Origin of the sequence: Pseudomonas sp. HMSC063H08 (assembly GCF_001813645.1) — a bacterium.
Taxonomy (GTDB): domain Bacteria; phylum Pseudomonadota; class Gammaproteobacteria; order Pseudomonadales; family Pseudomonadaceae; genus Pseudomonas; species Pseudomonas aeruginosa.
Genome location: NZ_KV813493.1, coordinates 53,472 through 108,846 on the forward strand (window position 1 = coordinate 53,472; position 55,375 = coordinate 108,846).

55 protein-coding genes and 2 tRNA genes (2 of these 57 only partly in view) are annotated in these 55,375 nt (G+C 66.4%); 25 read left to right on the forward strand and 32 right to left on the reverse strand.

All coding sequences use genetic code 11. The annotated features are described in order from the left end of the window. The 3 genes from HMPREF2924_RS20635 to HMPREF2924_RS20645 form a co-directional block, all read left to right on the forward strand. Positions 1-856, forward strand: the 3' portion of a protein-coding gene (locus HMPREF2924_RS20635; RefSeq protein ID WP_003130441.1) for an alpha/beta fold hydrolase family protein. 506 nt of this gene lie to the left of the window's left edge; only the last 856 of its 1,362 coding nucleotides appear in the window; the start codon falls outside the window, past its left edge; it ends in the stop codon at positions 854-856. Between the two features lie 3 nt (positions 857-859). Next, positions 860-1,663, forward strand: a complete 804-nt coding sequence (locus tag HMPREF2924_RS20640) for an MlaA family lipoprotein (RefSeq protein WP_003130440.1) — start codon at positions 860-862, stop codon at positions 1,661-1,663. 139 nt (positions 1,664-1,802) lie between these two features. Beyond that, on the forward strand, positions 1,803-2,660 hold the full coding sequence (locus tag HMPREF2924_RS20645; protein ID WP_003109175.1) for a pirin family protein: 858 nt from the start codon (positions 1,803-1,805) through the stop codon (positions 2,658-2,660). 63 nt (positions 2,661-2,723) lie between these two features. Here HMPREF2924_RS20645 and HMPREF2924_RS20650 read toward each other — a convergent pair whose 3' ends face one another. Together HMPREF2924_RS20650 and HMPREF2924_RS20655 are read right to left on the reverse strand one after the other, a co-directional pair. After that, complete coding sequence (locus HMPREF2924_RS20650; RefSeq protein ID WP_003091575.1) at positions 2,724-3,893, reverse strand: patatin-like phospholipase family protein; 1,170 nt, start codon at positions 3,891-3,893, stop codon at positions 2,724-2,726. A 67-nt stretch (positions 3,894-3,960) separates the two neighbouring features. Beyond that, complete coding sequence (locus tag HMPREF2924_RS20655; protein ID WP_003091577.1) at positions 3,961-4,899, reverse strand: lipid A biosynthesis lauroyl acyltransferase; 939 nt, start codon at positions 4,897-4,899, stop codon at positions 3,961-3,963. A 159-nt stretch (positions 4,900-5,058) separates the two neighbouring features. On the opposite strand from HMPREF2924_RS20655, the gene minC reads away from it, so the two are divergent. The 5 genes from minC (at position 5,059) to HMPREF2924_RS20680 (ending at position 9,175) form a co-directional block, all read left to right on the forward strand. Further along, complete coding sequence (gene minC / locus HMPREF2924_RS20660) at positions 5,059-5,850, forward strand: septum site-determining protein MinC (protein WP_003114802.1); 792 nt, start codon at positions 5,059-5,061, stop codon at positions 5,848-5,850. Positions 5,851-5,911: 61 nt separating this feature from the next. Further along, entirely contained in the window at positions 5,912-6,727 is an 816-nt protein-coding gene (minD, locus tag HMPREF2924_RS20665) for a septum site-determining protein MinD (protein ID WP_003091579.1), read from the forward strand. After that, the gene (minE, locus tag HMPREF2924_RS20670; protein WP_003091581.1) at positions 6,724-6,978 is read left to right on the forward strand and encodes a cell division topological specificity factor MinE; all 255 of its coding nucleotides are present in this window, start codon (positions 6,724-6,726) and stop codon (positions 6,976-6,978) included. Before minD ends, minE begins: the two co-directional genes overlap by 4 nt. A 103-nt stretch (positions 6,979-7,081) precedes the next feature. Next, on the forward strand, positions 7,082-7,717 hold the full coding sequence (locus tag HMPREF2924_RS20675; protein ID WP_003091582.1) for an RluA family pseudouridine synthase: 636 nt from the start codon (positions 7,082-7,084) through the stop codon (positions 7,715-7,717). Between the two features lie 168 nt (positions 7,718-7,885). Next, entirely contained in the window at positions 7,886-9,175 is a 1,290-nt protein-coding gene (locus HMPREF2924_RS20680) for a M18 family aminopeptidase (RefSeq protein WP_003091583.1), read from the forward strand. Positions 9,176-9,217: 42 nt separating this feature from the next. On the opposite strand, the gene HMPREF2924_RS20685 is transcribed toward HMPREF2924_RS20680, so the two are convergent. Both HMPREF2924_RS20685 and HMPREF2924_RS20690 read right to left on the reverse strand, forming a co-directional pair. Further along, the gene (locus tag HMPREF2924_RS20685; RefSeq protein ID WP_003091584.1) at positions 9,218-9,769 is read right to left on the reverse strand and encodes a GNAT family N-acetyltransferase; all 552 of its coding nucleotides are present in this window, start codon (positions 9,767-9,769) and stop codon (positions 9,218-9,220) included. A gap of 65 nt (positions 9,770-9,834) precedes the next feature. Continuing rightward, a complete protein-coding gene (locus HMPREF2924_RS20690; RefSeq protein ID WP_003091585.1) occupies positions 9,835-10,551 on the reverse strand; it encodes a UTRA domain-containing protein in 717 nt (238 codons plus the stop codon). A 363-nt stretch (positions 10,552-10,914) separates the two neighbouring features. Here HMPREF2924_RS20690 and HMPREF2924_RS20695 point away from each other — a divergent pair, with 363 nt between their 5' ends. The 6 genes from HMPREF2924_RS20695 to HMPREF2924_RS20720 are packed head-to-tail and all read left to right on the forward strand — an operon-like array spanning position 10,915 to position 16,105. Continuing rightward, the gene (locus HMPREF2924_RS20695) at positions 10,915-11,973 is read left to right on the forward strand and encodes an ABC transporter substrate-binding protein (RefSeq protein ID WP_003091586.1); all 1,059 of its coding nucleotides are present in this window, start codon (positions 10,915-10,917) and stop codon (positions 11,971-11,973) included. A gap of 54 nt (positions 11,974-12,027) precedes the next feature. Continuing rightward, positions 12,028-12,837: an alkaline phosphatase family protein gene (locus tag HMPREF2924_RS20700; protein ID WP_003109171.1), complete on the forward strand. Its 810-nt coding sequence runs from the start codon at positions 12,028-12,030 to the stop codon at positions 12,835-12,837. Then, on the forward strand, positions 12,834-13,673 hold the full coding sequence (locus HMPREF2924_RS20705) for an ABC transporter permease (protein ID WP_003091588.1): 840 nt from the start codon (positions 12,834-12,836) through the stop codon (positions 13,671-13,673). The genes HMPREF2924_RS20700 and HMPREF2924_RS20705 overlap by 4 nt, the downstream gene beginning before the upstream one ends. After that, entirely contained in the window at positions 13,660-14,457 is a 798-nt protein-coding gene (locus tag HMPREF2924_RS20710; RefSeq protein ID WP_003091589.1) for an ABC transporter permease, read from the forward strand. Before HMPREF2924_RS20705 ends, HMPREF2924_RS20710 begins: the two co-directional genes overlap by 14 nt. A gap of 2 nt (positions 14,458-14,459) precedes the next feature. Then, complete coding sequence (locus HMPREF2924_RS20715; RefSeq protein WP_003091590.1) at positions 14,460-15,455, forward strand: ABC transporter ATP-binding protein; 996 nt, start codon at positions 14,460-14,462, stop codon at positions 15,453-15,455. After that, positions 15,455-16,105, forward strand: a complete 651-nt coding sequence (locus tag HMPREF2924_RS20720) for an HAD family hydrolase (protein WP_003091591.1) — start codon at positions 15,455-15,457, stop codon at positions 16,103-16,105. Before HMPREF2924_RS20715 ends, HMPREF2924_RS20720 begins: the two co-directional genes overlap by 1 nt. Positions 16,106-16,171: 66 nt before the next feature. Here the strand turns inward: HMPREF2924_RS20720 and HMPREF2924_RS20725 are convergent, their stop codons facing one another. Continuing rightward, the gene (locus HMPREF2924_RS20725; protein WP_003091592.1) at positions 16,172-17,134 is read right to left on the reverse strand and encodes an NAD(P)H-quinone oxidoreductase; all 963 of its coding nucleotides are present in this window, start codon (positions 17,132-17,134) and stop codon (positions 16,172-16,174) included. Positions 17,135-17,263: 129 nt separating this feature from the next. On the opposite strand from HMPREF2924_RS20725, the gene HMPREF2924_RS20730 reads away from it, so the two are divergent. Then, positions 17,264-19,360, forward strand: a complete 2,097-nt coding sequence (locus HMPREF2924_RS20730; RefSeq protein ID WP_003091593.1) for a carboxy terminal-processing peptidase — start codon at positions 17,264-17,266, stop codon at positions 19,358-19,360. 95 nt (positions 19,361-19,455) lie between these two features. Then, entirely contained in the window at positions 19,456-21,204 is a 1,749-nt protein-coding gene (locus HMPREF2924_RS20735) for a bifunctional diguanylate cyclase/phosphodiesterase (RefSeq protein ID WP_003109167.1), read from the forward strand. Between the two features lie 13 nt (positions 21,205-21,217). Here the strand turns inward: HMPREF2924_RS20735 and HMPREF2924_RS20740 are convergent, their stop codons facing one another. From HMPREF2924_RS20740 to HMPREF2924_RS20750, 3 genes are read right to left on the reverse strand one after another with little or no spacing between them, the layout of a single operon-like run. Next, positions 21,218-21,697 carry an SEL1-like repeat protein gene (locus HMPREF2924_RS20740; RefSeq protein WP_003109166.1) on the reverse strand — a complete coding sequence of 160 codons (480 nt, stop codon included), beginning with the start codon at positions 21,695-21,697 and terminating at the stop codon, positions 21,218-21,220. Further along, a complete protein-coding gene (locus HMPREF2924_RS20745; protein ID WP_003114793.1) occupies positions 21,687-22,052 on the reverse strand; it encodes a hypothetical protein in 366 nt (121 codons plus the stop codon). The genes HMPREF2924_RS20740 and HMPREF2924_RS20745 overlap by 11 nt, the downstream gene beginning before the upstream one ends. 2 nt (positions 22,053-22,054) lie before the next feature. Beyond that, the gene (locus HMPREF2924_RS20750; protein ID WP_003114792.1) at positions 22,055-22,366 is read right to left on the reverse strand and encodes a helix-turn-helix domain-containing protein; all 312 of its coding nucleotides are present in this window, start codon (positions 22,364-22,366) and stop codon (positions 22,055-22,057) included. 103 nt (positions 22,367-22,469) lie between these two features. On the opposite strand from HMPREF2924_RS20750, the gene HMPREF2924_RS20755 reads away from it, so the two are divergent. Then, on the forward strand, positions 22,470-23,216 hold the full coding sequence (locus tag HMPREF2924_RS20755; RefSeq protein ID WP_003130413.1) for a substrate-binding periplasmic protein: 747 nt from the start codon (positions 22,470-22,472) through the stop codon (positions 23,214-23,216). On the opposite strand, the gene HMPREF2924_RS20760 is transcribed toward HMPREF2924_RS20755, so the two are convergent. The 4 genes from HMPREF2924_RS20760 to HMPREF2924_RS20775 form a co-directional block, all read right to left on the reverse strand. Then, positions 23,204-23,635 carry a YkvA family protein gene (locus HMPREF2924_RS20760; protein WP_003109163.1) on the reverse strand — a complete coding sequence of 144 codons (432 nt, stop codon included), beginning with the start codon at positions 23,633-23,635 and terminating at the stop codon, positions 23,204-23,206. The two genes, HMPREF2924_RS20755 and HMPREF2924_RS20760, sit on opposite strands and share 13 nt — an antisense overlap. A gap of 370 nt (positions 23,636-24,005) precedes the next feature. Continuing rightward, a complete protein-coding gene (locus tag HMPREF2924_RS20765; protein WP_003091600.1) occupies positions 24,006-24,767 on the reverse strand; it encodes a BamJ family beta-barrel-assembly machinery protein in 762 nt (253 codons plus the stop codon). 256 nt (positions 24,768-25,023) lie between these two features. Next, a tRNA-Asp gene (locus HMPREF2924_RS20770) sits at positions 25,024-25,100 on the reverse strand. Positions 25,101-25,116: 16 nt separating this feature from the next. Continuing rightward, positions 25,117-25,192, reverse strand: a tRNA-Val gene (locus HMPREF2924_RS20775). Between the two features lie 164 nt (positions 25,193-25,356). Here HMPREF2924_RS20775 and rdgC point away from each other — a divergent pair. From rdgC to HMPREF2924_RS20795, 4 genes are all read left to right on the forward strand, one after another. Continuing rightward, a complete protein-coding gene (gene rdgC, locus HMPREF2924_RS20780; protein ID WP_003091601.1) occupies positions 25,357-26,277 on the forward strand; it encodes a recombination-associated protein RdgC in 921 nt (306 codons plus the stop codon). Positions 26,278-26,363: 86 nt separating this feature from the next. Beyond that, a complete protein-coding gene (locus HMPREF2924_RS20785) occupies positions 26,364-27,299 on the forward strand; it encodes a bile acid:sodium symporter family protein (protein WP_003130133.1) in 936 nt (311 codons plus the stop codon). Between the two features lie 139 nt (positions 27,300-27,438). Continuing rightward, positions 27,439-27,753 (forward strand): quaternary ammonium compound efflux SMR transporter SugE, encoded by a 315-nt coding sequence (sugE, locus tag HMPREF2924_RS20790; RefSeq protein ID WP_003091603.1) that lies wholly within the window; start codon positions 27,439-27,441, stop codon positions 27,751-27,753. A gap of 214 nt (positions 27,754-27,967) precedes the next feature. After that, positions 27,968-28,177, forward strand: a complete 210-nt coding sequence (locus tag HMPREF2924_RS20795; RefSeq protein ID WP_003091604.1) for a cold-shock protein — start codon at positions 27,968-27,970, stop codon at positions 28,175-28,177. 60 nt (positions 28,178-28,237) lie between these two features. On the opposite strand, the gene HMPREF2924_RS20800 is transcribed toward HMPREF2924_RS20795, so the two are convergent. The 4 genes from HMPREF2924_RS20800 to HMPREF2924_RS20815 all read right to left on the reverse strand — a co-directional run bounded on the left by HMPREF2924_RS20800 (position 28,238) and on the right by HMPREF2924_RS20815 (position 34,057). After that, positions 28,238-30,112, reverse strand: a complete 1,875-nt coding sequence (locus HMPREF2924_RS20800) for an MFS transporter (protein ID WP_003091605.1) — start codon at positions 30,110-30,112, stop codon at positions 28,238-28,240. A gap of 174 nt (positions 30,113-30,286) precedes the next feature. After that, positions 30,287-32,452 carry a TonB-dependent receptor family protein gene (locus HMPREF2924_RS20805; RefSeq protein ID WP_003091606.1) on the reverse strand — a complete coding sequence of 722 codons (2,166 nt, stop codon included), beginning with the start codon at positions 32,450-32,452 and terminating at the stop codon, positions 30,287-30,289. A gap of 96 nt (positions 32,453-32,548) precedes the next feature. Further along, a complete protein-coding gene (locus tag HMPREF2924_RS20810) occupies positions 32,549-33,403 on the reverse strand; it encodes an AraC family transcriptional regulator (RefSeq protein WP_003091607.1) in 855 nt (284 codons plus the stop codon). A gap of 66 nt (positions 33,404-33,469) precedes the next feature. Further along, positions 33,470-34,057: a GNAT family N-acetyltransferase gene (locus HMPREF2924_RS20815; protein WP_003119682.1), complete on the reverse strand. Its 588-nt coding sequence runs from the start codon at positions 34,055-34,057 to the stop codon at positions 33,470-33,472. A gap of 265 nt (positions 34,058-34,322) precedes the next feature. Between HMPREF2924_RS20815 and HMPREF2924_RS20820 the strand changes: the two genes are divergently transcribed. Next, positions 34,323-37,802, forward strand: a complete 3,480-nt coding sequence (locus HMPREF2924_RS20820; protein ID WP_004363078.1) for a PAS domain-containing hybrid sensor histidine kinase/response regulator — start codon at positions 34,323-34,325, stop codon at positions 37,800-37,802. A 7-nt stretch (positions 37,803-37,809) separates the two neighbouring features. Here HMPREF2924_RS20820 and HMPREF2924_RS20825 read toward each other — a convergent pair whose 3' ends face one another. Both HMPREF2924_RS20825 and HMPREF2924_RS20830 read right to left on the reverse strand, forming a co-directional pair. Continuing rightward, positions 37,810-42,156, reverse strand: coding sequence for a DEAD/DEAH box helicase (locus HMPREF2924_RS20825; RefSeq protein WP_004363080.1), 4,347 nt, complete (start codon positions 42,154-42,156; stop codon positions 37,810-37,812). A gap of 68 nt (positions 42,157-42,224) precedes the next feature. Beyond that, positions 42,225-42,608 (reverse strand): hypothetical protein, encoded by a 384-nt coding sequence (locus HMPREF2924_RS20830; protein WP_016562133.1) that lies wholly within the window; start codon positions 42,606-42,608, stop codon positions 42,225-42,227. A gap of 166 nt (positions 42,609-42,774) precedes the next feature. On the opposite strand from HMPREF2924_RS20830, the gene HMPREF2924_RS20835 reads away from it, so the two are divergent. Next, positions 42,775-43,062 (forward strand): hypothetical protein, encoded by a 288-nt coding sequence (locus HMPREF2924_RS20835; protein WP_003091615.1) that lies wholly within the window; start codon positions 42,775-42,777, stop codon positions 43,060-43,062. Between the two features lie 78 nt (positions 43,063-43,140). Here HMPREF2924_RS20835 and HMPREF2924_RS20840 read toward each other — a convergent pair whose 3' ends face one another. The 13 genes from HMPREF2924_RS20840 to HMPREF2924_RS20900 all read right to left on the reverse strand — a co-directional run bounded on the left by HMPREF2924_RS20840 (position 43,141) and on the right by HMPREF2924_RS20900 (position 53,756). Continuing rightward, positions 43,141-43,470 carry a YnfA family protein gene (locus HMPREF2924_RS20840; RefSeq protein ID WP_003091616.1) on the reverse strand — a complete coding sequence of 110 codons (330 nt, stop codon included), beginning with the start codon at positions 43,468-43,470 and terminating at the stop codon, positions 43,141-43,143. Further along, positions 43,467-43,889: a hypothetical protein gene (locus HMPREF2924_RS20845; protein WP_003091617.1), complete on the reverse strand. Its 423-nt coding sequence runs from the start codon at positions 43,887-43,889 to the stop codon at positions 43,467-43,469. The genes HMPREF2924_RS20840 and HMPREF2924_RS20845 overlap by 4 nt, the downstream gene beginning before the upstream one ends. A gap of 232 nt (positions 43,890-44,121) precedes the next feature. Then, entirely contained in the window at positions 44,122-44,934 is an 813-nt protein-coding gene (locus HMPREF2924_RS20850; RefSeq protein WP_003143475.1) for an SDR family oxidoreductase, read from the reverse strand. A gap of 124 nt (positions 44,935-45,058) precedes the next feature. Then, the gene (locus tag HMPREF2924_RS20855) at positions 45,059-45,358 is read right to left on the reverse strand and encodes a hypothetical protein (protein ID WP_003091621.1); all 300 of its coding nucleotides are present in this window, start codon (positions 45,356-45,358) and stop codon (positions 45,059-45,061) included. 168 nt (positions 45,359-45,526) lie between these two features. Beyond that, positions 45,527-46,849, reverse strand: coding sequence for an outer membrane porin OprP (oprP, locus tag HMPREF2924_RS20860; RefSeq protein ID WP_003122437.1), 1,323 nt, complete (start codon positions 46,847-46,849; stop codon positions 45,527-45,529). Positions 46,850-47,307: 458 nt separating this feature from the next. Then, positions 47,308-48,624, reverse strand: coding sequence for an outer membrane porin OprO (gene oprO, locus HMPREF2924_RS20865; protein ID WP_003104423.1), 1,317 nt, complete (start codon positions 48,622-48,624; stop codon positions 47,308-47,310). Positions 48,625-48,870: 246 nt separating this feature from the next. Further along, positions 48,871-49,461 carry an HvfX family Cu-binding RiPP maturation protein gene (locus tag HMPREF2924_RS20870; protein WP_003091622.1) on the reverse strand — a complete coding sequence of 197 codons (591 nt, stop codon included), beginning with the start codon at positions 49,459-49,461 and terminating at the stop codon, positions 48,871-48,873. A gap of 2 nt (positions 49,462-49,463) precedes the next feature. After that, a complete protein-coding gene (locus HMPREF2924_RS20875) occupies positions 49,464-50,198 on the reverse strand; it encodes an HvfC family RiPP maturation protein (RefSeq protein WP_004363087.1) in 735 nt (244 codons plus the stop codon). Beyond that, a complete protein-coding gene (locus HMPREF2924_RS20880; RefSeq protein ID WP_003091624.1) occupies positions 50,195-51,049 on the reverse strand; it encodes an HvfB family MNIO-type RiPP peptide maturase in 855 nt (284 codons plus the stop codon). The genes HMPREF2924_RS20875 and HMPREF2924_RS20880 overlap by 4 nt, the downstream gene beginning before the upstream one ends. An 18-nt stretch (positions 51,050-51,067) precedes the next feature. Continuing rightward, positions 51,068-51,382 (reverse strand): HvfA family oxazolone/thioamide-modified RiPP metallophore, encoded by a 315-nt coding sequence (locus tag HMPREF2924_RS20885; protein WP_003091625.1) that lies wholly within the window; start codon positions 51,380-51,382, stop codon positions 51,068-51,070. A gap of 405 nt (positions 51,383-51,787) precedes the next feature. Continuing rightward, positions 51,788-52,027 (reverse strand): anti-sigma factor family protein, encoded by a 240-nt coding sequence (locus HMPREF2924_RS20890; protein ID WP_003091627.1) that lies wholly within the window; start codon positions 52,025-52,027, stop codon positions 51,788-51,790. Beyond that, positions 52,021-52,632, reverse strand: coding sequence for an RNA polymerase sigma factor (locus tag HMPREF2924_RS20895; RefSeq protein WP_003091628.1), 612 nt, complete (start codon positions 52,630-52,632; stop codon positions 52,021-52,023). Before HMPREF2924_RS20895 ends, HMPREF2924_RS20890 begins: the two co-directional genes overlap by 7 nt. Positions 52,633-52,634: 2 nt before the next feature. Then, on the reverse strand, positions 52,635-53,756 hold the full coding sequence (locus HMPREF2924_RS20900) for a beta-ketoacyl-ACP synthase III (RefSeq protein ID WP_003104436.1): 1,122 nt from the start codon (positions 53,754-53,756) through the stop codon (positions 52,635-52,637). Positions 53,757-54,246: 490 nt separating this feature from the next. On the opposite strand from HMPREF2924_RS20900, the gene HMPREF2924_RS20905 reads away from it, so the two are divergent. Continuing rightward, positions 54,247-54,762 (forward strand): ankyrin repeat domain-containing protein, encoded by a 516-nt coding sequence (locus tag HMPREF2924_RS20905; RefSeq protein ID WP_003091630.1) that lies wholly within the window; start codon positions 54,247-54,249, stop codon positions 54,760-54,762. Between the two features lie 3 nt (positions 54,763-54,765). Here HMPREF2924_RS20905 and HMPREF2924_RS20910 read toward each other — a convergent pair whose 3' ends face one another. After that, positions 54,766-55,269: a cysteine hydrolase family protein gene (locus tag HMPREF2924_RS20910; RefSeq protein WP_003130147.1), complete on the reverse strand. Its 504-nt coding sequence runs from the start codon at positions 55,267-55,269 to the stop codon at positions 54,766-54,768. Between the two features lie 79 nt (positions 55,270-55,348). Between HMPREF2924_RS20910 and HMPREF2924_RS20915 the strand changes: the two genes are divergently transcribed. Next, positions 55,349-55,375, forward strand: the beginning of a protein-coding gene (locus HMPREF2924_RS20915) for a hypothetical protein (RefSeq protein ID WP_003091632.1). Its footprint extends 387 nt past the window's final position; the window shows 27 of its 414 coding nt (coding positions 1-27); the start codon lies at positions 55,349-55,351; the stop codon falls past the right edge of the window.

Consider the following 55,375-nt stretch of genomic DNA (forward strand, 5'->3'; position numbering starts at 1 on the left):
GCGTGCGCAGCAGCGCGACCTGCCGGTGACCGACTACTACCTCACCGGCTATAGCCTGGGGGCGCTGAACGCCGCGTTCGTCAGCCACCTCGACGAAAGCCGCCAGAGCTTCAACTTCAAGAAGGTGCTGCTGCTCAATCCACCGGTGAACCTCTACACCTCGGTGAGCAACCTCGACAAACTGGTGGAAACCCAGGTCAAGGGCATCACCGACTCGCGCACCTTCTACGAGGTGGTGCTGAGCAAGCTGACCCGCTACTTCCGGCAGAAAGGCTACGTCGACATCAACGACGCCATGCTCTACGACTTCCAGCAGTCGAAGCAGCGCCTGAGCAACGAGGAAATGGCCATGCTGATCGGCACCTCGTTCCGTTTCTCCGCCGCCGACATCGCCTTCACCTCGGACCTGGTCAACCGTCGCGGCCTGATCACCCCGCCGAACTACCCGATCAACGAAGGCACCAGCCTGGAGCCCTTCTTCAAGCGCGCGCTGCAGTGCGACTTCGAGTGCTACATGACTGAGCAACTGATCCCGATGTGGCGAGCCCGTTACGACGGCGGCAGCCTGACCCAGTTGGTCAACCAGGTCAGCCTCTACAAGCTGCAGGACTATCTGCACGACAGCCCGAAGATCGCCGTGATGCACAACGCCGACGACGTCATCCTCGGCCCGGGCGACCTCGGCTTCCTTCGCCGGACCTTCGGCGAACGCCTGACCGTCTATCCCTATGGCGGTCACTGCGGCAACCTCAACTACAAGGTCAACGCGCAGGACATGCTGGACTTCTTCGCCACGCCCGCCGCCGGACAGACCCAGGTCGCCAGCGCGGCCCTCACCCAGCAGGCAGGAAACTGATCGATGAGCCGAACCGCACACTGGATGTTCGCCCTTCTGCTGAGCGCAGCCGCCAGCGCCCAGGCCGACGAGGCCGCCGCGCCGGTCGAACTGCCGCCACGTCAGCTCGACGGCGACGGTTTCAGCCGTCCGCTGGACCAACTCAAGTTCAATCCCGGCCTGGATCAACGCGAATTCGAGCGCGCCACCCTCGACGCACTGAACATGTACGATCCCTGGGAATCCTGGAACCGCCGGGTCTACCACTTCAACTATCGCTTCGACGAGTGGGTGTTCCTGCCCGTGGTGCGAGGCTACGAATACGTCACCCCGCACTTCGTCCGCAGCGGCGTGAGCAATTTCTTCGACAACCTCGGCGACGTGCCCAACCTGCTGAACAACCTCGCCCAGTTGAAGGGCAAGGCGGCGATGGAAACCACCGCGCGGCTGCTGTTCAACACCACCTTCGGCGTGCTCGGCCTGTGGGACCCGGCGACCAAGATGGGCCTGCACAAGCGCAGCGAGGATTTCGGCCAGACCCTCGGCTTCTACGGCGTGGGCGGCGGCCCCTACCTGATGCTGCCGATCCTCGGCCCGTCCAACCTGCGCGACACCGGCGGACTGGTGGTGGACTACGTCGGCGAATACCAGGTGAACTACCTCAACGTTCCCCAGGCCAGCGGCGACCACCCGGAGATCACCGCCCTGCGCGTGGTGGACAGGCGCTACAACACCAGCTTCCGCTACGGCCAGATGAACTCGCCGTTCGAGTACGAGAAACTGCGCTACATCTATACCGAGGCGCGCAAGCTGCAGATCGCCGAGTGAGACGAAGAACCGTCGCCCTGTGCGGCGGTTTCTTTTCCTCATAACGATTCAATAAATCGATAGGAATCACATAAAACTCGCATCCATATATCGATCACAGAGGACTATCATCGAGCCATACACGAACCAGGAGGTTCCCATGACCCGCTACCGTGATGTCCTCGAACTGCATACCGGCCACCCCGCCTCCGATGGCGCCGGCGTCCGCCTGACCCGCGTGATCGGCGGCCCGTCCCCGGAACGCTTCGATCCGTTCCTGATGCTCGACCAGTTCGATACCCAGAACCCGGACGACTATGTCGCCGGCTTCCCTTCGCACCCGCACCGCGGCTTCGAGACCGTGACCTACATGCTCGAAGGGCGTATGCGCCACGAAGACCACCTCGGCAATCGCGGCCTGCTCAAGCCCGGCGGCGTACAGTGGATGACCGCCGCCCACGGCATCATCCACAGCGAGATGCCGGAACAGGTGGAAGGCGCGATGCGTGGCTTCCAGCTGTGGGTCAACCTGCCGGCGAAGAGCAAGCTGGCTCCGGCCGGCTATCGCGATATCGAGCCGGAAGACGTGCCGCGCCTGGAAACCGCCGGAGGCGTGAAGGTCACGGTGATCGCCGGTCGCTTCGACGACGGCCAGGCGCAGCAGATCGGCGCCGTGGAAAGGCCGGACACCGAGCCGCACTACTACGACCTGCAACTGCCTGCCGGCGGCCGCATCGCCCCGCGCCTGCCGGACGGCCATCGCGTGCTGCTGTACGTCTACGAAGGCAGCCTGACGGTGGAAGGCGAACGCCCGGTGGAAATCGCCACCAATCGCCTGGCTCGGCTGTCCGAAGAAGGGGAACTGAGCCTGCGCAGCGAAGCCGGCGCCCGGGTACTGGTGCTCGCCGGCAAGCCGTTGCGCGAGCCGATCGTCCAGTACGGTCCGTTCGTGATGAACAGCCGCGAGGAAATCGAGCAGGCGCTACGCGACTATCGCGACGGTGTCCTGGCCGTCTGAGCCGTGCGCGAGCCGCCCTTCGGGGCGGTTTTTTCCTTCCGCCTGTCCCGTCCTGAATAAGGTTTACCGCTCGATCCGCAGGAAGCGCTCCAGTTCCGCCCGCTTGCCCATCGCATCGTGGTAGCCCAGTTCGATCAGTTCGCTGCAATAGCCGCGCTCGAACAACAGGTAGCTCAATACCCCCGCCCCGCTGGCGCGGGTCGCTCCGGGACCGCGCAGGAAAAGCCGCAGCACCCGCGACAGCTCCCGGTAGTGCCGCGCGGCGATCTCGTCCAGCGGCCGGCTCGGCGACACCAGCAATACCTCCACCGGCTCCAGCCCACCCGCCTGGCGGCGCACCTCCGGCGCCACCAACTGGCCGATCTGGTTCATCCGCTGCAACTGCTCGATGTCGCCTTCCAGGCTGTCGATGAAGGTGCTGTTCAACAGGTGGGCGCCGATCTGCGCCAGGCTCGGCGGTCGGTCGGACGGCGGCAGGCCGGTCATGGCACTGTCGCCACCGGTGGCCGGGTTGCCGCTGACGCCGATCACCAGCACCCGCGTGGCGCCCAGGTGCAACGCCGGGCTGATGGGCGCCTGGGAACGCACCGCGCCGTCGCCGAAGTACTCGCGGTTGATCCGCACCGGCGGGAACAGCAGCGGGATCGCCGCGCTGGCCAGCAGGTGCCGAAGCTCCAGGCGGGTGGGAATGCCCAGGCGCCGATGGCGTACCCAGGGATCGATGGTCGCGCGCCCCTGGTAGAAGGTCACCGCCTGCCCCGACTCGTAGCCGAACGCGGTCACCGCCACCGCGCGCAACTGGCGCTGGCGCACCGCCGCATGAATCCCGGAAAAATCCAGCTCACGTGCCAGCAGCTCATGCAACGGCCGGTTGTCCAGCAACGCCACCGGCACCCGCCGCCCCAGGCCGAGCAGGCTATGGCCGAGGAAGCGCGAGGCCTGGCGGGTCACGCCCGGCCAGTCGCTGCGATAGACATGTTCGGTGCGGAATCCCTGCCAGACCGCGGTCAGGCGCTGGATCGCCTGGCGGAATTGCAGGGCGCCGCAAGCCAGGCCAACGGCGTTGATGGCGCCGGCGGAGGTACCGACGATGACCGGGAAAGGATTGCCGGCGCTGTCCGGCAGCAGGTCGGCGATGGCGGCCAGGACGCCGACCTGGTAGGCCGCGCGGGCGCCGCCCCCGGAAAGGATCAGGCCGGTGAGCGGCGGACGTGGGGCAAGGGGATCGGACACAGCGGGGCTTCCGTCATGAACTGCGGCGAGTATAGCCAGACCCCGCGCGCGTCCGGAATGCCCGTCCTCAGCGCTTGCGCCGTTTCGGATAGAGCTTGGCTTCGCCTGGCGGGCGGGTCTTGAAACGCCGGTGCGCCCACAGGTACTGCTCGGGCTGCTGGCGCACGCAACGCTCGACCCACTGGTTGATCCGCAGGCAATCGGCTTCCTCGCTCTCGCCGGGGAAGTCCTCCAGCGGCGGGTGGATGGTCAGGCGGTAACCGCTGCCATCGGCCAGGCGGCTCTGGGTGAACGGCAACACCCGCGCCCGGCCCAGGCGGGCGAACTTGGTAGTGGCGGTGACGGTGGCCGCCGGGATGCCGAACAGCGGCACGAACAGGCTCTGCTTGGCGCCGTAGTCCTGGTCCGGTGCGTACCAGATGGCGCGGCCGCCACGCAGCACCTTGAGCATCGAGCGCACGTCCTCGCGCTCGATGGCGGTGGCATCGAGGTTGTGCCGCTCGCGGCCACGGCGCTGGATGTAGTCGAACACCGGGTTGTCGTGCTCACGGTACATGCCGTCGATGGTGTGCACCTGGCCGAGCAGCGCCGCGCCGATCTCCAGGGTGGTGAAATGCAGGGCCATGAGGATCACCCCCTCGCCCTTGGCCTGGGCCTCGCGCAGATGCTCCAGGCCTTCTATATGGGCAAGACGGGCCAGGCGCGCCTTCGGCCACCACCAGCTCATGGCCATCTCGAAGAAGGCGATGCCGCTGGAGGCGAAGTTCTCCTTCAGCAGACGCTCGCGTTCGGCGGGCGACTTTTCCGGAAAGCACAGTTCGAGGTTGCGCGCGGCAATCTCGCGGCGCGAGCCGACCAAGCGGTACATCAGCGCCCCCAGGCCACGGCCGAGCATCAGCAGGACGGGATAAGGCAACTGCACCACCAGCCAGAGCAGCCCCAGGCCGAACCAGAGCGGCCAGTAGCGGGGATGGAGGAAAGCGCTGGAGAAACGGGGGCGATCCATGGACGGTTCCGACGACGATCAAAGCCCGCCATTCTACCCTGCCCGCCGTCCCGGCGGGACGCCGCGTTGCCGATCGATGCCGCCCCGGCTATCTGCCACGCTTGCGGGCATCCGGCGTTCTCGTTATAAGTCCCTGCAATTCAACGACCGACAAGCCCCATGAGCCAAGCCGACCTCCTCGATCAAGACCCCGTATTCCAGCTCAAGGGCAGCATGCTCGCGGTGACCATCCTCGAACTGGCGCACAACGACCTGGCGAGGCTCGAACGGCAACTCGCCGACAAGGTGGCGCAAGCGCCCAACTTCTTCCGCGACACCCCCCTGGTCATGGCCCTCGACAAGCTGCCCGAAGGCGAAGGCCGCCTCGACCTGCCGGCGCTCCTCGAGGTCTGTCGCCGCCACGGCCTGCGCACCCTGGCGATCCGCGCCGGGCGCGAGGAGGACATCGCCGCCGCCCAGGCCCTGGACCTGCCGGTGCTGCCGCCCTCGGGCGCCCGCGAACGACCGCTGGACATCAAGGACAGCGCCCCGCGCAAGCCTGCCGAAGAGCCCAGCCCGAGCGCCGGTGAAGCCAGGCCCGAGCCGGCCAAGGCGGAGGAGAAGCCCGCCGAGCCCGTCAGCCGCCCGACCAAGGTGGTGAAGACCCCGGTGCGCGGCGGCATGCAGATCTACGCCGCCGGCGGCGACCTGATCGTGCTGGCCGCGGTCAGTCCCGGCGCGGAACTTCTCGCCGACGGAAACATCCATGTGTACGGCCCGATGCGCGGACGCGCACTGGCCGGCGTGAAAGGCGACGCCACGGCGCGAATCTTCTGCCAGCAGCTGGCCGCCGAACTGGTCTCCATCGCCGGTAACTACAAGGTCGCGGAGGACCTGCGACGCAGCCCGCAGTGGGGCAAGGCAGTGCACGTCAGCCTGTCGGGTGACGTGTTGAACATCACCCGCCTTTAACGGATACTGCCGCCACTTTCAGGGACCAGAATTCTTACGTTTTTCATTGGGGTGAATCACCTTGGCCAAAATTCTCGTAGTCACTTCCGGTAAGGGTGGCGTCGGTAAAACCACCACCAGCGCAGCTATCGGCACCGGCCTGGCCTTGCGCGGTTTCAAGACCGTCATCGTCGACTTCGACGTCGGCCTGCGTAACCTCGACCTGATCATGGGCTGCGAACGCCGCGTGGTGTACGACTTCGTCAACGTCGTCAACGGCGAGGCCACCCTCACCCAGGCCCTGATCAAGGACAAGCGCCTCGAGAACCTGCATGTCCTGGCCGCCAGCCAGACCCGCGACAAGGACGCCCTGACCAAGGAGGGCGTCGAGAAAGTCATGGCCGAGCTGCGCAAGGACTTCGAATACATCATCTGCGACTCCCCGGCGGGCATCGAGAAAGGCGCCCACCTGGCCATGTACTTCGCCGACGAAGCGATCGTCGTGACCAACCCCGAGGTTTCCTCGGTACGCGACTCCGACCGCATGCTCGGCCTGCTGGCAAGCAAGTCGCAGCGCGCCGAGAAAGGCGAGGAGCCGATCAAGGAACACCTGCTGCTGACCCGCTACAACCCGGAGCGCGTCACCAAGGGCGAGATGCTCGGCGTCGACGACGTCGAGGAGATCCTCGCCATCCGCCTGCTCGGGGTGATCCCGGAATCCCAGGCCGTGCTCAAGGCGTCGAACCAGGGCGTGCCGGTGATCCTCGACGAGCAGAGCGACGCCGGCCAGGCGTACAGCGATGCGGTCGACCGCCTGCTCGGCAAGGAAATACCGCATCGATTCCTCGATGTGCAGAAGAAAGGATTCCTGCAAAGACTGTTCGGAGGACGTGAATGAGCCTTTTAGACTTCTTTCGCAGTCGGAAATCGCAGAACAGCGCTTCCATCGCGAAAGAACGACTGCAGATCATCGTTGCCCACGAACGTGGCCAGCGCGCACAGCCGGATTATCTGCCCCAGTTGCAGAAAGACCTGCTGGAAGTGATCCGCAAGTACGTACCGATCGACCAGGAGCAGATCCAGGTGGAACTGGAGAACCAGGGCAACTGCTCGATCCTGGAACTCAACATCACCCTGCCGGATCGTTGATTCGCCCAGGGTCCATACTGCGGCGGCCATTGGCCGCCGCAGTCGTTTCACCGAGCCTGCCCGCCAGGCTCCCTGCCGCCTCCCGGCGATGAGCCCGTTCGCTATGCCGCTGTCCCAGATTCGAATCGTTCACCAGGATGACGCCCTGCTGGTGGTCGACAAGCCCACCCTGCTGCTGTCGGTGCCCGGCCGCGCCGATGACAACAAGGACTGCCTGGTCACCCGCCTGCAGGAAAACGGCTATCCCGAGGCCCGCATCGTCCACCGCCTGGACTGGGAAACCTCCGGCCTGATGGTGCTCGCCCGCGACGCCGACAGCCACCGCGAGCTGTCCCGCCAGTTCCACGACCGCGAGACCGAGAAAGCCTATACCGCCCTTTGCTGGGGCCTGCCGGAACTGGACAGCGGGCGCATCGAACTGCCGCTGCGCTACGACCCGCCGACCAAGCCGCGTCACGTGGTGGACTTCGAGCACGGCCGCCACGCCCTGACCTTCTGGCGTGTGGTCGAGCGTCATGAACGCTGGAGCAGGGTCGAGCTGACGCCGATCACCGGCCGTTCGCACCAGTTGCGCGTGCACATGCTCTCCATCGGCCATCCGCTGCTCGGCGACCGCCTCTACGCCAACCCCGAAGCCCTCGCCGCCCACGAACGCCTGTGCCTGCACGCCAGCCTGCTGTGCCTGACCCATCCGCAGAGCGGCGAACGCCTGCGCTTCGAGTCGCCGGCGCCGTTCTGAGCCTTCCCCGCCGCGTCCCGGCCCGCCGGGACGCCGCCCGCCGATTTCCGGTACCCCGTCTTGCCATACAACGACCAGCTTCCGCTTTTTCTGGCCGGCCCCGCCGCCAACGACCTGAACCCCGTCGGACAATACGATAGACTGCATGGATTGCCGTCCGGAGCCACTATGCGCGCAGAACTCAACCAGGGCCTGATCGATTTCCTCAAGGCCTCGCCCACGCCTTTCCATGCCACCGCCAGCCTCGCCCGCCGCCTGGAAGCCGCCGGCTACCGCCGCCTCGACGAGCGCGACGCCTGGCACACCGAAGCCGGCGGCCGCTACTACGTGACCCGTAACGACTCGTCGCTGATCGCCATCCGCCTGGGCCGTCGCTCGCCCCTGGAAAGCGGCTTCCGCCTGGTCGGCGCGCACACCGACAGCCCCTGCCTGCGGGTCAAGCCGAACCCGGAGATCGCTCGCAACGGCTTCCTCCAGCTCGGCGTCGAAGTCTATGGCGGCGCCCTCTTCGCCCCCTGGTTCGACCGCGACCTGTCGCTGGCCGGACGCGTCACCTTCCGCGCCAATGGCAAGCTGGAAAGCCGCCTGGTCGACTTCCGCAAGGCCATCGCGGTCATCCCCAACCTGGCCATCCATCTCAACCGCGCCGCCAACGAGGGTTGGCCGATCAACGCGCAGAACGAACTGCCGCCGATCATCGCCCAGCTGGCGCCGGGCGAGGCCGCCGACTTCCGCCTGCTGCTCGACGAACAGCTGCTGCGCGAGCACGGCATCACCGCCGACGTGGTACTGGACTACGAGCTGTCGTTCTACGACACCCAGTCCGCCGCGGTGGTAGGCCTCAACGACGAGTTCATCGCCGGGGCGCGCCTGGACAACCTGCTGTCCTGCCACGCCGGCCTGGAAGCTCTGCTCAACGCCGAAGGCGACGAGAACTGCATCCTGGTCTGCACCGACCACGAGGAAGTCGGTTCCTGTTCGCATTGCGGCGCCGACGGCCCGTTCCTCGAACAGGTACTGCGCCGCCTGCTGCCGGAAGGCGACGCCTTCAGCCGGGCGATCCAGCGCTCGCTGCTGGTCTCGGCCGACAACGCCCATGGCGTACACCCGAACTACGCCGACAAGCACGACGCCAACCATGGCCCGGCGCTGAACGGCGGTCCGGTGATCAAGATCAACAGCAACCAGCGCTATGCCACCAACAGCGAAACCGCCGGCTTCTTCCGCCACCTCTGCCAGGACAGCGAAGTGCCGGTGCAGAGCTTCGTGACCCGCAGCGACATGGGATGCGGCTCGACCATCGGCCCGATCACCGCCAGCCAGGTCGGCGTGCGCACCGTCGACATAGGCCTGCCGACCTTCGCCATGCACTCGATTCGCGAGCTGGCCGGCAGCCATGACCTGGCGCACCTGGTCAAGGTGCTCGGCGCCTTCTACGCCAGCAGCGAGCTGCCCTGAGCGCCAGCCGCGCTCACGCCCCGGGCATTCGCCCGGGGCCACTCAGGCGTGCGCAGCGTGCCATTCGCTGCGCAACAGCGTGTAGATCGCATGGTCGTGGGCACGCCCGGCGATGATCTCGTTGGCCCGGATCACTCCGTCGCGCCGGAAGCCCTGGCGCTCAGCGGCGCGCTGGCTGCGCAGGTTCTCGGTGGAACAGCGGATCACCAGGCGCTGCCGGTCGTAGCCAAGGAAACCCAGCTCGATCGTCTTCCCCAGCGCCCTGGCGAGCAGCCCGCGCCCTTGCGCGGACGCCGCCAGCCAGTAGCCGATGCTGGCGCTGCGGCTGTCCTCGGTGAAATCGTGCAGGTCGATGACGCCGACCAGGCATCCGGATTCGACGATCCCGCAGCGGCAGCTCCTGCGCTCCGCCCACAACCGCTGGCCTTCGCCAATGAAACGGCGGGTATCGTCCGCGCTCTGCGTCAGCGGCACCCACGGCATCCAGGGCGCCAGGTGCTCGCTGTTGGCACGCACCAGGCGGAACAGTTCCTCCGCGCGCGGCTGGTCGAGCAGCTCCAGGTGCAGGTCGGACGAAATCGGCAGTATGAACATGCGAGGGCTCCTTTTCCCGGAGCCTCATCCTCGCAGAAGGTGCCGCAGGTCGTCGACGCGTGGCGTTACTGCGGCACCTCGACGCTAATATGGATGGCGTCGTGGCGCCAGAACTCCAGGTCGCAGTCGATCAGCCGACCACGCTGGTCGCGGTTGATCCGGCTGATGCGCAGGGCCGGGCTGCCCACCGCCACCTTCAGCGGCGCCGCAGCCTCGGCATGCAGTGCGGTGGGCACCATGTCGAAACGCACCCGCCCATAGTGGATGCCGTACTCGCTGGCATAGAGTTCGGTCAGCGAGCGGGTCAGGTCGTGGCCGAGGATTCCGGGGAAGTACTGCGCGTTCAGGTAGTGCTCGACATACAGCACCAGCCGCCCGTCCACCCGCCGCGCCCGGCGGATCTGGTAGACGCTGGACAGCGCCGGCAGCTCCAGCAGCTCGCAGACCGCCGCGCTCGCAGGCATCTGCCGGGCCGACAGAACCTCGGTCGCCGGCACCCGGCCCTGTTCGCTGACCATCGCATGGAAGTGGCTGCGGACCAGCGGGTTGTAGGCCAGCCGCTCGGGGGAGACGAACCAGCCGCGGCGCTCCTCGCGGTAGATCAGGCCCTGCGACTCCAGCTGGATCAGCGCCTCGCGCAGGGTGATCCGGGTCGTCGCGAACAGCTCGCTGAGCTTGCGCTCGGCCGGCAGCTTGCCACCCGCCGGCAGCAGACCATGGCCGATCTGCTCGCTGAGCGCCCGGCAGATCGCCGTTACGGTGGGTAGCGCTTCGTCACGCATCGACTGCTTCCTTATTGGTCTAGTCCAGCCCCAGCCAGGGGCACTTCCACCGGCCCGCCCTGCGCCTCCGGCTCGTCCGATGCTAGGAAACCCAGATGACCGGGACGTGACAGGCACAAGACAGCGGTCTTCCCGGAGGCGCCCGACGCCCATGGAATCGAGGGCTTAAGCATGGTCTACGCTTCTGCGGATGCAAGCCGCGGCGATACCAGGCGCGGCTAGCTGACATGAAACCGTCATCCAGCGGCTCTAGATTGGCCTGGGTCTTGCTGATCTAGACCACACCCGCGGCAGTCCCGCCCGAAGGAGCGTCGAGAACTCCCGAGGCTGCCCGACCGAACCTCTCGAACGAAGGAGCACCGAATGAAACGCATGCTTGCTTCATTGCTGGGAACCGCCATCGCCCTCGGCAGCGGCCTGGCGTTGGCCGCCGAAGCGGACCTGCAGGCGCTGGAACAGGCCGCGCGCAAGGAAGGCCAGGTCAACAGCGTCGGCATGCCCGACAGCTGGGCGAACTGGAAGGACACCTGGAAGGACCTTGAGAGCAAGTATGGGCTCAAGCACATGGATACCGACATGAGTTCGGCCCAGGAGCTGGCCAAGTTCAAGGCCGAGAAGGACAACGCCAGCGCCGACATCGGCGACGTCGGCGCCGCCTTCGGCCCCATCGCCGTGCAGCAGGGCGTCAGCCAGCCGTACAAGCCGAGCACCTGGGAACAGATCCCGGCCTGGGCCAAGGACCAGGACGGCCATTGGGCGCTCGCCTACACCGGGACCATCGCCTTCATCGTCAACAAACAACTGGTGAAGGACGTACCGCACAGCTGGGCCGACCTGCTGCAGGGCAAGTACAAGGTCACCATCGGCGACGTCAGCGCTGCCGCCCAGGCGGTCAATGGGGTGCTCGCCGCGGCCATCGCCAACGGCGGCGACGAGAAGAACATCAAGCCGGGCCTGGAGTTCTTCGGCAAGATCGCCAAGCAGGGCCGCCTGTCGCTGACCAACCCGGTGATCGCCACCCTGGAAAAGGGCGAGGTCGAAGTCGGCATCGTCTGGGATTTCAACGGCCTCAGCTACCGCCAGCAGATCGACCCGGAGCGCTTCGAGGTGCTGATCCCCTCGGACGGCTCGGTGATCTCCGGCTACACCACCATCATCAACAAGTACGCCAAGCACCCGAACGCCGCCAAGCTCGCCCGCGAGTACATCTTCAGCGACGCCGGACAGATCAACCTGGCCAAGGGCAACGCGCGACCGATCCGCGCCGAGAGCCTGACCCTGCCGGACGACGTGAAGGCCCAACTGCTGCCCAACGAGCAGTACGCCAAGGCCCAGCCGATCAAGGACGCCAAGGCCTGGGAGGAAACCTCCAAGCGCCTGCCGCGGCAGTGGCAGGAAGCGGTGATCATCAACATGCAGTGACGCGGAGCTCGGCCGCCCTCGCCGGCGGCCGCCCCGCATCGACGGATACCCCGAATGCGCCACGACGTCATCCTCGTCCTGCTGGACGGCCTCAACCACAGCGTCGCCCGCGACTGCATGGGGCATCTCCAGGCCCTCTGCGGCGCCGGCCGCGGCCAGTCGTACCGCCTGGAATGCGAGTTGCCTTCGCTGTCCCGACCGCTCTACGAATGCATCCTCACCGGAGTGCCGCCGATCGATAGCGGCATCCTGCACAACGACGTGGTCCGCCTGAGCCAGGAACAGAGCCTGTTCCACTATGCCCGCGCGGCCGGCCTGAGTACCGCGGCAGCGGCCTACCACTGGGTCAGCGAACTGTACAACCGCGCGCCGTTCGACCCGGCCCGCGACCGCCACACCGACGACAGCGCACTGCCGATCCAGCGCGGACACTTCTACTGGAACGACCACTATCCGGACTCGCACCTGTTCGCCGATGCGGAAAGCCTGCGCCGCCGGCACGCACCGAACTTCATGCTGGTCCACTCGATGAACATCGACGACGCCGGGCACAGGCACGGCCTCGCCAGCCCCGCCTACCGCAACGCCGCGCGGCGCGCCGACGCGCTGCTGTCGGAATACCTGCACCAGTGGCTGGCGGCCGGCTACCAGGTGGCGATCACCGCCGATCACGGAATGAACGAGGACCGCAGCCACGGCGGCATCCTCGAGGAGGAGCGCGAGGTGCCGCTGTTCGTCTTCGGCGACGCCTTCAGCCGCGACGACCTGGCGCAACCGCTGCAGACCGACCTCTGCGGCACGCTCTGCGAAATCCTCGGCGCCGCCCACGACAAACCCGTCTGCCGGGAGCTGCTCGCCCCATGAAACGACTCTCCGGCAAATGGCTGGCGCTGCTGTTCCTGCTGCCCTTCGCGGCGTTCTTCGTGATTTTCCAGATAGCGCCGCTGGCCTGGGTCGCGCTGAACAGCCTGAAGGCCAGCGATGCCTGGAGCCTGGCCAACTACCTCGAGCTGTTCGGCTCGCCCTTCTACCGCCAGGCGATCCGCCATAGCCTGGAGATCGCCGGCTGGTCGAGCCTGCTCGGCCTGCTCATCGCGGTGCTCGGCAGCCATTCGCTGCGCCACGTCGATAGCCGCCTGCGCGACTTCGTCATGGCCTTCTCCAACATGACCAGCAACTTCGCCGGGGTACCGCTGGCGTTCGCCTTCATCATCCTGCTCGGCTTCAACGGCGCGCTGACCCTGTTGCTCAAGCAGGCCGGCTGGATCGACGACTTCAATCTCTACTCGAAGACCGGCCTGATAATCCTCTACACCTATTTTCAGATCCCCCTCGGGGTGATGCTGCTCTACCCGGCCTTCGACGCCCTGCGCGAGGACTGGCGCGAGTCCGCCGCGCTGCTCGGCGCCAACGGCTGGCAGTACTGGCGACACATCGGCATCCCGGTGCTGACCCCGGCACTGCTGGGCACCTTCGTCATCCTCCTGGCCAATGCCCTCGGCGCCTACGCCACGGTGTACTCGCTGACCACCGGCAACTTCAACGTGATCCCGATCCGCATCGGCGCGCTGGTCGCCGGCGACGTGTTCCCCGACCCGAACATGGCCAGCGCGCTGGCCATGGTGCTGGTCGGCCTGATGACCCTGATCACCCTGGTCCACCAATGGCTGCTGCGCAGGAGCTACCATGTCGCGCGCTGATCGACGTCCTGCCGCGCTCTACCATCGCCTGGTGGTCTGCGCGCTGTTCCTGATCCTGGTCCTGCCGCTGGCGGCGACCCTGCTCTACTCGCTGGCCACCCAGTGGTCGGCGACCCTGCTGCCGGACGGCCTGACCCTGAAGTGGTACCTGACGCTGTGGAGCGACCAGCGCTTCCTGCTGGCCTTCGCCCGCTCGCTGCTGGTCTGCTTCGGCGCCCTGGCGTTCAGCGTGTTGCTGATCCTGCCGCTGATGTTCGTCATCCACTACCACTTCCCGCGCCTGGACGGCGTGATGAACGTGCTCATCCTGCTGCCCTTCGCGGTGCCGCCGATCGTCTCCTCGGTGGGCCTGCTGCAACTCTATGCCAGCGGGCCGCTGGAAATGATCGGCACGCCCTGGGTGCTGGTCGGCTGCTACTTCACCATCGCCCTGCCGTTCATGTACCGGGCGATCACCAACAACCTGCAGGCGATCAACCTGCGCGACCTGATGGACGCCGCCCACCTGCTCGGCGCCAGCACCTGGAAGGCGGCGCTGCTGGTCGTGCTGCCGAACCTGCGCAAGGGCGTGATGGTGGCCCTGCTGCTGTCGTTCTCCTTCCTCATCGGCGAATTCGTCTTCGCCAACCTGCTGGTCGGTACCCGCTACGAGACCCTGCAGGTGTTCCTCAACAACATGCGCAACAGCAGCGGCCACTACACCAGCGCAGTGGTGGTCTCCTACTTCGTGTTCGTCCTGGTCCTGACCTGGGCGGCCAACCGACTGAACAAGGACAAGGCCTGATCATGTCGTTCGTCAGCGTCGAACAGCTCGACAAGAGCTACGGTGCCACCAGCATCTTCCGCGATATCGACTTCGCTGCCGCCCGCGGCGAGTTCGTCACCCTGCTCGGCCCCAGCGGCTGCGGCAAGTCCACCCTGCTGCGTTGCATCGCCGGGCTGACCGAGGTCGACAGCGGGCGCATCCTCATCGACGGCGAGGATGTGGTGCCTTTGCCGCCGCAGAAGCGCGGGATCGCCATGGTGTTCCAGAGCTACGCGCTGTTCCCCAACATGACCGTGCAACAGAACGTCGCCTTCGGCCTGCGCATGCAGAAGGTGCCGGCGGCGGAACTGAAGCAGCGGGTCGCCGAAGCCATCGAACTGGTGGAACTGGGCGAGTACGCCGCACGCTACCCGCACCAGCTCTCCGGCGGCCAGTGCCAGCGCGTGGCGCTGGCCCGCTCGCTGGTGACGCGCCCGCGCCTGCTGCTGCTCGACGAGCCGCTGTCGGCCCTCGACGCGCGCATCCGCAAGCACCTGCGCGAACAGATCCGCCGCATCCAGCAGGAGCTGGGGCTGACCACGGTGTTCGTCACCCATGATCAGGAAGAAGCGCTGACCCTGTCCGACCGCATCGTCCTGATGAACGCCGGACGCATCGTCCAGAGCGGCGACGCGGAGACCCTCTACACCGCGCCGGAAAACGCCTTCGCCGCCGGCTTCATCGGCAACTACAACCTGCTCGACGCCGAACAGGCCAGCCGCCTGCTCGGCCAGCCCTGCGCGCACCAGGTGGCGATCCGCCCGGAATCCCTGCGCCTGGGCAACGAACCGAGCGAAGGCGTGCCGGCGCTGGTACGCTCGCACAGTCTGCTCGGCAACGTGATCCGTTACCGCGTCGAGGCCGCCGGGGTGGAACTCACCGTCGACGTCCTCAACCGCAGCGCAGACCGCCTGTATCCGGCCGGCAGTCAGCTGACGCTGGTCATCGATCGCAACAGTATTCGAGAGGTAGCTTGATGAGCCTGGTGATCTTCGACCTGGACGAGACCATGATCCACGGCGACTGCTCCAGCCTGTGGAGCCAGCGCATGGCGAGTCTCGGCTGGGTCGACGAATCCTTCGTCCGCCGCGACGCCGAACTGATGGAGCAGTACGCCGAAGGCAAGCTGTCCATGGACCTGTACATGGACTACACCCTGCAACCGCTGATCGGTCGCAGCGTCGAGGAAGTCGAGCGGGAAGTGGAGGCCTACGTCGAGGAGGTCATCGAGCCGCTGATCTACAGCGACGCCTGCGCTTGCCTGGCGCGCCACCGCAGCGCCAACGACCGGGTGCTGATCGTCTCCGCATCCGGGGTGCACCTGGTCAAGCCGATCGCGGCGCGGATCGGCGTCGACGAAGTCCTCGCCATCGATCTCGAAGTGCTCGACGGACACTACACCGGCCGCACCCTCGGCACCCTCACCTATCGCGAAGGCAAGGTATTGCGTCTGCTCGACCTGCTGGAAGGAGACGATCGCCAACTGGCCGACGCCTGGTTCTATTCGGACTCGCGCAACGACCTGCCGCTGCTGAAGCTGGTCGGCCATCCGAACACGGTCAATCCGGACCCGACCCTGCTCGCCTACGCCAAGGAAATGGGCTGGCCGGTCAACGCCTGGCGCTGACAGGCTCGCCGCGAAAGCGCGAGCGGATCGCGCTTTCCATCGCCTCGACGGTGCCGAAGCGGCTCCTCAGGCCAGCGATGGGTCCACCACCAGCACGACCTTGCCCTGCACCTGGTTGCTCGCCAGCGCCTCGAACGCCGCCTCGGCGTCGCCGATCGGGAAGGTTCGCTCCAGCTGCGCACGGAGTTTCCCGGCGGAGAACAATGGCCAGACCTTCAACCCCAGCTCGGCAATCAGTTGCGCCTTGAACTCGGTATCGCGGGTACGCAGGGTCGAGCCGGTCAACTGGATACGCTTGCCTAGCAGTTGTGCCAGGTCCAGTTGCGCCTCGCGGCCGCCCATCAGGCCGATGATCACCCAGCGCCCGTCGCTCCGCAGCAGCTCCAGGTTCAACCCGGCATAGCGGGCACCGACCGGGTCGAGGATCACGTCGAACGGGGCGAAATCGCGCAGCGATTCCAGGCTCTGCTTGCGCAGCGCGCCACCGGCGGCGCCCAGGGATTCGCAGTAGGCCAGGCGTTCGGCAGAACCGACGCTGACCCAGCAGGGGTTGCCGAACGCCTTGCACAGTTGGATGCCGGCCGAACCGACGCCGCTGGCGCCGGCGTGCAGCAGCACTTTCTCGCCGGGCTGCAACGCCGCCAGTTGGAACAGGTTCAGCCAGGCCGTGGCGTAGACCTCCGGAATCCCCGCCGCCTCCGCCAGGCTCAGCCCTGCCGGGACCGGCAGTACGTGGCGCGCGTCCACCACCACTTCCTCGGCCATGCCGCCGCCGGCGAGCAGCGCGCAGACCCGGTCGCCGACCTGCCAGGTGCTGCCCGCGCCCACCTCGCTGACCACACCCGCACACTCGAGCCCCAGCGCCGGGCTGGCGCCGGGAGGCGGCGGGTAGAGCCCGGCCTTCTGCAACAGGTCGGCGCGGTTGAGTCCGGCGGCCGCCACGCGGATGCGGATTTCGCCCTGACCGCAGGACGGGGCGGCGATTTCCGACCACTCGACACGACCTTCGATACCTTGCAATGCGTTCACGCTGCCTCCATAGTGGGGTTGTCACGGCCCGATCACCCAGAGTCGGGCTTTTTGCATTGCGCCAAGGGAACCCGGCGCCGGCTAATAAGGCCTAATATGCGTCATTACTCCGCGATCAGTCGAATCAGCATGAAGCGTTTTCTGCCCCGTACCGCCCTGTTGCTCCTCCTCGGCGCCAGTTCGCTGCCGCTGTTCGCCTCGACCGCCGTCTCCGTCGGCAGCGCCCAGAATTCCTGGGACAGCCTGCAGCCGGACCGCGAGCAGGTCATCGCCAGCCTCAACGTGGTGGAGCTGCTCAAGCGGCACCACTACAACAAGCCGCCGCTGAACGATGAACGCTCGGCCAAGATCTACGACAGCTACCTGAAGATGCTCGATCCGGCGCGGATGTACTTCACCGCCGGCGACATCGCCGAGTTCGATCGCTGGCGCAACAGGTTCGACGACTTCCTCAAGAGCGGCGATCTCGATCCCGGCTTCGTCATCTACAAGCGCCACCTCGACCGCCTGAAAGGCCGTCTCGACTACGCCCTGGCGATGCTCGACAAAGGCGTCGACAAGATCGACTTCAGCGTCGACGAGAGCCTGCTGATCGACCGCGAAAAAGCCCCCTGGGCGAAGGACACCGCAGAGCTCGACGACCTCTGGCGCAAGAAGGTGAAGGACGAGGTCCTGCGCCTGAAGATCACCGGCAAGGACGACAAGGCGATCCAGGAACAGCTCACCAAGCGCTACAAGAACCAGCTGTCGCGCCTGAAGCAGACCCGCAGCGAAGACATCTTCCAGGCCTACATCAACGCCTTCGCCCAGTCCTACGATCCGCACACCCAGTACCTGTCGCCGGACAACGCGGAAAACTTCGACATCAACATGAGCCTCTCGCTGGAAGGCATCGGCGCGGTGCTGCAGAGCGACAACGACTACGTCAAGGTCGTACGCCTGGTGCCAGCCGGCCCGGCGGCGAAGAGCAAGCAGATCGCCACCTCCGACAAGATCATCGGCGTCGCCCAGGGCAAGGGCGAAATGGTCGACGTGGTCGGCTGGCGCCTGGATGAAGTGGTCAAGCTGATCCGTGGGCCGAAAGGCTCCCAGGTACGCCTGGAAGTGATTCCGGCGAGCAACGCGCCGAACGACCAGACCAGCAAGATCGTCGCCATCACCCGCGAGGCGGTGAAGCTGGAGGACCAGGCGGCGAAGAAATCCATCATCAAGGTCGACCACGAAGGCCGCAGCTACAAGCTCGGCGTGATCGACCTGCCGGCCTTCTACCTGGACTTCAAGGCCTACCGCGCCGGCGACCCGAACTACAAGAGCACCACCCGCGACGTGAAGAAGCTGGTCGCCGAATTGCAGAAGGACAAGGTCGACGGCATCGTCCTCGACCTGCGCAACAACGGCGGCGGCTCCCTGCAGGAAGCCACCGAGCTGACCGGCCTGTTCATCGACCAGGGCCCGACCGTGCTGGTGCGCAACAGCGACGGCCGCGTCGACGTGCTCAACGACGACGAAGGCAAGGCCTTCTATACCGGCCCGCTGGCGGTGCTGGTCAACCGTCTCTCGGCCTCCGCCTCGGAGATCTTCGCCGGCGCCATGCAGGACTACCACCGCGCGCTGATCCTCGGTGGACAGACCTTCGGCAAGGGCACCGTGCAGACCATCCAGCCGCTCAACCACGGCGAACTGAAGCTGACCCTGGCGAAGTTCTACCGTGTCTCCGGGCAGAGCACCCAGCACCAGGGCGTGATCCCGGACATCAGCTACCCGTCCATCGTCGACGACAAGGAAATCGGCGAAAGCGCCCTGCCCGACTCGATGCCCTGGGACACCATCCGCCCGGTGGTGAAGGACGAGGCCAACCCGTTCAAGCCGTTCCTCGCGCAACTCAAGGCCCAGCACGACGCGCGCACCGAGAACAACGCCGACTTCGTCTACGCCCGCGAGCGCCTGGCGCTGGCACAGGAGCTGATGAAGGAGAAGACCGTCAGCCTGAACGAGGCCAAGCGCCGCGCCCAGCAGACCAGCATCGAGAACCGCCAGTTGGCCATGGAGAACGCCCTGCGCAAGTCCAAGGGCCAGGAGCCGCTGAAGGAACTCAAGCGCGAGGACGAGAACGCCCTGCCGGAAGAGGACGACAAGACCAAGCCGCAGGACGACGCCTACCTCACCGAGTCCGGGCACATCCTGCTGGACTACCTGAACCTCAACTCGGCGGTGGCCAAGCACTGAGTTCAGCGGGAGCGTCATAAAACAGTCATGGGACTGTCGTGAAATACGGGGCCGGTTGCACAACCGGCCCTTTTTCATTGCGACGAGAGCGTTCCATGACCGTCACCGAGCAGTTGAGCGCCCTGGACAGCATCCTGGCCCACGGCGACCTGCACTGCCTGTTCCAGCCCATCCTCTCGCTTTCCGAACGGCGTCTGGTCGGCTACGAAGCGCTAACCCGCGGTCCGTCCAACAGCCCGCTGCACTCGCCCCTGGCGTTGTTCGCCGTGGCCCGCCAATGCGGACGGCTGAGCGAACTGGAACTGCTCTGCCGACAACGCGCCTTCAGCCGCTTCCGCGACATCCAGGGCGACGCCATGCTGTTCCTCAACGTCTCTCCGGAGTCCCTCCTCGAAGCCGGCCATCCGCCCGGCCGCACCCTGCAATTGCTGCAACAGCTGGGGATCTCGCCGAACCGGGTGGTGATCGAACTGACCGAACAGACCCCCATCGACGACTTCGACCTGCTCGACACCGCGCTGCACCACTATCGCGCCATGGGCTTCTCCATCGCCCTCGACGACCTCGGCGCTGGCTACTCCAGCCTGCGCCTGTGGTCGGAACTGCGTCCGGACTACGTGAAGATCGACCGCCACTTCGTCGACGGCATCCACCTGGACACCGTGAAACGCGAGTTCGTCGGCTCCATCCTGAAGATGGCCCGAGCCTCTCGCGCCCAGGTCATCGCCGAAGGCATCGAACTGCCCGAGGAACTGGCGGTGCTTAGCGAGATGGGGGTCGACCTGGTGCAAGGCTATCTGTTCGGCCGCCCGCAGGAACACCCGGCGAGCGACGTACAACAGATGCTGCCCAGCGCTGGCGCCCCCAGCCAGTCTTCCAGCGACGAGCACGGCGACCTGCGTGCGCTGCTGCTGGAACAGCGCGCGGTCGACGTTCGCACCTCGACCCAGGAAGTGGTGGAAATCTTCCGCCGCCAGGCCAACCTGAACTCCCTGGCGATCCTCGACGAAGAGGGGCGTCCCATCGGCATCGTCCATCGCCACGCGCTCACCGACGCCTTGCTCCGGCCCTTCGCCTGCGACCTGTTCCTGCGCAAGCCGATCAGCCGCCTGATGAGCGACGATTTTCTCGCCGTGGAACTCGGCCAGACCCTGCAGCAGGTCAGCCGCCTGCTGACCAGCCGCGCACGCCAGCGTATCGAGGAAGATTTCATCGTCACCCGCGGCGGGCACTATGCGGGCATGGGCCGGGTGATCGACGTGCTCAGGCTGATCACCGAGGAAAAGCTCCAGCAGGCGCGGCACGCCAATCCGCTCACCTTGCTTCCCGGCAACGTGCCGATCCAGCAATGCCTCGAACGCCTGCTGCAACAAAGGCGCGAGGCGGTGATCTGCTACATCGACATCGACAGCTTCAAACCCTTCAACGATCTCTACGGCTACGCCCGCGGCGACGAGGTCCTGCTGTGCCTGGCACAGTGCCTGAGCGAACGGATCGACCCGGGCAGCGACTTCGTCGGCCACATCGGCGGCGACGACTTCATGCTGGTGCTCGGCCCCGAGGACTGGCGCACACGGATCGACCGGTTGCTGGAAACCTTCCAGAGCCAATGCCGGCGCTTCTACAGCCGCGAGCACCTGGAAGCCGGCTGTTTCGTTGCGCACAACCGCCATGGCCAGCGCGAGGAGTACCCGCTGCTGTCATTGTCCGTCGGCGTGGTGCATCTACCGGCCGAAGCCTGCCAGGGAATGGATGCCGCGCACCTGGCGACGCTGGCCTCCGAGGCCAAGCGCCAGGCCAAGGCGGTGCCAGGCTACAGCCTGCACCTGATCGAGGCCGCCTGAATCGTTCGTTCAGCTATAGACCGAGCGCGGACGCCCGTTGCGCATAGTGCTCGGCGCGCTCGCTGTCCGGCGCCAGGCCCGGGCCTCCATCGCGGTAGAGTTCCGCCAGCTTGCGCGCCGCCAGCGGGTGGCCCGCCTCTGCCGCTAGTGCCCAGTGGCGGCTGGCTGCCAGCGCGTCGGGCGCTTGCCGGCTGTCGCCCTTGAGCGCCTGCACGCCGAGCTGGTAGGCCGCTTTCCCATCGCCCGCGCTGGCAGCAAGGCGCAGCAGGCGCAGGCCCTCCTCGCGCGCGCCGAAGCCCTGTCCACGGAACAGCAGCAGGTGACCGTAGAACGCCTGGGCGTCGCGGTGTCCGAGGTTGGCCATGCGCGAGAACTGCCCCTGCATCCACTGCCAGGCTCGCGGCTGCTTGACCAGCCAGGGCCAGCCCAGCAACTGCCGGGCCACGCCGTAACCGAGGCGGGCGCGCAGGCGCCAGATCCATTCAGAGTTCATCGGGATACTCGAATTCGAAGACACGGACCACTTCCGCCGCATGCCAGCCAGCCGCGGCCGGGCCGTCCGGCGGACCGGAAAAACGCCCGAGGCGCTCCACGCACTCGAAGAAACCGGTGCGTGGCAAGCGGCTTGCGCCCTGGCTGATGACCAGCGAACTGCGCAACGGACGCCCCGAGCGCGCATCCAGCGATGCCAGGTGCTCGAGAGCCGCGGTGAGGGTGGTCATCGCCGGAGTCGGCAGTTGCAGGCGCTCGATCAGCGCCCGGTAGGTGAGCAGATGACGCTGGCGACGCGCATCCTCGATTTCCAGCAGCAGGCTATCCCAGTGTTTACGGCTGATCAGCACACTCAAGGTCAGGCCCCCGTCGCTTTGCCCAGCACACGCTCCAGGGCGAACAGGATGGCCTCGCTGGCCTCGCGTTCGCCGCGTTCGATCATCGCCATGTAGGAAGGACTGATACCGACCTCCCGGGCCACCTGTTCCAGGCTCAGGCCGCGCGCCTCGCGGCGCTCCAGCAGACTCGCGGAAGGCGGCGCCGGCGCGGTCGTCTCCACCGCGACACTGGCGGCCGGGCGACCGGCGGCGGCCAGCAACGCCTGGTATTCGGCCCAGGGCAACACCGCGTACTCCGCCTCGCCGTCTCGCGTGATCACTTGGACATTCATGTCGGTCTCCTTGCAAGCCGCCATCTTATCAGGCACCGCGCCGCTGCGGACTGGCTATACTGCTGCCCTGGTCACACAGTCTGCCTGGTGGAGGAGCCCACGGGTGCGCCGGAGAAGTCTTGGTTTGTGCATCCTGCTGGGAGTCGGACAGGCCTTCGCCGGCGAGCTGCGCTGGGGCTTCAGCCCCGCCGACGGCATGCCCTACGTGGACATCGTCGATCACCAGCTGCAAGGCGGCTTCACCCGCCAGTTGGGGGAGCGGGTCGCGCAGCGGCTGGGATTGTCGCTGCGTTTCGTGGAAACGCCGAACCGAAGGATCGACGGCTTCATGGCCAGCGGACATATTCACGTGATCTGCAACTCCAACCCCGGATGGGATAGCAAACCCGAACGCTACCATTGGTCTCCCGCCCTCTTCGAAGAGCAGGACGTCCTGCTGCAGCGCGACGACCGTCCGGCGATCCGCGACTTCGCCGAGCTGCGCGGCAAGACCCTGGGTACAAGTCTAGGCTATGTCTACGCGGACGATCTCATGCAGGCCTTCGCTGCCGGGGAAATTCGCCGCGAAGATACCCGCGACCTGGCCAGTCGCGTGCAGATGCTCAAGCGTTCGCGCCTGGACGCCGCGGTGGACATGCGCCGCCCGCTGCTCTACCTGACGCGCCAGCATCCCGAGCTGGGCCTGAGCGTCAGTCCGCTGGTACTGCAGAGCTATCGGATGCACTGCATCTATGGCAGACAACTGCCGGTCCCCGTCGAAAGTATGGACCGGGTGCTCGACGAGATGGTCAGGGACGGCAGCATCGAGCGCCTGCTGGAAAACAGCCTGCGAGCGCCTCAGGAACCCTGAACGCGCTCCGCCCTGGGAGCCGGCAGCTCTCGCAGCGCCTGCTGCGTCTCGACGCCCTGGGCGTCGCGCCAGACCTTGAAGGCATCCAGCTCGGACTGCCAGCGACGCACTACCCAGGCCAGGACGGCGAGATCGTCGAGCAGGCCGACACCGAAGATGAAGTCGGGGACGATATCCACCGGCGAAAGGAAATAGGCCAGCGCCGCGATCACCGAGAGCAACGCCTGGCGGCTGAGTCCGCGGTATTCGCCGCGAACCCAGGCCACCAGCAGTTCCTGCAGCAGGCGCAGGTCGCTCTTCACCAGCTTCAGGCGCGAGCGCTTGCGTGCTACCGCAATCAACAAGGCGGGCACCCGGCCACGGGCCAGGAAACGTTCCGCGATCCCCAGGTAACGACTGAATCCTCGTGGTGCATCCATCCTTCCACCTCGCTCAAGCGCTTGCCGCCGAGGCTCTCCGGGTTATCCACGCATACTGTGGATAACCTTGTGAACAGCCCCCCCTTCCGTCGGCGAGAAGCCCGTCGCTACAGGCTTTCCGACAGATCGGACACTTTTTAGACAGTGCTCTAAAAGCATTGAAAATCAAGGGTTTGACCTAGCGCAACGGACAACCCGAGGTCAATACCGTAGGTCGGGTCGACGTGCGACAAATGTGTGCATAAGGGTAACACCGGCCGTGCCCTCGACCTGTTTTTCAGACCCTCGCGGCAGCGCCTGGGTTCAGCCGAATCCGCAAATGAAAACGCCCCGTCATGGACGGGGCGTTTCATGCATCGCGGCGGAAAAATTACTTCTTCGCGTCCGCCTTGGCTTCGGGCTGCGCTGCGGCACCGGCCTCGGGCTCCGCGTCCGGCTTGGACGGATCCTTGATGCCGAGCAGTTCCATGTCGAAGACCAGTACCGAGTTGGCCGGGATCGCCGGGCTCGGGCTCTGCGCGCCGTAGGCCAGCTCGCTGGGGATGTACAGCTTGATCTTCTCGCCGACGTGCATCAGTTGCAGGGCTTCGACCCAACCCGGGATCACGCCACTGACCGGCAGGTCGATCGGGCTGCCGCGCTCGATGGAGCTGTCGAAGACGGTGCCATCGGTCAGGCGGCCTTCGTAGTGGACGGTCACCACGTCGGTGGCCTTCGGTTGCGGGCCATCGGCCTTCTTCACGATTTCGTACTGGAGGCCGGAAGCGGTGGTGGTCACGCCGTCGCGCTTGCCGTTTTCCTCGAGGAACTTCTTGCCGGCCTTGGCGTTTTCGTCGCCGATGGCCGCCATGCGCTCCTCGGCACGTTTCTGCAGGAAGGCGAAGGCTTCGGTCAGCTCTTCATCGGTGAGCTGCTGCTTCTTCTTGCCGAGGGCGTCTTCGATGCCCTTGGCGACGGCTTTCGAATCCAGGTCGTCCATGCCTTCCTGGGACAGGCTCTTGCCCATGTTCAGGCCGATACCATAGGAAGCTTTCTGCGCCGGGGTCTTCAACTCAACGTTGGTCTGCGAATCGCAGCCGGAGAGAACCAGACCGACCAGTGCGATCGCTGCTGCCAACCGATGTTGTTTCATGCTGAGTCCTTTAATCTGTTCGCCGCTCGGGCATATTCGATGAAGCCGCGAGCTTAGCAGGCTGTCGCGACCAGTGGCTATGGGCAATAGGAACAGGTGCGCGCGGATAAGTTCAAGGCCGAACTTTCCGAAAAATGAAGGAGATAGCAGAACGAACGCGTGGAACGAGGACAGAAGAACAGCGGAAAGGAAGCGTCGAAAAACGTCGAATTATGAAGCGGGAAGGAAGCGCAAGAGATACAGCGAAGGAAGGAAATGGCGCAGCGGACGGGACTCGAACCCGCGACCCCCGGCGTGACAGGCCGGTATTCTAACCGACTGAACTACCGCTGCGCGTAACTTGCGAGATTGGTGGGTGATGACGGGATCGAACCGCCGACCCTCTGCTTGTAAGGCAGATGCTCTCCCAGCTGAGCTAATCACCCTTCACTCTCGAAGTGGGGCGCATTCTACGGAGCGATTCGGCCCCTGGCAAGCCCCTCGATGAAAAAAATTTTCTGCCGTTCCAAGGAGTTAGCGACGGACCGGGGTTGGCCTGAGCCGCCAGCGGCGGAATAATGGGTCCTTTGTGCCCGGAGAGAACGACCCCATGTGGTTCCGCAATCTGCTCGTCTACCGCCTCACCCAGGATCTGCAACTGGATGCCGATTCCCTCGAGAAAGCCCTCGGCGAAAAACCCGCCCGCCCCTGCGCCAGCCAGGAGCTGACCACCTACGGCTTCACCGCGCCGTTCGGCAAAGGCCCGGACGCACCGCTGGTACACGTCAGCCAGGACTTCTTCCTGATCTCGGCACGCAAGGAAGAGCGCATCCTGCCGGGCAGCGTCGTGCGTGACGCACTGAAGGAAAAGGTCGACGAGATCGAAGCCCAGCAGATGCGCAAGGTCTACAAGAAGGAACGCGACCAGCTGAAGGACGAGATCGTCCAGACCCTGCTGCCGCGCGCCTTCATCCGCCGCTCCAGCACCTTCGCCGCGATCGCGCCGAGCCTCGGCCTGATCCTGGTCGACTCGGCCAGCGCGAAGAAGGCCGAAGACCTGCTCTCGACGCTGCGCGAAGCGCTCGGCTCCCTGCCGGTACGCCCGCTGAGCGTGAAGGTCGCGCCGACCGCGACCCTCACCGACTGGGTCAAGACCCAGGAAGCCGCCGGCGACTTCCACGTGCTCGACGAATGCGAGCTGCGCGACACCCACGAGGACGGCGGCGTGGTCCGTTGCAAGCGCCAGGACCTGACCAGCGAGGAAATCCAGCTGCATCTCACCGCCGGCAAGCTGGTCACCCAGTTGTCCCTGGCCTGGTCGGACAAGCTGTCCTTCGTCCTCGACGACAAGCTGGCGGTCAAGCGCCTGCGCTTCGAAGACCTGCTGCAGGAGCAGGCGGAAAAGGACGGCGGCGAAGACGCCCTCGGCCAGCTCGATGCCAGCTTCACCCTGATGATGCTGACCTTCGCCGAATTCCTTCCGGCGCTCTTCGAGGCCCTCGGCGGCGAAGAAATCCCCCAGGGCGTCTGACGCCCCGCTCTCCCGGCGGCGCCCGCCGCTGGGAGAGTCGCGCCCGGCATGGCAGACTGGCGGCCGTCCAATAACAAGGAAAGCCCATGCGTGCCCTGACCGCCCTGAGCCGTTTCGTCAGCGCCAGCTTCCCGTTCTGGGTCCTGCTGTTCGCCATCCTCGCCTTCTTCCAGCCGGCCTGGTTCCTCCCGCTCACCGTCGCCATCGCGCCGCTGCTCGGCCTGGTGATGTTCGGCATGGGCCTGACGCTCAAGGGCGAAGACTTCCGCGAGGTCGCCCGGCACCCCATACGGGTGCTGATCGGCGTGCTGGCCCAGTTCGTCATCATGCCCGGCCTGGCCTGGCTGCTCTGCCGCCTGTTGCAGTTGCCGGCGGAGATCGCGGTGGGCGTGATCCTGGTCGGCTGCTGCCCCGGCGGCACCGCTTCCAACGTGATGACCTGGCTGTCCCGTGGCGATGTCGCCCTGTCGGTGGCGATCACCTCGGTGACCACTCTGCTCGCCCCGCTGGTCACGCCGGCGCTGGTCTGGCTGCTGGCCTCGGCTTGGCTGCCGGTGTCGTTCGCGGCGATGTTCCTGTCCATCCTCCAGGTGGTGCTGGTGCCCATCGCCCTCGGCCTGCTGGCACAGCGCCTGCTCGGCGAGCGCACCCGACAGGTGGCGGAGGTGCTGCCGCTGGTCTCGGTATTCAGCATCGTGGTGATCATCGCCGCGGTGGTGGCCGCCAGCCAGGCGCGGATCGCCGAGTCCGGCCTGCTGATCATGGCCGTGGTGATGCTGCACAACGGCTTCGGCCTGTCGCTCGGCTATCTCACCGGCAAGCTGACCGGCATGCCGCTGGCACAGCGCAAGGCCCTGGCCATCGAAGTCGGCATGCAGAACTCGGGGCTCGGCGCGGCGCTGGCCAACGCCCATTTCTCGCCCCTGGCAGCGGTGCCCAGCGCGCTGTTCAGCGTCTGGCACAATCTCTCCGGTTCGCTGCTGGCCGCCCTGTTCCGGCGTATGGAAGATACGCCGCGTTGAACTGGGTCCCGGTCGGGAAGCCTTGTCCCGACCGATTAACCATGCAAAATACCGCACGCAGTGAGGACGACCTCACCACCCGCCTCCGGCCGGTGATCGAATGGGGACGGCCCCGCCACCCGTTGCCCTGGAGATCGCCATGTCCTGGATCATCCTGTTTTTCGCCGGCCTGTTCGAAGTGGGCTGGGCCGTTGGTCTGAAATACACCGAAGGCTTCAGCAAGCCGCTTCCCACGGTCCTCACGGCGCTCGCCATGCTGGTCAGCCTGGGCCTGCTCGGCCTGGCCATGAAGCACCTGCCGCTGGGCACCGCCTATGCCGTCTGGACCGGGGTCGGCGCGGTCGGCACGGTAATCGCCGGGATCGTCCTGTTCGGCGAATCCATGGCATTGCTGCGCCTGGCCAGCGTCGCGCTGATCGTCTGCGGACTGGTCGGCCTCAAGCTGAGCCATTAGACATCCATCGAATATGCTCCGAGGGGTATCGCTTTCCGCAGTTTTATCGCGTACTCTGCGACCACTGTGCTTGCTTGGGTCACAGTGAATCGTGACCTGGTGTGGTAGATCTCGGTCCGCTCATCGCCTCGGCTCCTCGTACTCTTTGCAACTCAGTACCTACCGGCTCGGATATTTCCGTCGCCGCAATCAACTTTGTTTCAGGAGTTACACCATGTCGAATCGTCAGAACGGCACCGTAAAATGGTTCAACGACGCCAAAGGCTTCGGCTTCATCACCCCGGAAAGCGGTAACGACCTGTTCGTTCACTTCCGTTCCATCCAGGGCACCGGCTTCAAGAGCCTGCAGGAAGGCCAGAAGGTTTCCTTCGTGGTCGTCAACGGCCAGAAAGGCCTGCAAGCCGACGAAGTACAAGTTATCTAACTTGTAGTTCGCCAAAAAAAGCCCCGGCATCGCCGGGGCTTTTTCGTTTCTGCGGATCGATCAGCGAGCTTCGCCGCGCAAGCTCGTCACCCGAGCCTGCAGGTCGAGGCGCTCCACAGCCCCCGGCGCCACCGATTCGCCGGCCACCAGGCTTACCCGCGACCACAGGCGGCGGAAGAAGCCCTTGTTCGGGTCGCGGCTGAAGAAGCTGCCCCACAGGCCCTGCAGCGCCATGGGGATCACCGGAACCGGGGTTTCCTCGATGATCCGCTCGATCCCGGCGCGGAACTCATTCATCTCGCCGTCGGCGGTCAGCTTGCCCTCAGGGAAGATGCACACCAGCTCCCCGTCCCTCAGGTAGTCGGCGATGCGCTGGAAGGCGCGTTCGTAGATCCCTTCGTCCTCGTGGCGCGCCGCTATGGGCACCGCGCCGGCGGTGCGGAAGACGAAGTTGAGCACCGGCAGCGAGAAGATCCTGTAGTACATGACGAAGCGCACCGGCCGCCGGATCGAGCCGGCGATCAGCAGCGCGTCCACGTACGAGACGTGGTTGCACACCAGCACCGCCGCTCCCTCGTCCGGGATCGCCTCCAGATTCACATGCCGGACCCGGTACATGGTGTGGCTGAGCAGCCAGACCAGGAAGCGCATGGTGAATTCCGGGACGATCTTGAAGATGTACACGTTCACCGCGACGTTCATCAGCGACAGGGCGAGAAACAGCTGCGGGATCGACAGCTTGGCGACGCTGAGGAAGAGGATCGAGACCAGCGCAGCGGCGACCATGAACAGGGCGTTGAGGATGTTGTTGGCGGCGATCACCCGGGCCCGCTTGTCCTCGTCGGTGCGCGCCTGGATCAGGGCGTACAGCGGTACGATATAGAAGCCGCCGAAAATGCCGATGAACAGGATGTCGGCCAGCACCGCCCAGGTCTCATGGTGGCGCAGCACCGCCAGCCAGTCGTAGGGCGCCTCGCCTGGGGGAATGCCGCCGGCGTGCCACCAGAGGAGGATGCCGAAGACGGTCAGGCCGATCGAGCCGAACGGCACCAGGCCGATCTCCACCTTGCGACCGGAAAGCTTCTCGCACAGCATCGAGCCCAGCGCGATGCCCACCGAGAACACGGTGAGGATCAGGGTCACCACGCTTTCGTCGCCGTGCAGCCATTCCTTGGCGAAGGTCGGGATCTGCGTCAGGTAGACCGCGCCGAGGAACCAGAACCAGGAGTTGCCCACCAGCGAGCGCGAGACCGCCGGGCGCTGGCCGAGCCCCAGGCGGAGGATGCTCCAGGACTGGGCGAAGATGTTCCAGTCGAGCTTCAACCCCGGCAGCGCCGCCGCCGCTCGCGGAATGCCACGGCTGGCCAGGTAGCCGCAGGCGGCCACCAGCACCACCGCGGTGGCCACCGCCGCCGCGTAATGCGCATGGGACATCAGCACGCCGGCGCCGATGGTGCCGGCCAGGATCGCCAGGAAGGTGCCCATCTCCACCAGCGCGTTGCCGCCGACCAGTTCGTCCTCGTGCAGGTGCTGGGGCAGGATCGAATACTTCACCGGGCCAAATAGCGCCGAGTGGGTGCCCATGGCGAACAGCGCGACGAACATCAGCGGCAGGCTGCCGAAGACGAAGCCGGCAGCGCCGACCAGCATGATGCCCACCTCGGCCAGCTTCAGCGCGCGCATCAGCGCGTCCTTGTTGTACTTCTCGCCGAACTGTCCGCCCAGTGCCGAGAACAGGAAGAACGGCAGGATGAACAGCAGCGCGCAGAGGTTGACCAGCAGGCTGCGGTCGCCGCTGACGCTGAGGTGATAGAGGATGGCGAGGATCAGCGACTGCTTGAAGATGTTGTCGTTGAAAGCGCCGAGCAGCTGGGTGATGAAGAACGGCAGGAAACGCCGCTTGCCCAGCAGGGCGAATTGCGAATGTTGGGTCATCGTCCTTGTTACCTTGCGTGGCCGCCGAAAGGAAGCCCGTCATCGATTGGACTGCATGGACCGCGGATCAGGCCACAGCGTTCCGATGGAAATTCCGCGCCCATCATAGAACAGGCGTCCGCGTTGCCGCAGGACGCCTGTCGTCGGACGATGCGCCAAGTCGCATCCGAATATTCAGAAACCGACGCTGGCCTGCATGAACAGCGTTCGCGGCTGACCCACGTAGATTCCCGAATTGTTGTCGCTGGAGCGGGTGAAATACTGCTTGTCGAACAGGTTCTTCACCCCGAGGCCGAGCTTCAGGTTCGACGCCTGCGGGCCGAAGTCGTAGCCGACGCGGGCATTCCAGGTCACGTAGCCGGGAATGTCGCCGTACTGGCCGTCGGCGCTGGGCTCGGTGATGTAGTTGTGGGTGAAGTTGCCCTGGCTGTCGGTGCTCAGCCCTGGCGCGCGCTGCATGGACTGGGCGAAGGCGTCGAGGTTGTAGGTCCAGCGGTCGACCTCGTAGCGCACCCCGGCGGTGGCCACCTGGCGCGAGTAGAGCGGCAGGTCGCGCCCCTTGAAGGAGGGAATGTCGCCTTCGTAGGTGGCGCGGGTATAGGTGAGGCTGCCGTAGACCGACAGGCCGTCCAGGCGCGGATCGAGAGCGGCGAAGTCATAGTGGCCGGAAGTCTCGATGCCCTGGTGCTTGGTGGCGCCGAGGTTGGTCCAGCCGACGTCGTTGCTGACGTACTGCAGCTCGTCGTCGAAGTCGATGTAGAACAGCGTGATCTCGCCGCCCCAGCTGCCGTTGTCGTAGCGCGTGCCCAGTTCGTAGGTCTTGGCCTTCTCCGGCTCCAGGCCGGCGGCGGTATCGTTGCCGCTGCCGCCCTGGCCGAGCTGGAAATACTGCAGGCTGCCGAACGATTCGGAGTAGTTGGCGAACAGCTTCCACTCGTCGCTCAAGTGATACATCAGGCTCAGCGCCGGCAGCGGTTCGTTGTAGTCCTTGCTGCGCTTCTTCTCCTGCACCGGCTTGCCGTTCAGGCCGAGCACCGGGCGGTCGCGCCAGTCGCTGTCGATCTTCTCGAAGCGGATGCCGGGGGTGATGGTCCAGTTGCCGACATCGATCTTGTCGTCGATGTAGAAGGCGCTGGCCTCGGTACCGCCGGTACGGTCCTGGTAGGTATGGCCGTCCGAGCCGGGACGCACGGTCGGCACATTGTCGACCAGGGCCAGCTGGCTGGCGCGCTCGTTCATCGCTTCCTTCAGGTAGCGGTAGCCGATGCCGATCTCCTGGGTGGTCGGGCCGGCGAAGAAGATCCGCGAGACCCGCGGCTCCACCGCGAACACATGGTAGTCGCGCGGGTACGAGGTGATGGTCCTGAGGTTGCGCGCGGCGATGCTGCTGCCGCGGAAACTGTCGCTGTAGTAGGTGAGCACCTCGAACTGGGTGAGGTCGTCGACCTGGCGGGTGTACTTCAGCGAGAAGTCCTTGCGCCGACCACGGAAGTTGTCCCAGTCGCGCACCGACTGGAAGGGATCGTCGTCGTACTGCGCCTGGGTCAGGCCGCCCGGCATATCGGCGTAGGCGTCGTAGTAGTGGAAGTTGGCCGCCAACTGGTCGCTGTCGGTGAGCTGCCAATGGGTCTTGAGCAGCACGTCATCAATATCGTTGTCGTTGTTGCCGTCGCGGTAGTCGGCGCCCTTCACCCCGGAATACAGCAGCGCCACGCCCAGGCCGTTGTCGGCGGTCCCGCCGAGGAACGCCTGGTTGAGCTTCTTCCAGCCGCCGTGGCCGGCATGCTCGATGGTGGTGCCGATTTCGCCGGAGAACTTCTCCGGAATCGCCCGGGTCACGAAGTTGATCACCCCGCCGACGTTCTGCGGGCCGTAGCGCACCGAGCCGGCGCCGCGCACGACGTCGATACTCTCCAGGTTACCGATGGACAGCGGCATCATCGACAGCTGCGGCTGGCCGTAGGGCGCCACCGCCGCCGGCACGCCGTCGATCATCACCGTCGAGCGCGGCGACAGGCGTGAAGTCAGGCCACGCACCCCGACGTTCAGGGAGATGTCGCTGCCGCCGGTACCGTTGTTGTCCTGCACTTGCACGCCGGGCACCTTGCGCAGCACGTCGCGGACGTTCTGCGCACCGCTCTCGAGCATTTCCCGACGACGCACCACGCTGCGCGCGCCGGGATGGTTCTGCACCACCGCCTGGTCGGCTTCGCCCAGCCAGTCGCCGACCACGGTGACCGTGCCCAGTTCCTTGGCTTCCTCTTCGGCCTGCGCCGCCTGCATGGACACACCCAGCGCGATGGCGACGGCCAGGCGCGACAACGAACTCACGGACGACATCGAGGCTCCCCCAGGGACGCAGGAAAAAGTGGGGCGCAAAATTACGGCAAATCGTAAAGAACGTAAATACAAATGATTTGCAAATGTGAGCTTGACTTATTCGTATGTCGTCAAGGACGAGCGCGCGCAGGCCGAGCGGTATTCACCCGGTGCCACCCCGTAGGCCTGCTTGAACTGGCGACCGAGGTGGCTCTGGTCGGCGAAGCCCAGCTCCAGGGCCACCTCCAGCGGCGCCCGGCCGCTCTTGAGAAGTGCCCTGGCCTGCTCCAGGCGGCGCTGCCTGAGCCAGGCGTGGGGCGGCATGCCGGTGGCGCGACGGAAGACCCGGGCAAAATGGAACGGGGACAGATTGACCGCCGCCGCCAGTTCCTCCAGCGAAGGCGGATCGAGCAACCGCGCCGCCAGCAGTTCGCGGGCGCGGGCCACCGCCAACGGCTCCTGCCCGGCCTTCGGCGCTTCTGGCAGGCGGGCGTGGCGACGGAACAGGGCGAGCATCGTCTCGCGCCAGCGGGTCTGGGTTTCCAGGCTGCCGGCATGCTCGGCCAGCAGGCGGTGCAAGTGGACGAAGGCGCGTGCCAGGGGCTGGTCGTGGATCACGCTGTCGGCGAAACGCGGCACGCCGCCATGATGGATTTCCAGCTCGTCGAGAATCCCGTCGATCTGCTCCATTTCCGGGTAGTAGCCGCGATAGAGCCAACCGGCATCATGGGCCTTGGAGCCGGTGTGCACTTCGTCGGGGTTGATCAGCACCATGCTGCCCAGCGGGGCTAGGTGCTCGCCGCCACGATGGCGGAAGCGCTGCGCGCCCTGCTCGATGATGACTAGGGCGAAGCTGCTGTGCACGTGCGGCGCGAAGCGCTGCTCCACATAGCGCGCGTGCAGCAGTTCGACGCCGCCCAGTTCGGCGGCGCGCCAGAAATGCGTGTGTTCTCCGCTCGTCTCGTCCGGCACTGCCGTCTCCTCGTTCGCCCGTCCGGACGGGCCGCCCAGCATACCGCAGGAGCGACGGAACCGGCTTCAGCCGGTGAAGCTGGCTTCCAGCGCCGCCTTGACCTGCGGCCATTCGTGGTCGGTGATGCTGTAGACGAAGGTGTCGTCTAGCCGCCCGCCGGCCAGCCGCCGGTGGTTGCGCAGCACGCCCTCGCGCTGCGCGCCGAGCTTGTCGATGGCGCCCTGGGCGCGCAGGTTGCTCGCCGCCGTGCTGAGCTGCACGCGGACCATGCGCAGGTTGTCGAAGGCATGCTTGAGCATCAGGTACTTGATCATGCGGTTCAGGCCGCTGCCGTGCTGGGCCTGGTCGAGCCAGGTCCAGCCGATCTCGCAGGCCGGCAAGGCGGGAAGGAATTCGGCGAAGCGCGTGGTCCCGACCAGTTGCACGCCGAGGCGGACGGCGAGCGGCAACGCCCTGCCCTCGCGCTGCTCGGCGAGGCTCTGGCGGTACCAGTCCGGCCGTGTCGGTCCGTCCATGTACTGCAGCGCCTCGCGGTTGGCTTCGGCGAGGCTCACCAGCTCGGGAATGTCCGCTTCCACCAGCGGCTCGAGACGCAAGGCTCCGCGCTGCAGGGTGATCGGTAGCGGCTTGAACATGGGCGCCCTCCTCGACATCGACGCAAAACTCCGCTCCCATCAGAGCGTAGCGGCCGCGTTTAGTGCCGCAGCCGAAACCGGCTACGATGAACGGACAGCCGGCCGCCGGGGCCGTCCGCGCTCACGCAGCCCGGCACGCTACCAACTCCGCGCGTCCGGCTCAAGCATGCGTGCGACCTTGGTCGCAGGCGGCCTGACGCGCGGGCCGACAAGTGCGAAACTGGCGCGAAAGCAAGACCCCCGCCTCACGCCAGCTTCACGCGGGGACATCATCGGAGTTCGCATGTCGCTGTCCATCGGGCTGATCGCCGTGGTCGCCCTGGTCTACATGGCCATCCTGTTCGCCATCGCCTTCTATGGCGACCGTCGCCGCACCCCGCTCTCACCCCGCCTGCGCGCCTGGGTCTACAGCCTCTCCCTGGCAGTGTACTGCACCAGCTGGACCTTCTTCGGCGCGGTCGGCCAGGCCACCGACCAGCTCTGGTCGTTCCTGCCGATCTACCTCGGACCGGTGTTGCTGATGCTGTTCGCGCCCTGGGTGCTGCAGAAGATGATCATGATCAGCAAGCAGGAGAACATCACCTCCATCGCCGACTTCATCGCCGCCCGCTACGGCAAGTCGCAGGCGCTGGCGGTGGTGGTGGCGCTGATCTGCATGGTCGGCGTGCTGCCCTACATCGCCCTGCAACTGAAAGGCATCGTCCTCGGGGTGAACCTGCTGATCGGCTCCGGCGCCGACTCCACCGGTACCCGCGCCCAGGACACGGCGCTGATCGTGTCGCTGGTGCTGGCGCTGTTCACCATCGTCTTCGGTACCCGCAGCCTGGATGTCACCGAACACCACCGCGGCATGGTCCTGGCCATCGCCTTCGAGTCGCTGGTCAAGCTCACCGCCTTCCTCGCCGTGGGCATCTTCGTCACCTTCGGCCTCTACGACGGCTTCGCCGATCTCTTCTCCCAGGCCCGCGCCGCGCCGCAGTTGGCCGACTACTGGGAAGAGACCGTGCACTGGCCGGCGATGCTGCTGCAGACCGGCGTGGCGATGACCGCGATCATGTGCCTGCCGCGGCAATTCCACGTCACCGTGGTGGAGAACATCGAGCCACGCGACCTCAACCTGGCGCGCTGGGTGTTCCCCATCTACCTGGTGCTGGCCGCGTTGTTCGTGGTGCCGATCGCCCTCGCCGGCCAGTTGCACCTGCCCGCCGGGGTAATGCCGGACTCCTTCGTCATCAGCCTGCCGCTGGCCGAGGCGCACCCGGCGCTGGCCCTGCTGGCGTTCATCGGCGGCGCCTCGGCCGCCACCGGAATGGTCATCGTCGCCAGCGTCGCGCTGTCGACCATGGTCTCCAACGACATGCTCCTGCCGTGGCTGCTGCGACGCCGGGAAAAGGACACCGAACGGCCCTTCGAGGCCTTCCGTCACTGGCTGCTGACCGTGCGCCGGGTGAGCATCGCGGTGATCCTGCTGCTCGCCTACGTGGCCTACCGCCTGCTCGGCTCCAGCGCCAGCCTGGCGACCATCGGCCAGATCGCCTTCGCCGCCATCGCCCAGCTCGGCCCGGCGATGATCGGCGCGCTGTACTGGAAACAGGCCAACCGCCGCGGGGTCTTCGCCGGCCTCGCCGCCGGCTCGCTGCTGTGGGCCTATACGCTGGTCCTGCCGGTGGTGGCCAAGGGCCTCGGCTGGCCGCTGGAGCGCATCCCCGGCCTGACCTGGCTGGCAAGCAATCCCTTCGGCCTGCCGATCGAGCCGCTGACCCAGGGCGTGCTGATCTCGCTGGTCGGCAACTTCGCCCTGTTCGGCCTGGTCTCGGTGCTCTCGCGCACCCGCGTGTCCGAGCACTGGCAGGCCAGCCGCTTCATCGGCCAGGAGATCTCCCAGCGGCAGAACTCGCGCTTCATGCTCGCGGTGCAGGTGGAAGACCTGCTGATGCTCGCCGCGCGTTTCGTCGGCGAGGAACGCGCGCGGCAAAGCTTCATCCGCTTCGCCTACCGCCAGGGCAAGGGTTTCACCCCGAACCAGACCGCCAACAACGAGTGGATCGCGCACACCGAGCGCCTGCTCGCCGGGGTCCTCGGCGCGTCCTCGGCGCGGGCGGTGGTGAAGGCCGCCATCGAGGGGCGCGAGATGCAGGTGGAGGACGTGGTGCGGATCGCCGACGAAGCCTCCGAGGTGCTGCAATTCAACCGCGCCCTGCTGCAGGGCGCGATCGAGAACATCACCCAGGGCATCAGCGTGGTCGACCAGTCGCTGCGCCTGGTGGCCTGGAACCACCGCTACCTGGAACTGTTCGAGTACCCGGACGGGCTGATCTACGTCGGCCGACCGATCGCCGACATCATCCGCTACAACGCCGATCGCGGCCTGTGCGGGCCCGGCGATCCGGACATGCACGTGGCCAAGCGCCTGTACTGGATGCGCCAGGGCACTCCACACACCTCCGAGCGGCTGTTCCCCAACGGCCGGGTCATCGAGCTGATCGGCAACCCGATGCCCGGCGGCGGCTTCGTCATGAGCTTCACCGATATCACCGCCTACCGCGAGGCCGAACAGGGCCTCAAGGGCGCCAACGAGTCGCTGGAACAGCGGGTCCAGGAGCGTACCCAGGAACTCTCGCAGTTGAACCAGGAACTCAGCGAGGCGAAGAGCAACGCCGAGGCCGCCAACCAGTCGAAGACCCGCTTCCTCGCCGCCGTCAGCCACGACCTGATGCAGCCGCTGAACGCCGCGCGGCTGTTCTCCGCCGCCCTCGCCCACCAGGACGCGCTGCCCGGCGAGGTCCGCGACCTGGTGCAGCACCTCGACTCGTCGCTGCGTTCCGCCGAGGACCTGATCACCGACCTGCTGGACATCTCGCGCCTGGAAAGCGGCCGGGTCAGCGCCGAACGCAACCCGTTCCCGCTGAACAACCTCTACGATGCCCTCGGCGTCGAGTTCAAGGCGCTGGCCCAGGAACAGGGCCTGCATTTCCGCCTGCGCGGCAGCCAACTGCGGGTGGACAGCGACATCAAGCTGCTGCGGCGCATCCTGCAGAACTTCCTGACCAACGCTTTCCGCTACGCCAAGGGCCACGTGCTGCTCGGCGTGCGCCGCGAGGACGGCAGCCTGCGCCTGGAAGTCTGGGATCAGGGGCCGGGCATCCCACCGGACAAGCAGAAAGTCATCTTCGAAGAGTTCAAGCGCCTGGACAGCCACCAGACCCGCGCGGAGAAAGGCCTCGGTCTCGGCCTGGCGATCGCCGACCGGCTCTGCAAGGTCCTCGGCCATCCGCTGGAGGTACGTTCCTGGCCGGGCAAGGGCAGCGTCTTCAGCGTCCGCGTACCGCTGGCGCGGCAGGCGCCGCCGGCCCTGGCCAACGGCCACAAGGCCGAACCGGCGCAGGCGCTGAACGGCGCCCAGGTGCTCTGCGTGGACAACGAAGACAGCATCCTCGCCGGCATGAACAGCCTGCTCAGCCGCTGGGGCTGCCAGGTCTGGACCGCGCGCAGCCGCGAGGAATGCGCCACGCTGCTGGACAGCGAGATGCGCCCGCAACTGGCGTTGATCGACTATCACCTGGACGACGGCGAGACCGGTACGCAACTGATGGCCTGGCTGCGCACGCGCCTGGGCGAGCCGGTGCCGGGCGTGGTGATCAGCGCCGACGCGCGGCCGGAACTGGTGGCGGAGATCCACGCCGCCGGCCTCGACTACCTGTCCAAGCCGGTCAAGCCGGCCGCGTTGCGGGCCCTGCTCAGCCGCCATCTGAGCCTGCGCTGAGCGGGCCTCAGTGACGGCGGATCAGCAGCGCACGGATCTGCTGCGCGGTCTCGCCGTCGACTTCCGCGAGCATCCGCACCTTGCCGGCTACCAGCGCCGCCAGCGGCGCTCCGTCTCGATAGAGCAGGCGGTTGCCGGTCACCGCCGGCACCCGTTCGCCGGGTAGCAGGCCGCCGACCAGGTTCAACGGATCGACTGCCGACACCACCAGCATCGCCCCATCCGGCGGCCGCTTGCGCACCTCGCGCAACTGGCCGACCGCTTCCGCCAAGGCGAACTGCTCGCCGGCCAGGCCGGCGATGAAGCGCCCGCCGCGAATCTCGCCGCGCGCTTCCAGGCGATGGTAGACGCGCAGCAGCTCGCGCCACGGCGGCAGCCAGTCGGCTTCACGCTCCAGCAGGCGCCAGGCGACCACCCCATAGCGCCGCAGCAGGGTCCGGGCGACATGTTCGAGGACCTCCGCCGGCAAACGCTGCCCCGTCTCTTCCACCTTCGCCCGGCGCAGCGGCGCCCAGCGCCCGGCGTCCTGCATGCCGCCCGGCAGGCCGCGCGAGCGGCGCTCCTGGCGGCTGCGCTTGTCCGCCGGCATCAGCAGGGTGCGCAGCCCGGCGAAGCTGTCGGCGTTGACCCGACCGACCGAGACCAGCTCGCCGAGGGCGTTCTCCAGCTCGCTGCGCAGCAGGTGGGCGTCCTGGCTCAGTTCGTCGAAGAACGATGCACCCTGCTCGCGCAGCACCTCCAGTACCCTGGCCGCGCGCGGCGACAGTTCCGGCTCCGGCGCGTCGCGCTGCAGGACGCTCCAGAGCCCCAGCTCGCGGCGCGGCAGGAGCACGATCGGCGCGCTGCGCAGCGGACCGCCGGCGGCCTTGCTGCGTCCGGCCAGGCGCGCCCAGACGATGCGTCCGGAACGGCACAGCTGGTCCAGCCAATGGCTGGCGTAGTCGGCCACCCGCGCTGCCAGCAGTTCGCTTTCCCAGGCGGCCGCCGCGGCCTGGAAGCCTTCCAGTTGCTCGACCACCGTAGCCAGGGACTCCGCTCCCCGGCCACGGGTGCCCGGCGCCAGGCGCTGCCAGTCGAACAGGAAGCGCATGAAATCGGCGCGCTGCACCGGCTCGATTTCCCGGCGCAGGCGCTTCACCGTATAGCGATGGATGCGCGCCAGCAGATGGCGTTCGCACCACTCCTCCTCCGTCGCGCCTGGACTGAAGCGGCCACGCAACACATAGCCTTCCCGCTCCAGGGCGGCCAACGCGTACTGCTGGTCGGCCAGGCCGATGCCCAGGTCGGCCGCCAACTGCCCGGCCGTGCGCGGCCCGAAGCCACCCAGGCGGGCACGGGTCAGCTCCACGGTCGCCGCTTCCGCCGAGTCCGGCGGCGGATAGCCGCGAGGCGCCTGGAAAGCGTCGGGCACCTTCGCCGCGGGATGCACCAGGCGCATCGCCGGCAGGCGCTCCGCCGCCAGCCAGAGAGTGCTGCCTGCGCAGTCCAGGCGTCCGGCGCGGCGTTGCTCCGACAGTTGCGCAAGCCATTCCCTCCAGCCCGGATTGGCCTCGGCCTCGCCCGAGGTGAGGAAGCCCAGGCTGTTCAGCGCCTCATGCATCTCGTCGGCGTTGCGCGCTTCCGGCCAGGCCTGGCCACGCACCGCCTCGATCGCCTCAAGGTCCAGGGCGCCGAGGTCGTCGGCGGACTCGGGATCGCTCCAGCGGCGATTCTGTACCGCCTGGGTACGCCGCTCCTCCAGCGGCGCATCGTCGAGATAGGCGTAGGGACGTGCGGTGAGTATCTCCGCCGCCAACGCCGAAGGCGCCGGCAGGTCGCGCGCCAGCAAGTCCACCGCGCCGCTCTCCATGTCGCGCAGCAGGGCCAGCCAGCCGTCGCAATCCATCGCCTCGTGCAGGCAGTCGTCGAGGGTCTGCGCCACCAGCGGGTGATCGGGCACCTCGCGCTCGCCGACGATATTCTCCAGGCACGCCACCTGGTCGGGGAACACGCTGGCCAGCAGATCCTCGCTCTTCATCCGCAGCAGTTGCGGCGGCACCTTGCGACCGCCGGCGTAGCGCGGCAAACCGAGCGAGGTGGTCAGGTTCCAGCGCCAGCGCACGCCGAACAGCGGCGCGTCGAGCACGGCCTGTACCAACAGGTGCTCGGCGCTCGCCGAATGCAGGTAGCGCCAGACCTCGTCGAGGGGAAAGCTGTGGCTGGTGGACAGCGAGAGGATGATCGCGTCCTCGGTGGCAGCCGCCTGCAGCTCGAAGTTGAAGCTGCGGCAGAAACGCTTGCGCAGCGCCAGGCCCCAGGCGCGGTTGAGGCGGCTGCCGTGGGGACTGTGGATGATCAGTTGCATGCCGCCGGATTCGTCGAAGAAGCGTTCCATCACCAGCCGCCGGCTCCCGGGCAGGCCACCCAGGGCCTGGCGGGCGCGGGCCAGGTACTCGACGATCTGCCGCGCGGCGCCATCGTCCAGCCCGAGGGTGGCGCCGAGCCAAGCGATGGCTGGCTCCAGCCGCTGCCCTTCCGGCAATGCCTGGCCTTCGCCGAGCAGCTCGTCGAGGGTGTCGCGCAGGCGCGCCACGCTGGCCGACAGCTCGTCGCTGCGCCCCGGCGCCTCACCCAGCCAGAACGGAATGTTCGGCGGCTGGCCCTGGGCGTCCTCGACCCGCACCCGTCCCGGCTCGATGCGGATGATCCGGTACGAGGTGTTGCCCAGTTGGAACACGTCGCCGGCCAGGCTCTCCACCGCGAAGTCCTCGTTGACCGTTCCCACCAGCAGGCCCTGCGGCTCCAGCAGCACGCTGTAGTCGCCGGTATCGGGAATGGTCCCGCCCGAGGTCAGCGCGGTCAGCCGCGCGCCACGGCGGCCACGGAGCAGGCCGTTGAGCGCATCGCGATGGAGATAGGCGCCGCGCACGCCGAGGCGTGAGTGGTAGCCCTCGGCGAGCATCCGCAGGACTTCGTCGAAGCGCTCGCGCTCCAGCCCGGCGTAGGGCTCGGCGCGGATCACCAGGCGATAGAGGTCGTCCTCGCGCCACTCCTGGCAGGCCACTTCGGCGACGATCTGCTGCGCCAGCACGTCCAGCGGCTGGCGCGGCAGCACCAGGCTGTCCAGCTCGCCACGGCGCACGCTGTCGAGCAGCGCCGCGCATTCCACCAGGTCGTCGCGGGAGGTCGGGAACAACCGGCCCTTGGGGGTGCCGCCGACGCTGTGCCCGGAACGCCCGACCCGTTGCAGGAAGGCGGCGATGGAGCGCGGCGACGACAACTGGCAGACCAGCTCGACGTCGCCGATATCGATGCCCAGCTCCAGCGAGGCGGTCGCCACCAGTACCTTCAATTGCCCGGCCTTGAGGCGCTGCTCGGCATCCAGGCGCAGCTCCTTGGCCAGGCTGCCGTGGTGGGCCGCCACCTGGCGGCTGCCGAGGCGTTCGGCGAGGAAGCGGGTGACCCGCTCGGCCATGCGCCGGGTGTTGACGAACACCAGGGTGGTGCGGTGCTCGCCGGCCAGGTGCGCCAGGCGGTCGTAGACCAGCTCCCAGGTGTCGTTGGACATCACCGCTTCCAGCGCCACCGGCGGTACCTCGATGCCCAGGTCGCGGGGGCGCGTATAGCCGATGTCGACGATCCGGCAGGCCGGATCGCGCGGATTGCCGCTGGCACCGACGAGGAAGCGCGCGACCTTCTCGATCGGCTTCTGCGTGGCGGACAGCCCGATCCGCAGCAGCGGTCGCGGACACAGCGCCTGCAGGCGCTCCAGCGACAGCGCCAGGTGGCTGCCGCGCTTGCTGCCGGCCAGGGCATGGATCTCGTCGACGATCACGCTGCGCACCCCGGCGAGCATCTGCCGGCCCGACTCCGAGCCGAGCAGGATGTACAGCGATTCGGGCGTGGTGACCAGGATGTGCGGCGGGCGCTTGCGCATCGCTCCGCGTTCGACCTGCGGCGTATCGCCGGTGCGCACCGCGCTACGGATATCGACGTCGGGCAGGCCGAGACGCGCCAGTTCTTCGCGGATGCCGGCCAGCGGTTGCTCCAGGTTGATGCGGATGTCGTTGGACAGCGCTTTCAGCGGCGAGACATAGACTACCTGGGTGGCATCCGCCAGCTCGCCGCCGGCGGCCAGCCCCTCTACCACCAGGGCATCGATGGCGGCGAGGAAGGCGGTCAGGGTCTTGCCCGAACCGGTGGGCGCGGCGACCAGGGTCGAAAGCCCCTCGCGGATCGCCGGCCAGGCCTCGACCTGGGCCGGCGTGGGCGCGGCGAAGTGGCGTTCGAACCACTGGCGGACGGCGGGATGGAACTCCGCCAGGGGCCGCGGAGCCGGCTCGGCGCGGCGGGCGGAAGAGGATGAAATAGGCATCATGCTCCGCACTATGGTGGCGCCGCGGGCGACTCACAAGCCCCGCCGATCGCCCGTCGGGCGCAGTTTCAGAGCCCGGCGACGAAACGGTCGAAGCGCTCGGCGTGCAGCGCTTCGCTGCCGTGCTCCTCGAGCAGCCGGCGAGCCTCGGCGGCCTTCGGCGTCTCGCCGCCGATCAGGCCGAGCAGGCGCTCGCCGCGCGGCGTGAGGACGAAGTTCTCGCCATTGCCGCCCTGCTCTTCCGGACGCGGCTCGATGAAGCCGCCCTCCAGCAGGATCGCCTCGTAGTCGGCGGCCTTCTGCTTCAACGCATCCATGTCGCCGACCCGCTGCCCGGCCTGGGAGCGTTCTTCGGCCAGGCGTTCGGCATGGGCGCGCGGGGCGAAGTTCTCATGGGCGGACTGCCGGACCTCCAGCAGCAACCGTTCGACCAGATCCCAATCGTGAGTCATGGCATACCTCCTGCGGCATAAGCGACGAGGGTCCTTCGCACCCTCTCTATGCGTGCGACCCGCAACCCGCAGCGAGAGTTCGAATCGGTCGCCGTCCGGCGTTGCGGCTGAACTTTGTCGGCTCGACCGGGCTCCACCGCTCAGGACCACCCCACAGGAGTACGCCATGAAACCGCTTTTCGCCCTCGCCAGCGCCTGCGCCCTGCTGGTCGCCACGCCGGTCTTCGCCTGTTCCGAAGCGGAGGCGGAAAAGATGGGCAAGGAAGTCGCCACCAAGGTCGCCTCGATCACCCAGAAGAACCCGCAACGGGCCAGGGAACTCAACGAGCAGTTGCGCCAGCGCCAGGAAGCCCGCTCGGAACAGAACCGGCCGAGCGATTGCGATGCCTACGCGCAGATGCTCAAGGAACTGGATCAGGAAAAAGGCGACGTGCAGCGCAACACTTCGCAGTGATCCGCCGGTTCGGGGTGCGGCGGCCCGGGACGGCGGGGCCCGGCGCCCGTGACGGGCACGCCGCCCACCCTGCCTGAGTCACTGCGACAGGCGCGGGCCGAACAGCACGACGCTGGCACCGACCACGCACAAGGCCACGCCCAGCCAGTCGCTCCATAGCGGCCGCGAGCGCTCGACGAAAGCCAGCCAGAACAGCGACGCGGCGACGTAGATGCCGCCATAGGCGGCATAGGCGCGGCCGGCGTAGCTGGCCTCCACGCGGGTCAGCAGCAAGGCGAACAGGGTCAGGCTGAGCAGGCCGGGCAGCACCCAGAGGGCGCTCTTGCCCAGCCGCAGCCAGAGATAGAAGGCGTAGCAGCCGGCGATCTCGCAGAATGCCGCGAGGACGAACCAGAGGTAGTTGATCACCGCCGCCCGCCCTCCCGCTCCCAGGCGCAGCGGACCTGCAGGTCGCTCTCCTGGGGGGTATGGAAGCCACGCTCGGACTCCCAGCGAAAGGTATGGCTGCCGTTCACTTCGGTCTCCAGGTGGACCACCGCGCTGGCCCAGTAGAGGCGCCTGAGCAACGCCTCGAACTGCTCGACCCACAGGCTCCACTCGTACTCGATGGCCTGGTAGCTGGCACCGAAGTGGATGATCTGGGTCTGGTAGAGCCCGGCCCCGGACTGCTCGCAGCGGCTGAACATCTCGCGTCCGAGGAACGGCCAGGCCTCGCCGCCCGGCAGGCTGTCCAGCACGCGGCGGTTGGCGGCACGACGCATGCGCCGCTCCATCGAATCGCCCGGCCAGTCGCGGATGCAGCCATAGACGATGGATTCAGACTCCACAGGGGTACTCCAGAACAGAACGGACTCGCAGAGGCAGCCTTCTAGCACAGGGCGCGAGGCCGGAAAAGCAAAAAGCCTCGCAAATGAGCGAGGCTTCTTGTGGGGTCCAACGTACTTCGGCAGGCAGGCCGGTGACTCAAGCTACTCGATCGCACCGCCTTGGGCAAGCACTATCTGCGCCGCACCGCAATGGTGCAAAGCCGCGCCCGTGCTGGCCTGCAGCCATTTCCACTCAGGCCTGGCGCTGACGCTTGGCCTGCATCTTGCCGGCCATCGCGGTCATCTCGTCATAGATCGCCTGGGGATTCTGCTGCTTGATCCTCCAGGCCATCCGCGCCTGCTCGTGGGGCAGGATCAGGAAACTGCCCTTGGCCACTTCGGCGTGGATGTAGTCGGCGATCTCGGCGGCGCTGATCGGCGAACTCTCCAGCAGCTTGCCGACCTGGTGCTTCATCTCGGGGCTCGGGCCGCGGAAAGAGTCCAGCAGGTTGGTCTGGAAGAACGAAGGGCAGACCACATGGACGCCGACCTCGACCAGCGCCAGCTCTACCAGCAGGCTTTCCGAAAGCGCCACCACCCCGGCCTTGGCCACGTTGTAGTTGCTCATCGCCGGGCCCTGCATCAACGCCGCCATCGAGGCGATGTTGACGATCTTGCCCTTGCTTCGCTCCAGCAGCGGCAGGAAGGCCTTGCAGCCCTTGACCACGCCCATCAGGTTGATCGCGATCTGCCAGTCCCAGTCCTCCAGGGACAGCTCGCCGAAGAAACCGCCGGAGGCGACCCCGGCGTTGTTGACGATGACGTCGATGCCGCCGAACTTCTCCTCGCAGCTCTGCGCCAGCGCGGTCAGTTGACTGTAGTCGCGTACGTCGCAACGCTGGGTGAAGCCATCGCCACCCGCCTCGCGCACCAGTTTCAGGCTTTCCGCCAGGCCGGCTTCGTTGACGTCGGCCAGCGCCAGGCGCCAGCCGTCACGCGCCCAGCGCAGGGCGATTTCGCGCCCCAGCCCGGAGCCGGCACCGGTGATCATCATGCGGTTTTGCATAGGGGTCCTGCCTTCCTGTTCGTGTGATGAAGGCCAGTGTAACCAAGGGTTTCAGCGGCCTCCGGCTAAATCAGGAAGCTGAATGCCTCGGGCAAACCCGGACATGCCGGGCCGCGCGAGGGGCTCAGGCGAGCAGCAGGACGCAGAGCTTGCCCAGGACCAGGGCGATGCCGCAGGAGACCAGCAGGTAGGAGGCGCCATCGAGACGCCGGCGGTACAACTGGGCGAAGGAACCCACGTGATGCTGCAGGACGAACATTCCCAGTGCCACCAGGATCGCCGGGATCAGGAAGACGAATTGCCAGAAGTGTTCGACCGCCAGCGTCGCTTCGCCGTCGTCCGCGAGCAGCAGGGCGCCCCCCAGCAACTGGCCCAGCAACAGCAGCCCCCCGACGCCAATACAGGCACGTCCCCAGCCGATCATCAGTCCCTCCCAGAGCGTTTCCGAGGGACCAGCATAGCCAGATGCCGCCATGCGATCTGTGCCCTGGGTCAAGCTGGGCGGCCCGCCCGGACATCCACCAGGCAATTTCATGACGCGGGTAACATCCTGCGGAAACGAGCCCCGCCCGCCGGACGGGGCCCGACCGCCTCAGAACACGTACTGCAGGCGCATCACCAGGCCATCGCCGCTATCGTCGCCGTTGGCATTGCTGATCTTGTCGGTCTTCGCCTTGACGTAGTTGGCGGAAACCTTCACCGCCTCGTTGGCGTACCAGTTGACGCCCAGGGTATGGGTCTTGCCCTTGGCGTCGCCGACCTCGCGGGTGGCGCTGTCGACGACGATGTTGTCATCCTCGACCTTGATCGAGTCGTAGCGGTAGAACAGCTCCCAGGCGCCGATTTCCTTGTTCTCCGGCTTGATGGTGTCGAACTTGGCGCCGTCCAGCTTGTAGAGGCGCGGCTCGCCGGTGAGGGTGTAGGCCAGTTGCGCGTAATAGCCGGAGGCCTTGAGATCCTCGCGGTCGCGCTCGGCCTTGACCGTGCGCCGCAGGTACTCGGCCTGGGCCGAGAAGGCACCCAGCGCCCAGGCGCCTTCCAGGCCCCAGACCGAGTCGTCCTTCCACAGCCCCTCGACTGCCGAACTGCCGCCGAACAGGCCACGGTTGCCATTGCTGCCGGCATCGTTGCCGCCATTGGTGGAGACGCCGCGCATGCCCATGCGCGGGCGGATCCGGGTATCCACCGCGCTGTCCTCCAGGTCGCGATAGGCGTATTGCAGGCCCAGGTGCACCACGTTGCCCGGCTCGTGCAGCGGCGCGAACACGCCGCGCAGGTTGTAGCGCTTGACGCTGTCGCCGTCGGTATCGTTGTTGTTCTCGCTGAACACGCTGCCCGAGAGGAAGGCCATGCCGCCCACCACCGAGCTGGCCTGGATACCGGTACCGACGTTGTCGTTGACCCAGTCGGCGATGTCGTAGGTGAGGTTGCGCTCCAGCGCGGTGACCCATTTGGAGCTGGTGGCCTTTTCCAGGCCGAAGTCGGTGTAGAAGCGGCCGAACTTCAGGTTGACCGGATTGAAGCCGGTATAGGTGACCGAGGCTTCGTCGAAGTAGCCGGCGCTGTCGTTGCCGACGTTGCGCGACAGGTCGTAGTTGATCTGGTACTTCCAGTCACGGTAGACGGTGCCGCCGAATTCCAGGTAGGCGCGGCGGAAGTAGGCGGCATCGGCGGTATTGCCGTTGTTCGTGTAGTAGCCGTCGAAGCGGCCGTAGTCGGCCTGCAGGCGGCCGCCGAGCTTGAAGCTGAATTCCTTGTCGGTGGTGGCGACTTCGAGGCCGCCCTTGGTCTTGATCACGATGTCGGCACCGTCGGTGGTCACGGTCCCGGCCAGGCTCTGCGCGGAAATCGCCAGGCCCAGCAAACTCCAGGCAACACTGCTCCCCACCCCTTTGCACGAGTGTCTGCGAATCATCAGGTAAGTCCCCTGTTCGGATTTCGAATGGTCTTGAGCAGCGCGGAAACGGCCGGTTCTGTCGCCGGCCGGCGCTGCTGGAGGGGGATCATCTGGATGGGTTGTGACAGCGAGACTGCAAAGCGCGAAAGCTTTTGTGACAGGCAGCCGGATAGCGCCTGGATGAGGCCGTCGGATAAGGGCGCAGGCCTAGAGGCATCAGGTCCGGGCGACAGATGTAACAGCTTGTTTCATATATTGCGGCAACCTTGCGAAGATTGCATGGCTGCAATGAAACTCAAGAGTTTCTGCCGATAACCGTCTGGCTTTCGGATATTCCTGCCAGTACCTGCGGGTGGACCTGTAACGAAAGAAAGACCCGGTTGCAGGCTGCCAACATCGCCACAACCGGGTAAGGAAGCGATTAAAAAGACCTCGCCGGAGCGAGGCCGAAAACAGGAGCAGATCGTTGTCGCTTCTTAGAACACGTACTGCAAACGGGTCACGAAGCCGTCGCCGTCATCGTCGCCATTGTTGTTGGTAATCTTGTCGGTCTTCGCCTTGACGTAGGCCGCGCTGATCTTCACCGCATCGTTGACGTACCAGTTCACGCCCAGGTTGTGGGCCTTGGCCTTGGTGTCGCCGACTTCGCGAGTGGCGGTATCGGCGACGACGTTGTCGTCTTCCACCTTGATGTTGTCGTAGCGGTAGAACACTTCCCAGGCGCCGATTTCCTTGTTTTCCGGCTTGACGGAGTCGAACTTGGCGCCCTCCAGCTTGTACTGGCGGGACTCGCCGGTCAGGGTGTAGGCCAGTTGCGCGTAGTAACCCTTGGCCTTGATGTCCTTGTAGGCGTTGTCATCGGCCTTCAGCTTGCGTGCCAGGTATTCGGCCTGGGCCGAGAACGGGCCCATCGCCCAGGCGCCTTCCAGGCCCCAGACGCTGTCGTCCTTGTAGGAACCGGCCGGCGAGTTGGAGACACCGCCGAAGGTCGCGCGGTTGCCGTTGTCACCGGCGTCGTTGCCGCCGCTGGTGGCGATGCCGCGCATGCCCAGGCGCGGACGGATGCGCGAGTCGAAGGCGGTGTCGTCGAGGTCGCGGTAGGCATAGTTCACGCCGACATGCAGAACATTGCCGGCTTCGTGCATCGGCGCGAACACGCCGCGGAAGTTGAACTGCTTGACGCTGTCGCCGTCGCTGTCGTCGGCGTCCTTGGCGGATACGCCGGCGGACAGGTAGGCCATGTCGGCGAGGGTCGAGTTGACCTGGGCGCCCATGCCGTCCTGGTGGGTGTTGATCCAGTCGGCCAGTTCGTAGGCGGCGTTACGCTCGGGAGCGGTCACCCACTTGGAGCTGGTGGCCTTTTCCAGGCCGAAGTCGGGGTCGAAGCGACCGAACTTCAGGTTGACCGGGTTGAAGCCGGTGTAAGTGACCGAAGCTTCGTCGAAATAGCCGTTGTCGGAGCTGCCGGTGTTGTGCGACAGGTCGAAGTTGATCTGGTATTTCCAGTCCTTGTACGCGGTGCCGCCGAGTTCGATGAAGGCGCGGCGGAAGTAGGCGGCGTCGGCGGTGTTGCCATTCTTGGTATAGAAACCGTCGAAACGGCTGTAGTCGGCCTGCAGGCGACCGCCCAGCTTGAAGCTGAATTCCTTGTCGGTGGTGGCGACTTCGAGGCCGCCCTTGGTCTTGATCACGATATCGGCGCCGTCGGTGGTCACGGTGCCGGCGAACGCCTGGGCAGATACGGCCAGAGCCAGAGCGCTGGCAACGAAGCCGAGCGAGTGCTTACGGATCATCGAAGATTTCCCCTTAATGGTGTGTGCATTGGCAACACGCGAGTGCCTGGCTACAGCGCGCCCCTTGTTCCGCGCTGGCCGTAAGGCGGCCCCTTTGTGTTGGGGGGAATCTTGGCGATGGCAGATTGCAGCCAAATTGCATGGAGATAAATGTTTCATTACAGAGGAACTTTTTATCTCCAATGCGAATAACGCGAAAAGCCCTCTACTACGGGCCTTTCGGGTTATTCGATATGGGTAGAAAGCTCAGCGCAATTTTCGCGCAATCCAGAAGTCAGCAGAAAGCCACTTGCCGGCGCCGCCGAAGAACAGCGCGAGCAACATCACCAGGTAGGTCGCGGCGAACTCGATGCCGTTGTTGAGGATGGCGAAGCTTCCACTCGACGTCAGCCAGTCGTAGTTGCCGTATTCGCGCAGGATTTCCCGGGCCCGCGCCAGCTTCTCGCCGGCCTCCAGCACCTGGGTGTTGGCGAACGGCGCGGACGGATCGGCGATCGCCTGCCAGCCGTTCGGCCAGTGCACGGCGAAGATCGCTACCAGCATGGTCACCATCAGCGGCAGGCTGATCCAGCGCACGGCCAGGCCGCACAACAGCAGCACGGCGCCACCGGCCTCGCTCAGCGCGGCGAGCCAGGCCAGCAGTTCGGGAAACGGCAGACCGAGTCCCCAGTCGGGATTGCCGAACCACTCGATGGTGGCCGGCATGTCCGCCAGCTTCTGGCTGCCGGCCATCCAGAACACCGGCGCCAGGTACAGGCGCAGCGCCAGCGGGGCGAGGAAATCCGCTCGACGGGTGACGTCGAGGGCATGCTGTAAACGCAAGAAGACAGTCTTCATCATCACTCCAGAGCGCCCTCGCCCATGAGGATGCCCTGGGCGTGCCAGTCCTCCAGCAAGGCGAAGGCATTTTCGAAATACTCCGCGTCGGCGCTCAGGCCGCAGCTTCCGGCCAACTCGCGCAACAACGGCAGCAGCGTCACCGACGCCTCCCCCTCCTCGCTCAGGCGCTGCGCGAGGCGATAGGCGAATGGCGACAGGTGCAGGAAGCGCACCCGCTCCGCCGGATCGCGCCAGACCAGCAGGCAGGTCGGCTCGGCCGGCGGCTCCACCGGCCGATGGCTCGGCCCCAGGCGATGGACCGGCCAGCGATAGGCCAGCGGCCAGGCCAGTGGCGACCACGACCAGGCCTGCGGCAGCGTCTCGACAGGCGCCTCGGCCAGCGACAGGGCCAGCTCGACCCACTCGTAGTGAGCCAGCTCCAGCAGGAAGGGCGGATCGCCCTCCTCCGCGCGGTAGCCGTCCTGCAGCCAGCCGATGAACTCCTCGCCCAATTGGCTGAAGTACGGTGTGCGGCAGCGATGCTCGCGCATGAATGTACGCACCAGGCGATGCCAGCGCGGCTCGTCGAACAACCGGCGCAGGACCGGGAAACCGCTGCTGATGAAACCGTCCAGGTTGTTGAAGAACAGTTCCTCGTAGATCGCCATGCGCTCCGTCGCGATGCCGGGCGGCAAGGCCTGCTGCGGATCGCGGATACGTGCGGCGAAACGCCGTTGCAAGGTCGTGTGGTTCATGTGCCGTACCCCAGGCTGCGCAGTTGCGCTTCACCGCTGCGCCGCTGCAGCTCGCGGATGCGATCGGTTTCGGCATACAGCTCGCTCAGTGGCGGGAGGTTGAAATCGCGCTCCAGCAGCGTCGGGCGTTCGCCATGGCAGGCATAGGCATGTGCCAGCAGTTCCCAGACCGGATCGCAGACCGGCGCGCCATGGGTATCGATCTTCAGGCTGGCGCCCTGTTCGTCGTGCCCGGCCATGTGCAGGTAGGCGATCCTCCGGCTGGGCATCGCGGCGATGTAGGCGTGGGCGTCGAAACCGAAGTTGCAGGCGTTGACGTAGACGTTGTTGACGTCCAGCAGCAATTGGCAATCGGCTTCCTCCAGTACCGCGCGGACGAAATCGACCTCTTCCAGCTCGCCCGGCAAGCGCGCATACGCCGAGACGTTCTCGACGATCAACGGCCGCTCGAGGACGTCCTGTACCACCCGGACCCGTTCGGCGACCCGGCGCACCGACTCGTCGCTGAACGGCAGCGGCATCAGGTCGTAGAGCTGGCCGTCGTCGGCGCAGGCCGACAGGTGCTCGCTGTAGGCACGGATGCCATGCTGCTCGATGAAACCCTTGATCGCGCGCAGCAACGACATGTCCAGCGGGGCGTAGCCGCCGAGGTTGAGAGACAGACCATGGCAGAGGAACGGCAGGCGCTCGGTCAGCTCGCGGAACTGGCGGCCGAGACGGCCGCCGATGCCGATCCAGTTCTCCGGGGCGACCTCGAGGAAGTCGACCCGGACCTCATCGCCGGCGCCGAGCGGCTCCAGCAGCGCGCGACGCAGGCCTAGCCCGGCGCCGCTGACGAATTCCCGTTGCATGGTCCGTCTCCTCAGGCCTTACGACTTCTTCTTGTCGGCGCCGCAGTTGCCTTCGCCGGCCTTCTTCTCGCCACCGCAGGAACCTTCCTTGGCCTTGCGATCCGCACCGCAGCTGCCTTCATGGCCGGCCTTGGAGGCTTCGCGCTTGCCCTTGTCGGCACCGCACTTGGCCTCGCCGCAGGAACCTTCCTTGGCCTTCTCGGCGGCAGCCACGCTGTAGCCGCTGCTCAGCTCCTGCACGGCGAAGGGATTCTGCGCGGCATGCGCGCCGACACTGGCTACGCCGAGCAGAGCAGCGCCGACGACGGAGGAAGCGAGGGAAATCTTTTTCATGGGTAACTCCTGAAGTTGGTAGCGGGCGCCGGTATGGCGTCCTCGCTCCAATGGACGGAGCCCCCCCGGCGGCGTTACAGCGGAGTCGAAAAAAATTTCCCGTCCCTTCGCCTGGCGTCAGGGTTTGCCCCTGCTGGAGAAATATCGGGCGGCGATATCCGCCAGGTCCCAGGCGTTCTCCTCGACTTCGGATGCCCGCCCAGCGAAACGGATTGCCGCCCCTCCGTAGGGCGCATATCGCGCAGCGATATCCGCCAAGCCCAGCCACACTCCTCGACCTCGTCACGCGGAAGAGAGAGCCGCCCACGCCAGGCCGGGTTCGGTTCGCCCACGCCGGATAGCGGAAACGAAAAAGCCGCCGCCCACGAATCGCGGGCGGCGGCTTGGTGTCGAGGGTACCCCGGCTCAGCGCCGCGCGGCGTCCTTGCGCAACTCGGAGAGATGCGCGGCCAGGCGGTCGAGTTCCGGCCCCTGCCCTTCCGGCAGATGGCGCACGGTCGCCTGGGTCAGGCGCATCTGGCGGATGAAGCGCCGGCAATGCCGGCACATGAGCAGGTGGCTGCGCACCGCCAGTTGTCCGCGGAAGTCCAGTTGCCCATCGAGAAAGTCGCTGGACCGGGCGACCAGTTCCTTGCAACTCAGCATTGGCCGGTCTCCTCGAAATGCTCCAGGGTGGCGAAGACCTTCAGGCGGGCGCGATGCAGCAGCACCCGGACATTGGAAAGCGTGATATCCAGGAGATCACGGATTTCCTCCAGCTCCAAGCCCTGGCGTTCGCGCAGGGTCAGCACGCTGCGCTGCAGTTCGGACAGACCGTTGAGGGTCTTGTCCAGGCAATCGCGCAGTTCGCCCTCGGTGAGCAGGGCTTCCGGCGAATCCTCGTGCCAGGCGTGCGGCGGCTGGCTCCAGTGACCGTCGGCGGCAAAGCGCTGGTCATCCACCGTACCATGGGGCCCCGGCAGGTCGTCGAGGAAAACTTCCCGGCGAACCTGGCGCAAGCGGCTCTTGGCGGTATTGGCGGTGATGGTCAGCAGCCAGGTCTTCAGGCTCGAACGCCCCTGGAACCCGTCCAGCCCGCGAACCGCCGCAAGCCAGGCGTCCTGCACCACTTCCTCGGTATGCGATCTGCCGATGATCGCCCAGGCCACGGCCCGCATGGCGCCCTGGTAGGCGCCAACCAGCTCGCGGAAGGCTCGCTGCTCGCCGGCCAGCAGGCGCGGCAGCAGCTCGGCGTCGGTAGGCGCCGCCACGATCAGTGTTTACGCAGGATCACGCTACCGATCGAGTAACCGGCGCCGAACGAGCTGAGCACCCCGATGGCGCCGCTGGGCAGGTCATCCTGGTGCTTGTGCAGGGCGATCACCGAGCCGGCGGAACTGGTATTCGCGTAGCTGTCGAGGATCACCGGCGCCTCGTGCGCCTCGGCGTCGCGGCCGAGCAGCTTGCGGGTGATCAGCAGGTTCATGTTCAGGTTGGCCTGGTGCAGCCAGAAGCGCTTGACCTCGGCGACCTGGATTTCATTGGCCGCCAGGTGCTCGCCGATCAGCTCGGCGACCATCGGGCAGACATCCTTGAACACCTTGCGGCCTTCCTGGACGAACAGCTTGTCGCGCTTGCCGATACCGCTCTCGTCGGCGCGGTTGAGGAAGCCGAAGTTGTTGCGGATGTTGTTGGAGAACTGGGTCAGCAGCCTGGTGCTGACGATGTCGAACTGGTGCTTCGACACGGCCAGGTCGGCGCGCTCCACGATCACCGCGGTGCAGGCGTCGCCGAAGATGAAGTGGCTGTCGCGGTCGCGGAAGTTCAGGTGGCCGGTGCAGATCTCCGGGTTGACCATCAGGATCGCCCGCGCCTGGCCGGTCTGGATCGCGGTGGTGGCGGCCTGGATACCGAAGGTGGCCGAGGAGCAGGCCACGTTCATGTCGTAGCCGTAGCCCTGGATGCCCAGCGCGGCCTGCACCTCCACCGCGATCGCCGGGTAGGCGCGCTGCAGGTTGGAGCAGGCGACGATCACCCCGTCGATGTCGGCGGCGCTGCGGCCGGCACGCTGCAGCGCCTCCCTGGCGGCGGCCACGGCCATCTCGCAGAGGATCGACCACTCGTCGTTGCTGCGCTCGGGAAGGTACGGAACCATGCGCTGCGGGTCGAGGATGCCTTCCTTGTTCATCACGAAGCGGCTCTTGATGCCGGACGCCTTCTCGATGAACGCCGAGCTGGACTCGGCCAGCGCCTCCAGTTCGCCCTTTGCGATGGCCTCGGCGTGCTGGTCGTTGTACTGGCGCACGAAGGTATTGAAGCTCTCTACCAGCTCGTCGTTGGAGATGCTGTAGGGCGGAGTATAAAGACCGGTTCCGCTGATGACGGCTTTATGCACAGTTGTTCCTCTTCTCTCGCTGGGCCGCCGTCGAACGGGGCCGATTAGGCATAGCGGTGCCCGCCTGGGGCCGGCACCGGAAACGGGTTCGCTCGCGGCGATGCCGGGCGCTCTACGAAAAGACGTTGGCGGCGCGCTTTCGTACAGGGCCCGGGCAAGGTCGGCCATTGCGCAGTGTGCCACCGCCTCGCTTCGGCAAGCGCGCGCACCGCTCAGTGGTATCGAAGGCGACAAGGATATTCCAGAGTGCGCGCCGGGCACAGCCGATAGGCGCACGATCGGTTTATTTTCCCCGTTTTCGCCACCGATATCCGTATCGAACTGTAAAGACGACGCAACCAGGCCGGCTTCCGGTCACAGCAGGCTGGCACCTTCCCACCCCAACCATCGATTGAATTTGCCAACCCGCCCCATAGGCAATGCTCAACAGCCCACCTCGGCAAGGCCGCCTATCATTCGGCAAACCCGGTATTCACAAGGAAGCAGCCCCATGACCGATAGCCCTCGCCCAGAACTGGATATGGAAACCCAGGAGTTCGTCCACCAGTTGTTCGACCTGGCCCGCCAGGGCAACAGCCAGCGCCTCGAGCAACTGCTGCAACAGGGCCTGCCGCCGAACCTGCGTAACCACAAGGGCGATAGCCTGCTGATGCTGGCCAGCTACCATGGCCACGCCGACACGGTACGCCTGCTGCTGGCCTACAAGGCCGACCCGGACCTGCGCAACCTGGCCGGGCAGACACCGCTGGCCGGCGCTGCGTTCAAGGGCGACCTGGCGATGGTCGAACTGCTCCTCGCCGGCGGCGCCGACGTCGAGGGCGCCTCGGCCGACGGCAAGACCGCACTGATGATGGCGGCCATGTTCAACCAGGCCGAGGTCGCCGCCAGCCTGCTGGCCCACGGCGCCCGTCGTGACGCCCAGGACGCCGCCGGGCTGACGCCGCTGGCGGCGGCGCGGATGATGAATGCCGAGGCCACGGTCGCGCTGCTCAGCCGGCCCCACTGAGCCTCAATCCGCCAGCACCTCGGCCAGGCTGACGACCTGGCCGAAATGATGCTTCCACAGGCGCACACCCAGCTCCCCCGAGCGATCCAGCGAGGAGCCGAGCACCAGGTCGCCGACCAGGGTCGGTTGCAGGCCGGCGTCGAACAGGGCGAAGCCGGCGGCGAGCACGCAGGTGTCGGCCTGGATGCCGCAGACCAGCACCCGTTCCGCTCGCAGCGCACGCAGATGGTCGACGAGTTCCGCCGTCGGCAGGTAGCCATGCTTGACGAAGACCCGGTCGGCCGCCACCAGGCAGGCATCGTCGAGCGGGGGTCGCCAGCCGAGCTGGCGCTGGAACGGCGTACGCGACTCGTCATGGCGCTCGACGCTGGCCACCGAGGGCATCCGCCCGAGCAGTTGGCCGATGCCTTCCAGCAGCCAGTCCGGCGGGGCGAAACAGGGTTGCACGTCGACGATCAGCAGGGCCTGGCGCATCGGTAGTCGGCTCCGGAAGAACAGGCCAGGCATTCTAGCCCACTCCGCCCCGTCGCTCCGCGCTCCAGCGAAACTGGGCTAGCCTGAGGAAACCTTTCGACGGAGAGCCTTCATGCGCCCGATGTACGCCGTAGCGATC

Bases quoted from the DNA above. Each gene is read 5' to 3' on its own strand.
- HMPREF2924_RS20690 (WP_003091585.1), bottom strand. From the start codon at position 10,551: ATGCGTGACGAAGCGCTACCCACCGTAACGGCGATCTGCCGGGCGCTC.
- HMPREF2924_RS20905 (WP_003091630.1), top strand. From the start codon at position 54,247: ATGACCGATAGCCCTCGCCCAGAACTGGATATGGAAACCCAGGAGTTC.
- HMPREF2924_RS20760 (WP_003109163.1), bottom strand. From the start codon at position 23,635: ATGGATGCACCACGAGGATTCAGTCGTTACCTGGGGATCGCGGAACGT.
- HMPREF2924_RS20825 (WP_004363080.1), bottom strand. From the start codon at position 42,156: ATGCCTATTTCATCCTCTTCCGCCCGCCGCGCCGAGCCGGCTCCGCGG.
- HMPREF2924_RS20735 (WP_003109167.1), top strand. From the start codon at position 19,456: ATGACCGTCACCGAGCAGTTGAGCGCCCTGGACAGCATCCTGGCCCAC.
- HMPREF2924_RS20805 (WP_003091606.1), bottom strand. From the start codon at position 32,452: ATGTCGTCCGTGAGTTCGTTGTCGCGCCTGGCCGTCGCCATCGCGCTG.
- HMPREF2924_RS20890 (WP_003091627.1), bottom strand. From the start codon at position 52,027: ATGCTGAGTTGCAAGGAACTGGTCGCCCGGTCCAGCGACTTTCTCGAT.
- HMPREF2924_RS20910 (WP_003130147.1), bottom strand. From the start codon at position 55,269: ATGCCTGGCCTGTTCTTCCGGAGCCGACTACCGATGCGCCAGGCCCTG.
- rdgC (WP_003091601.1), top strand. From the start codon at position 25,357: ATGTGGTTCCGCAATCTGCTCGTCTACCGCCTCACCCAGGATCTGCAA.
- HMPREF2924_RS20815 (WP_003119682.1), bottom strand. From the start codon at position 34,057: ATGTCGAGGAGGGCGCCCATGTTCAAGCCGCTACCGATCACCCTGCAG.
- HMPREF2924_RS20640 (WP_003130440.1), top strand. From the start codon at position 860: ATGAGCCGAACCGCACACTGGATGTTCGCCCTTCTGCTGAGCGCAGCC.
- HMPREF2924_RS20830 (WP_016562133.1), bottom strand. From the start codon at position 42,608: ATGACTCACGATTGGGATCTGGTCGAACGGTTGCTGCTGGAGGTCCGG.
- HMPREF2924_RS20740 (WP_003109166.1), bottom strand. From the start codon at position 21,697: ATGAACTCTGAATGGATCTGGCGCCTGCGCGCCCGCCTCGGTTACGGC.
- HMPREF2924_RS20695 (WP_003091586.1), top strand. From the start codon at position 10,915: ATGAAACGCATGCTTGCTTCATTGCTGGGAACCGCCATCGCCCTCGGC.
- HMPREF2924_RS20820 (WP_004363078.1), top strand. From the start codon at position 34,323: ATGTCGCTGTCCATCGGGCTGATCGCCGTGGTCGCCCTGGTCTACATG.
- HMPREF2924_RS20785 (WP_003130133.1), top strand. From the start codon at position 26,364: ATGCGTGCCCTGACCGCCCTGAGCCGTTTCGTCAGCGCCAGCTTCCCG.
- HMPREF2924_RS20705 (WP_003091588.1), top strand. From the start codon at position 12,834: ATGAAACGACTCTCCGGCAAATGGCTGGCGCTGCTGTTCCTGCTGCCC.
- HMPREF2924_RS20835 (WP_003091615.1), top strand. From the start codon at position 42,775: ATGAAACCGCTTTTCGCCCTCGCCAGCGCCTGCGCCCTGCTGGTCGCC.
- HMPREF2924_RS20730 (WP_003091593.1), top strand. From the start codon at position 17,264: ATGAAGCGTTTTCTGCCCCGTACCGCCCTGTTGCTCCTCCTCGGCGCC.
- HMPREF2924_RS20655 (WP_003091577.1), bottom strand. From the start codon at position 4,899: ATGGATCGCCCCCGTTTCTCCAGCGCTTTCCTCCATCCCCGCTACTGG.
- minC (WP_003114802.1), top strand. From the start codon at position 5,059: ATGAGCCAAGCCGACCTCCTCGATCAAGACCCCGTATTCCAGCTCAAG.
- oprP (WP_003122437.1), bottom strand. From the start codon at position 46,849: ATGATTCGCAGACACTCGTGCAAAGGGGTGGGGAGCAGTGTTGCCTGG.
- HMPREF2924_RS20795 (WP_003091604.1), top strand. From the start codon at position 27,968: ATGTCGAATCGTCAGAACGGCACCGTAAAATGGTTCAACGACGCCAAA.
- HMPREF2924_RS20850 (WP_003143475.1), bottom strand. From the start codon at position 44,934: ATGCAAAACCGCATGATGATCACCGGTGCCGGCTCCGGGCTGGGGCGC.
- HMPREF2924_RS20870 (WP_003091622.1), bottom strand. From the start codon at position 49,461: ATGAAGACTGTCTTCTTGCGTTTACAGCATGCCCTCGACGTCACCCGT.
- sugE (WP_003091603.1), top strand. From the start codon at position 27,439: ATGTCCTGGATCATCCTGTTTTTCGCCGGCCTGTTCGAAGTGGGCTGG.
- minE (WP_003091581.1), top strand. From the start codon at position 6,724: ATGAGCCTTTTAGACTTCTTTCGCAGTCGGAAATCGCAGAACAGCGCT.
- oprO (WP_003104423.1), bottom strand. From the start codon at position 48,624: ATGATCCGTAAGCACTCGCTCGGCTTCGTTGCCAGCGCTCTGGCTCTG.
- HMPREF2924_RS20675 (WP_003091582.1), top strand. From the start codon at position 7,082: ATGCCGCTGTCCCAGATTCGAATCGTTCACCAGGATGACGCCCTGCTG.
- HMPREF2924_RS20710 (WP_003091589.1), top strand. From the start codon at position 13,660: ATGTCGCGCGCTGATCGACGTCCTGCCGCGCTCTACCATCGCCTGGTG.
- HMPREF2924_RS20880 (WP_003091624.1), bottom strand. From the start codon at position 51,049: ATGCAACGGGAATTCGTCAGCGGCGCCGGGCTAGGCCTGCGTCGCGCG.
- HMPREF2924_RS20645 (WP_003109175.1), top strand. From the start codon at position 1,803: ATGACCCGCTACCGTGATGTCCTCGAACTGCATACCGGCCACCCCGCC.
- HMPREF2924_RS20765 (WP_003091600.1), bottom strand. From the start codon at position 24,767: ATGAAACAACATCGGTTGGCAGCAGCGATCGCACTGGTCGGTCTGGTT.
- HMPREF2924_RS20685 (WP_003091584.1), bottom strand. From the start codon at position 9,769: ATGTTCATACTGCCGATTTCGTCCGACCTGCACCTGGAGCTGCTCGAC.
- HMPREF2924_RS20700 (WP_003109171.1), top strand. From the start codon at position 12,028: ATGCGCCACGACGTCATCCTCGTCCTGCTGGACGGCCTCAACCACAGC.
- HMPREF2924_RS20800 (WP_003091605.1), bottom strand. From the start codon at position 30,112: ATGACCCAACATTCGCAATTCGCCCTGCTGGGCAAGCGGCGTTTCCTG.
- HMPREF2924_RS20715 (WP_003091590.1), top strand. From the start codon at position 14,460: ATGTCGTTCGTCAGCGTCGAACAGCTCGACAAGAGCTACGGTGCCACC.
- HMPREF2924_RS20885 (WP_003091625.1), bottom strand. From the start codon at position 51,382: ATGAAAAAGATTTCCCTCGCTTCCTCCGTCGTCGGCGCTGCTCTGCTC.
- HMPREF2924_RS20855 (WP_003091621.1), bottom strand. From the start codon at position 45,358: ATGATCGGCTGGGGACGTGCCTGTATTGGCGTCGGGGGGCTGCTGTTG.
- HMPREF2924_RS20720 (WP_003091591.1), top strand. From the start codon at position 15,455: ATGAGCCTGGTGATCTTCGACCTGGACGAGACCATGATCCACGGCGAC.
- HMPREF2924_RS20750 (WP_003114792.1), bottom strand. From the start codon at position 22,366: ATGAATGTCCAAGTGATCACGCGAGACGGCGAGGCGGAGTACGCGGTG.
- HMPREF2924_RS20875 (WP_004363087.1), bottom strand. From the start codon at position 50,198: ATGAACCACACGACCTTGCAACGGCGTTTCGCCGCACGTATCCGCGAT.
- HMPREF2924_RS20680 (WP_003091583.1), top strand. From the start codon at position 7,886: ATGCGCGCAGAACTCAACCAGGGCCTGATCGATTTCCTCAAGGCCTCG.